Genomic DNA, 50,108 nt, shown 5'->3' with positions numbered 1-50,108 from the left:
GACTACAATCCCCGGACAAAAGTATTCATGTTTGAACGAGGAGGTTTTAATCCATACCTTTCCACCGGGGAAGCTCTTAAAATGGCTCTAGATCAAAAAGACTTTACGCCAGATCACACTAAGAACGTTCAACTTCATTTAGAGCGTTTTATGGTTGCTTTTGAAAAAAACAAGCTGGATTATCTTAAAATAAAAGATGTCGAGTTAATTCACGTCAAACAAACCTTAGAATCCCTTAATCTCAGTAATTACACGTTCAACAAATTCAGAGTTCATCTTTCATCTTTATTTACAGATCTTGTTGATGAGGGATGTATTAAAGTGAATCCATGCACAGGTATTAAAACCAAAAAGCATATTGTTGAGAAAAGGGAGGTTTTCACAATTAAGGAGTTAAAAAGAATTGATAAGCATATCAAAGAAAATCACAATCACTTTTACAATTATTTCCAGATATTCTTCATGTCCGGGTGCAGAACAACAGAAATGTTAGCACTTAAAAAATCTGATGTTTTTCTTGATAAATCAGAATTTGTTATCACTTTGAAAAAAGGGCAGTTGTATGTCCGGGAAAAAAGAGCTATAATCCCGGATGCTATACCATTTTGGGAAAGGCAATTGGAAAATGCAATATTTGATGATGATTATATTTTCTCATATTTTTACCAGCCAGGAGATCATGAAATGGATAGAAATCTTATTTACCGGTTCTGGAAGGAGAAGGTAATGGTACCCTTAAAAATCGATAAATCGATCTATTGTTTGAAGCATACATTCTTAGACATGGTAGAAGAGGCAAATTATAATGCTCAAATAGCAGGAGGGCACCGTGACGACAGAACTACATCTATTTATACTGTTGGACGTGAAAAGCGAAGGTTAGAAGCTCAGAAAAAAATTACTATTAAAATATTTCACAATACAAACTAAAATGCAGCCCCGAGATTAGGGGCTTTTATTTTATCATCACAATTTTCACTTTCAGGCCCAATTCCTTTGCTAATGAAATCATATTCATGGTTCCTTTACTTTTGCCATCCCAGAATGCTATAAGTGCATCTGCGTATTCTGCCATCTGCCGATTCCGGAGCGGTCCGGCCTTTGGGCCTAGATCCCAATTAGCCGGAAATTCTGATAGCTTATAACCGTTATCAACGGCATATCTTTCTCCTAAAAGATCAGCCCCCCGGGCACCTCCGGAAACAATTTCTATTTCCTGGTAATTCTGCAAGTAAAAATCACACCGTTCCTTAAATAAAGAATAGTCATCAAATGTTCGGGTTCCGGCTATGATTACTTTGAACATGGTTTATTTCTTTCTTATTCCTAACCATTCGCCGTCTAATTCCCAATGGCCGAATTTTTCACCAACCGGAAACAATTCCGCTATCTCACAATCTAATGCCTCAGCAATTTGCTTTAGTCTGCTTATTGGAGGTTCAACTGTACCGCTATTATATCGGCTCATTGTAGTTTTATCGATATTTAGCATTTCAGAAAGCTTTGCCATTGTAAAGCCCCTTCTTTTTGCTACATCTTTGATTCTAAGTTGCATATTTTAAATTATTGTACAAAAGTAACAGATAATGCCGATATAATAAAATTAATTTACATACCGCGCTAATTTAGATTAGTTATAAATTAGCGTTAAATGTAAATATTAATAGTTATAGTTTACATTAAATGCATATATTTGTAACATCAAAACGAAACAAACAATAAAATATACATTATGAAAACTTCAATATCTTTCAGAAAAACAGTAATGCTAAGAGCATATCACATAATGAACGAAACTGGTAAAGAGTGGGCAGATTGCCTGCGTAAAGCCTGGCAGTTATATCGAATAAATAAAGAGATGCACCGGGGTGAAGTAACGTTTTATTTCGAGAAAAAAGACAGGTCCATAAGAAAAGCGACTGGTACATTAAAAATCGATTACGAATTTAAAACACAGAGTCAGCCAAGTATTACGACCTTCACTTACTTCGATGTAGAAGCTGGGGCCTTCAGATGTTTTAAAATAGAAAATTTCATCATGGTTGAGCAAACCAGAACACCAGAAGTAAAAGCAGCTGCAGTTTTGATAAATACACCGGCAAAACTTATTAGAAAAAGAGTTAAATTTATAAAAGCTAAATAATATGAAACTAAACGAAATTAGCGCAGAATTAATTGATGAGATGCTTGCAAATAAACCAATAAAGGGCATTTTGAAGCATGAAATTTTAAAAAAAATGAAGCCTATATTTAGTAAAGATGGTATTTCATTTGGTTTTCATATAAATGCAGGTTGGTATTATTTTTCAAAAGAAACTCTAAAAGAAACTGAAAGATTATTTAGAAAAGATTGTGATGACTTAATTATAGAGGTAAGAAAGACACCTAAAGGTTATTTGTATTGTTTTTTAAGTGATACTTGTTTACTGTTTTTCAAGAAAAGTAAAATCGTAGGTGATACTATTGAAAAAGTTGCTATATCATTTGATTTTTCATATAAACCAAAAATTTCAGAACAACATAAATACTTACTTGCAAATGGTGTAGAATATTACAAAAGCAAGTATCAACTAAAATTTAACAAAATGGGCGATTTAATAGGTGGTGGTTGGCAAGAAGAATATAAATCAGAAATTAAAAACTAAAATATGAAAACAAGAAAATTAATACCAACTGCAAACAGAAGAAAGTTGAAAGTTTCTTCAACACCTCGAATCATCAAAGAATACCCGACAGATGAAAAAGAGCAGCAAAAACCCCTTTTTTTAATAATGCAGAAGGTTTGGTTTGATCAAATCGAAACGGGCGAAAAAACCGAAGAATATCGCGATGGTACCGATTTCTATAAATCAAGACTATGCAACATCGACACGAAAACAGGTGCAATTTTGAGCCTAAAGAATTACAAGACTGTCATTCTTCAAGTCGGGTACAATGCCGGTGCAAGGCGAATGATCGTTGAGGTTGAAAAAGTAACATTCAAAAGAGACTTCACAATTCACCTTGGCAAAATTATAGAAAGAATAAACTTTAACAAAATTTAACATTTTTATTATTGATTAATATATCATTAATGATATATATTTGTAATAAGAAAATGAGAGATAAACCAACTCATTAAATTTAGAATCTGGCGGCAACAGTTTAATACGGCAAAATTATTATGATTACTTTAAATCAAACAATCAAAGTAGTGGCAAATCACTCAAAAAGAACTTTCACTATCAGAACTTATGTAAATGGTAAGTTCTCTGCAAAGTACAGAACTATTCAATTTTCTATTGATGAATTTTCAGAAAATAAATACAACACTGAAAAAGACTGGCAAAAATTTTTAAAAACAGATGATTATTACCCAATAAAATAATAATTTAGAGCCTCTATGTAGAGGCTTTTATTTTAAACAATATTAATATGAAAAAAGAATTTGAAATGATAGGTTTTTCTATTAAACCAGAAAAAGAAGGTCAGTATATTGTTATAAATGAAGATGGTTCTTATGAGGTTTTATCATTTATAACATTGTATAATGAATTAGATTGGCGAGATCTTTTCGATAATAAAGTAATTTTTAAACCCAAATATTGGCTTAAAGAAATAAAATCAAATGAGTAATCAAGACTACCAATGGCAATTATTAGTTTTGCTTTTAAAAGAAATTGCTGACCAAAAGAATGTTACACAACAACAAATAGCTGATAAAAGTGGTTTGTTACAGTCAAATGTAAGTCGGTTTTTTTCATTGAAATACAAACCAACATTAGATACTTTTCTTCAAGTAGCCAAAGCAATAAAGGTTAATTTCTTTTTTGAAGACCAAGAAGATAAATCCGATTTTAATGTAGCATTTGAAAAAGCAATGACCGAATTAGGGCGAAGACCAGACAATTTGCCGAAAAATTAATTCACCGAATTTTTAAATGAGACCACTCAAGTATTAGAGTGGTTTTTTTGTGGTTTAAAAATCGAATATATGTAAAGTAATACTTTAATTGTGGATTGTATGTTTCATTAAATCACAGTAATAAATAATTTTGTTGTAAGATGATTACGGCCGAATTAAGAATCAAATACAAGGGCAAAAGCATAGAAGCTTTAATTGAGATCTTACAGAAGCTTGTTAACGCAAAAGTTCGAAAACGAGATAGTAAAGATGGGTATTTCATCTGCATATCATGTGATGAGTTAAAGCCGGTAAATCAGATGAATTCTGGGCATTATTTCGCCAAAGAATTTTATAAATCTGTTCGGTTTGATCTCGATAATATGCATGGGCAATGCGTAAGGTGTAACAAGTATTTAAGCGCGAATTTAATACCGTATAGGTCGAATTTACTTTTAAAGATAGGTGAGCATCGTTTACGTCAATTAGAGCAAAAAGCAGCTTTAAAAAACTTCAAATTCAGTCGTGACTTTTTGATTGAACAAATAGAAAAATATAAGCATGAAAAATACTAAAGAGCTGTATTTGGTTATACAAAAAAAATATTTTCTCGAAATTCTAAAGGGCATCAAAAAAGAAGAGTACCGTGACTTCACCGATTACAACATCGAGCGTCTTTGCGAATTAGATGAATCCGGGAATATTTCTGGAATTATTGAATACGAAACAGTCAAATTCCAGGCAGGATACGTCAAAAATGCTCCTCAGCTTATTGTCAAATTCAATGGAGTAACAATTGAAAGGGATGAGGAGATGGGGCCTGATGATGAATTAACAACTGAGAACTGCAATTTCGTAATTGAATTGGGGGAAATCCTCAAAAAAATTAATTGCGAAAAACTATAAATACAATGTTTAACCTTAAAAATGAAACAATGAGAGAGCCTAAAAGCCAATCGCCAAAGTCGAAAGCTAAAAGAGCAATCAACAACTCAGGCGGAGTTCCGATGAGGATTAGAAGAAAAGTGAAATAATGATGCTTTTAATTCCAACATTAAACAGTATTAAAACCTTGTCTACCAAAACGGACAGGGTTATACTGTTTCATTCCGGGGCCGGAAAAGATTCGATTGCCTTGCTCAACATGCTATCACCATATTTTAAGGAGATTGTATGTGTGTATATGTACATGGTAAAGGATCTGGAACACATAAACAGGTATATTAACTGGACAGAAAAGAAATATCCTAATTGCAGATTTATCCAAACACCCCATTATGCTTACTATAACAACAAAAAACATGGAGTATTTGGCACCGAAAAAGTCAAGTATGCTGAATGGAATGTTGCTAAAATCAATGAAAAAGTAAAAGAGCAGACAGGGATTGAATGGGCAGTAATGGGGTTCAAAAAAAATGATTCCCTTAACAGGAGATTAATGCTAAACACCTATCCGGATGAAATGACCAGCGAATCAGGCAAAAAGCTGTATCCCTTGTCAAACTGGAACAATAAGCAAGTGTTAGCTTATATTAAGAAAGAAAGACTTATCCAACCAATCAGTTACGGCCAAGCAAACGCAAGGTCATCAGGAACAGACATTGAAGACATTGCTTTTCTACTATGGTGCAGGGAAAACTCCCCAAACGATTTAAAAAAGGTGATTAAAGAATTTCCAGGCTGTGAGAGAATATTATTTGAGTATGATTATAAAAACCAAAACGCATGAAAAATAAAATTAAGCAATCGGAAACGAGAATAATTTGGCGTAGTCAGATTACCCCTGCATCATACAACCCACGTTCAATTACTAAAGATGCTCGAAAAGGTTTAAAATCTAACATTAAAGAACACGGTTTTATAGGGGGGTTCGTTTGGAATGAACAAACGGGAAATTTAGTCTCCGGGCATCAAAAATTAGATATTGCCGATGAAGCCAATAAGTATAACCCTGAAACTAAAGAAAATGACTATCAGTTAAAGGTAGAAGTGATTGATGTTGACTTAAAAACGGAAAAAGAGCTTAACATATTTTTCAATAGCAAGGCTGTTCAGGGAGAGATGGATTACAAGAAATTGGCCCAAATATATCCTGACATTGACGCATCTTTGGCTGGTCTCGATGATGTAGACATTTCCTTGATAGAAATCGAACTGCCAACAATGCAGGATATAGAGATACCTTCATTCGAACCCCAGGAAGAAAAGAAAATCAATACTGAGTATGAGAAGTCCATTACTCAAGAGCTGGACAATAGTAAGCATGTTCCTGAGGTAAGTGTTCATGAGATGGAGCGCAAAGAAGCCGCAGAAGAGTTGACTGCCGAAGAAAAGAAAGCCAAGATCAAAGAGATTAAGGAAAAGGTAAAAGAAGGGGCCTTGCTGGAAGGCGAGCCATACTTTACAGTGTCCTTCTCAGATTATGATGCGAAAGTAATGTTTCTCGAATATCTTGGATTCAATCCGGATGATAAATTCATCAAAGGTGAAGAACTGCAAGAAAAAATGGAAGAAGTCTATGCGAGTTGACACCACAAAGAGCTTATGTAGCAAGTTTATGTACACTACGAGGCGAGAAGCTCAGGAAATAATCACCAAATGTAAATCTGCAAGTAGTAGAAGTAAGATTCCGAAAAGACACTATTACTGCAAAGAATGCGGTGGATGGCATGTAACAAGTCAGAAAACAAAATCAAAATACAATTAACATGAAAAAAGTAATCTTTATACACAATTCAACAGGGAAAGAATTTGAAATCAAATGTGAAAATGTAAAAAATAAATCCATGAACAATGCATGGTATTATGTCTGTGAAGAAAACAAAAGTTCTGAAGTGAAAACAACTGGTATTTTTCCAGTCGCACAATATGCAATGTATGTAAGTAAAGTGTACGGAAAGTCAAAAGAATAAATCAAAATTTCAATAGTATGAATGTAACCATAGGACAACTTACAAGTGAAACAGGAGAAACAAAAATATTCAAAGTAGACACTGAAGACGGCATTGGTGGATGGAACTCTCTCGGATACGCTAAAGGCACAGAAGAAGACATACGAAAGTTTTTTGAACCAAAGAAATTACATGATCTCTATCTTACAGAACTCCAGGTAAGAGAAGTAACAGAAGAGCAGGCGAACATTGCCAGAGAGTTGATAACTGAGAAGACAATCCTGGAAAATCGGATAAAAGAGATTAACGAACTATTGAACGTATAGGCATGGCAACAAGAGGTAGAAAGACAAAGTAACAGGAATATTTAACATTAGTTAATATGGCAAACGTAGATTCATATACAGATGAGGAACTGAAAGAAGCGCTCATAAAATCAAATGGTCAACCAACTGTTGCAGCAAAAATGCTGGAGGTTACATATATTTCCGTATATGGTCGTATTCGTAAAAATCCTGAATTATTAGATATTCAGAAGTCAGCCAGACAGAAGACATTCCAAGACCTGCATAATTTCCAAATAAGCGCCGTATTAGGAGGAACAATGAAGACACCAGAATTTGACGAAGAAGGAAGCATCAAGAAAGATGAAGATGGTAAAATAGTGTATTATGATGCAGCTGTTGGCGTCAATGCCCGAATGGAGTATGCTTCCAGATTGATGACACTGTTTAAATCTGACGAAGGAATAAAAGATGAGACAGATATAAACATTAAAAGTGCTATTGATACTTCCAAATTATCTGATGAAACCTTAAATGATTTGATGGCAGCACTCAAAAACGATGAGAAGTGATAAGATTTTACTTTCCCAGTTAAAAATACAGCTCTTTGAAATCTATGCAGAGAAATTCAGAAGGGGGAGTTTTGATTTTATTACAACTCATGAAGGAGAAAAGCATTTAAAGCAAGAAGAAGCTTTGCAGATACTTTGTGATAAAGATACAAGAGAATTTCTGTACGGTGGAGCCGCGGGTGGCGCGAAGTCCTGGACCGGGGCGAGCTGGTTACTCTTCATGTGTCTGCTATATCCAGGATCAAAATGGTTTATTGGACGTGAGGAACTAAAGAGAATTAGATCTTCAACATTGATCACGTTTCAGAAAGTTTGTAAAGCTTACAGTATTCCGCCGAGTGAATGGAGGTACAATGGCCAGGATAACTACATTCAATTTAAGAATGGTTCCCGCATCGATATGCTAGACCTGCAGAATAAGCCGAGCGATCCGCTTTATGAGAGATTCGGATCACTGGAGTATACCGGTGGATGGATTGAGGAAGGAGGAGAAATCAACTTTGGTGCTTTTGATGTACTAAATACTAGGGTCGGCCGACACCTCAACAAGGAATTTGGCTTGGTTCCGAAAATGTTCGTTACCTGCAACCCGAAAAAGAATTGGATGTATTCCCATTTCTACAAGCCTTTCAAAGAAAATATTCTGACACCAATACAGAAGTTTTTACAGGCATTTGTTCAGGATAACCCGTTCATTGACAAGCTCTACATAGAACAGCTGGAAAACACCAAGGATAAAGCAAAGAAGGAAAGGCTGCTGAAGGGGAATTGGGAATATGATGATAACCCTTATAAGCTGTGCATCTACGATAAGATTTTGGACCTGTTCCGAAATGACCACCTTACAAATGAGAAGAAGAAATATATCACCGCTGACGTTGCAAGGTTCGGATCCGATTTAGCAGTTATCGGTGTATGGGAGGACTGGGAGTTGATTGAAGTACATGAGTTTGAAATTAGCAAGACCACGGAAATACAAGCGTGTATTAAAGCACTACAACAGAAACATTCAATTCCTAAAGATCAATGTATTGCTGATGCTGATGGTGTAGGAGGTGGGGTAGTAGACAACCTGGATATTATCGGCTTCCACAACAATGGTAGACCATTCGATGAAGACTTAGGAGATGAAAAGGACACACCGAAATACAAGAATGCTCAGACGCAGTTACTGGTTTACCTGGCTGAAAAGATAATCAATAAGAGCAAAATGTTTATTTCAGCAGAGTTATCTGAGGAACAAAAAGAAAGGATCAAGGAAGAACTAGATACCATAGAGCAGGATCCGGATTACGACATCATAACTCTAGTAAATAAAGCTACAATCAAAGAAAACATAGGACGGTCCCCGGATTATCGAGATATGATCTTAATGAGGGCATATTTCGATTTCAACAAACCAATTAGAAACAATTTGAACAGAATAGCATCTTTAATATAATGGACGAAAAATATTACCAATTACAGACCATCGGAGAGAAAATAGCGTATCTTAAAGATAACGGAATTCCTCTGCCAAATATTGAGCAGTTTAATTCTGAGTGGGATGAAACCCGCCACCGAATCATGACTGATTTATACAATTATCCGGATCGTATTGTTGAGTATGAGTATACCGATGAAAAAGGAGAGAAGAAGGAGGGAAAACGTATCGAAAAACTTAACCGTATACCGTTGGCCTATCAAAAAGACATCGTTGCAAATGCTGTCACCTTCCTTTATGGTAATCCTGTGAAGTATACTAACAATATTGAAGATACGTCTTTGTATGATGCCTATTTAAAACTGATCGATAAGGAAAAACTTATGTTTGTAGATAGGGAAATCGCAAAAACAAATGGACGGTTTACCCAATGTGCTGAATTATGGTGGGTAGCAGATGAGGTTAACCAGTATTATGGATTCCAATCTCAGTTCCGGTTAAAGGTTACAGTGCTTTCTCCGGACAAGAATAAGATGTATCCATACTTTAACGATCAGGGCGACATGGTTGCTTTTCTCCGGGAATACGAAAAGCGAATCAATGGCCAGAAAGTAAAATATTACGAAATCTACACCGCTGAACGTATTGCAATCCTACGGGATGTCAATGGCGGAATAGAGCTAGTTTCTGAGACAGCAAATTCAATTGGCAAAATTCCTATTGTCTGGTACCAGTTTGAAAATGTGGAATGGTCAAAGGTTCAGAAAGCCATTGAAAGGTTAGAAGAAATTGCCAGTGATACTGGTGAGGTTAACAAGAAATTCTCTGCACCTATTTTAGCCTTAACAGGAGAAGTGACCGGTAGCTTTTCCAAAGATAAAACAGGAAAAGTTCTGCAGCTTAACGGAGATAAAGCTAGTGCAAACTTTGTACAGCCTCCAAATGCCAGCGAATCCCTTTCTAATGAGAAGGAAAACCTTGAAAGCATCATCTACAAAATGACAAACTCTGTGAACATTTCCCCGGAAGCTTTAGAAGGCTTAGGTAACATGTTGGCCACAGAAAACGCTGCTTTCCTATTCATGCTGCCGCATCTTAAGGTAATGGATAAAATGAGCGTATATGTACCAGCCCTCAAACGTAGAATGTCTATCGTAAAATCTTTCTTCCAGCTCATGAATACGGGTTTCCGCAATAGCGATTTGGATGCAGAGCCGATCATTACACCTTACATAATCAACAACGAAGCTAAATTCTATGAAATGCTAATGTCAGTAAACGGAAATCAACCTCTCTTCAGCCAAAAAGCCACAATGGAGAAAGCCGGAATAAAGGATGTAGATAAAATGCAAGAGGAAATTAAGAAAGAAATGCCAGTTCCTCCAAAAGAAATTGTAAAAAATAATGTCTAACTTTTTTGTAGTTCAATTAAAAATCGATATATTAGAGATAGTACCATATAAAAGTGGGAATAATATTTATGCTAATTAGCAGAACCGTAAAGAATGGAAGAAAGACTGAGCATTATTTAGATGTTCGAGTGATGTGTGGGAAAATCTATGGTTTTTTAGAATTAGGACCAGAAGATGAATGGGATGATGATCATAAATTCCTTTACGAATGTTGCGATCATCTTAAATTAATGTATGGAAGTAGGTTCAAAAAATTTACTCTAAAGCATTCAAGAATTTAAATCTTAAGCCTTCTCTTTGAGAGGGCTTTTTGTTATATTTGCTACAATGAGGACAAAATAAAATTGTATGATTAAAAATCTAATATTTGACATTGCTTATGATAATATTGAATTATCAACTGCGTTGACCCGAGCAAAATTAATTGCTTCTAAAGTAAATAATGCTTCTTTCTATGATTGGTTAAAAAAAGAAATAGAAGGATATTCAGAAGATGAAGTAATACCAGATTACAGAATAATTCCTAGTAAAGTATTCGTTGTTGCTGAATTTCCACTTAAAAATATATTAGAACAGGAAGTTTTGATACCTGATTTTTATGGACAAGATGTTAAAGATAAAACCTATTATTACGATGTAATAGGACCAATAAACACCATAATAGATAACATAAAATCAATTGAGGGACCAACAGGAAGGGTTTATTTAACAGCAGAGCAGGTTAATGTGTACAGTAAAATATATAAAACAAATCAAAATTATGTTATTAGGTCTGCATATAGAATGATTGGAAAGGTTCATTTGAAAAATATTATTGAATTGACAAAACAGAAATTAATAGATATACTTATGGATTTAGATAAAGATTTCCCAAACTTGGAAAGTGATTTCGAAAATACTAAAGCAAATAATGATCGTGTCCAAAATATAGTAAACAACAATATTTTTGGTAGCAACAACTCGATGAATAGTGCAACAGGTACTAATATTACCATTTCTTCAACAAATAGTAATACATTGAATGAGAAACATCGTGATGAATTGAAAGAGATTGGAGTTCAGGAATCTGAGATAAATGATTTAAATGATATTGTTTCTGATGGCAACAAAAATCCTTCAGAATTTAGTAAAATACTAAATAACTGGTTGATTAGTGCAACAGCAGGATTAGCATCAAGAGGTATTTACGAACAAATTCCAAAACTTATTCAATTTGTACATCAATTTATGTAAAACAGCCCCTTAATTGGGGCTTTATTTTTTTAACTTTTATTCTTTTTAAAAACAGGGAAGCGTTCATCATTGAGATCTGGCCCTGTCTTGCCTTTAGGCTTGGGATTTAAATACTTTATTTCTACATATACTGTGTCCGTGTATGAAGGATTGAATTCGTCCAAATATTCCTGCAAGTCATTTTCGTTATCAAATACTGCTTCAATATCTTTGTCAGCGTATTCACCAACTACAAGCATAAAAATTTTCTTTTCCATATTTTATTTTGTTATTGCCAACTCCTTTCCTTTAAGTGCGAAGAAAAGGTTTTGGAATTCATGTACGTATCTTATTTCGAGTTCATCATCATAATCTCCAATTTTAATTATCCAACCCTTAGATGGACGGCAAATAAAATCCCTGTGGGAAATACCACTGTCCAATGTGTATTCAAATTGATTTGCATATTCATCATCTGGATCATACTTTTGATCCTCAAATCCTACGCTCGATTCAAACCCAAACTTAAGCAGCCATTCCTCAGTTAAGGGGATAGGAATACAATTGTCAGGATGAAGATCATTGATATATACAGAATCTCCAAGATGTTTAATAAGATAAACATATTCTATGTTTTCATCCTTTTTGTCCAGTATATAATTCCCTATTCTCAATTCGTTTGCTTCCATAAGGCGAATTTAATTATTAAAATGGTCTTTGTAGTATTTTTCAGCAGAATATTCACGCATTCCTTTATTTTCGCATTCTTCATATCCCGAATTAAATGCATCTATAATAGCCTTTTTGAATTGATCTTCAATACTTGTAAAAACATTTTTCTTATTTTTTTTTGCCAATGCTATTAAATGCTCACCGCCATCTTCAATAAATGTTAATTGATGTTCATGATACCAAGAAGCTTCCCTTCCATTATCAGGAAAAATAACACCGTAGTCTTTATCATTATGACCGGCATATTTATCTTTGTAACTGTATAATATTATAGCATCTTTTCCTTTGACGAAGTGTGACATGCTTTCGCCTAAGTCGTCAGCAATTCTTACTAGATTTCCTCTTTTATACTTTTGCATATTTCAAATTTAAGTTATTTTAAAGAATTTCTCTATTTGTTCGAATACCCAATCAAGAAAATAGGCTTCATGTTCATCGTTGTTCACGTCTAGCATAATTCCCCGGTCCCGGAATACCAGATTAACAACGTGCTTTGCTTCATGGGCTATAACGCTGTTTAATGGAACAGAATTAAAAGCCACAATGTATTCAGAGATTCCGGATTTTGTGTAGTTGGTTAATACAGTTCCGCATGTTCTGACAGTCATAGGATCGCCGGGTGAATACTTCTGGTTTATTGCATCCCAACTATCAACCTGGTACAAAATCAATCTACCATCATAAATGGGGATCTTAATTTTTTTACTCCTCATTAGGCAATTGCTCTATTTGTAATAAAATTTGTTCAGCATCCTCTTTAGTCTTCGGCTGAGTAATGTTCTTGAATACTAACCCATTCTTAGGAGAGGCCCCAGATATAGTCTTATCCTTATGGAAAGTAAGGCAATTCCTGGTCTTCTCTGTTAATTCTTTTTGGTAATTGTAGCAGAATGTTTCTCCGTTTGCTTGGCGGATAGTTTCTTTTTCGTATCCTTTTTCTTCTAGGAAGTGGTAGAAATTAAAGTTGCTCATATCTACCATTCAATAATTAAACAATCCTTAATGATTCCATTCCAGTCACCACGATATACCTTAAAGCCTGCAGTCTTTAGGAAATTTATATTCTCTTCATCTATGTAAATGAAATGTTCGATGTAAGTTTTGAATTGAGTAACTGGAAGATTACTAATGTCTTTAAGGACATCTTCCCATAAGATTGATTTCTTTTCAGGTTTTTTCATTGTTTTTATTTTGATAAATTAATAGATTCCGAAAGTGTAAATAAAACTTTTGGCAATTGCTTTAATGCTTCTATCTGTTTAGCTCGCCTACAAGTGTCACAATAGGTTAAGCTCCACCTAAAGAAAACATCTGGACGTTCGTCATTCCAAACTTTAAACTCAGCGGGTTTTTCATAAGCAACACCACATGTTTCACAATTAAGTTTTAAATTTTCCATATCCTTTATTGTTTAAGCCACTCAATTAAATTTTAAAAACCTTATCAACGAATTCTGTTTCTTTTTGATTCCTGAGCCATTCTAAAACCTTTTCTGTATCAAATAGAACCTTAGTTTTTTGTTTTCGGCTTTCATAGCCACCCATAATGATATCTTCTGGGAGAAGTTTATTCTTTAATAGCTTATGAATTGAGCTTCTATCTTTTCCGATTACCCTACAAAACTCTTCAAAAGTGAGAGTGATTTTCTTTACTCTCTCTATTCTATAAGCAGTCTCCATCATATCAATCACAAGCAAATCGGCTGTTCTTTTCCTTAGTAGTTCGTCCATAATTAGTTTTTATATGGTTATAAAGTAAAACTTTAATTAACTACTGCTAAATTACAAAAAACCTTATTGTTATGCAATATTAACAAAACTAATTTTGAACATAATAAATAACAATCTAAGTAATGTTTGAACAAGAGATCCTACAACAGCTAAAAACCAGATACAAGAATCTGGGGTTGAGCGACACCATTTTGAAAGCCAAAGCAAAACAATTGTCTAAGGCGGTCGAAAAACAGGAAGACATTGAAAACGCAGTAGCAGGGGTTGAAGATGACCTAGCAATATTCCAGTCATTCGCTGACCAAAACAGAACGTTGGCAAAAGAAATCGCAGATTTGAAAAAGGAAAAAGGGGCAGATCCAAAACCTGAACCTACACCAAATCCGGAGCCTCCAAAATCTAATCCAGCACCAACGGGCGACGAAATTCCAGCATGGGCACAGGCTATTATCGACAGTAATAAAACATTGTCGGAAAGCTTAACTGCTATCAAGGAAAAGGAGATGGCACAGACCAATGCTCAAAAGTTGCAATCAAAACTAGACGAACTCAAAGTCTCCAAAACTATCCAGGCATTAATTCCTGCCGGGCTCACATTTGAGAACGACGAAGCTATCGAGAAATACGCAAATGATATGAAAACAAAGTCAGATGCTATTGCTCAGGAATTCGGGAATAGTGCTTTAGCTGCAACAGCAAAACCGCTTTTCGGTGAAGCTAAAAAGGAAGGAGATGTTTCGCCTGATGTTCAAGCATACCTAGATGCTAAAAAACCAGTAAAAACCAATGAATAATATTAACGACGATTTCCAAGCAGGGAGACAGATTGTTGTTTTTGATCAAATTGACGCTACCTATCCGGGTGGAGTTCATATTTCAAAGACAGATGCAGCAGCTCGTTTCACTAATGGAGTTATTCCCGCCGGAACAGTAGTGGTTCCGGACACAGACGGAAAATGGAAGGTTTTAAACGTAGCCTTAACAGCAGGAAATTTAGCTGGAACAATCGGATTAGTAAGTCATGATATTAAAGTGGATGATTTCCCTTTAGCATCAATCGTAATGTCTGGAACCGCTAGAATTGACGCTTTGCCTGACTTAGAAAAAACAGGTGCAGCCTTATTGGTAAAAGCTTTACCAAGAATCTCCTTCATCTAAAAACACTAAGCAATGATTATAAATGCAAATAACATAGTACCGGAATTTTCCGCGTCAAATATGAACGCAATCATCAATGCGTACACTCTGGGAGATTTACAGTATAGAAACTACTTCCCGCTGCAATATCAAACCGACCTAACGTTTCAAAACCTTGAATCCACAGTATCCGCTAAAGTAATGGCAGATATTGTTTCAATTGGTTCTAAGGCACCAAGAAAAGGAAGAGATTTCATTGCAGCAATGAAGGGAGAAATTCCAAAGATTGAGATTGCAAGAGATCTTGACGAGCATGATCTTATTAAAATCCAGCAATTAAGAAATGCGGTTCAGCTAAATCCTACAAATGCAGCTATTAAGAACCAGATGATCGATAAGATCTACGGTGATTCTACTTTCGTATTGGATGGTGTAAATGCAAGAGCCGAACATATTGCCAAACAATTTGCATCTACCGGGAAATATAAAACTACTGTTGCAAATAATTCCGGCGGTGTTGCAGACATTTCCATTGACTTCAAAGTTAGAATTGTCAATGCATCTAAGGACTGGTTCACTGCAACAGATGCAGATCCGGTAAAAGATATTCAGGCATTACAAACAGAGGCTTTAAGCAAAGGGTATCGTTTCTCGACAATAACGGTAGATCAAGCAACAGCAAACCAGATCCCTATGATTAAGGCGATGCAGGAGTTTGTGTACGGTGTTGCAAATAATGGAGGTACTACTCAAATGTTCAGGCCGACTCTGGAAATGATCAATACAAGGCTTGCTCTTTACGGACTTCCTACAATTAGAATATGGGAAACTTTCGTGAATGCTGAAAACAAAGCAGGGGTATTGACAGCTACAAACGGCTGGGAACCTGGTAATGTATTATTGTCAGTGTCACCTGTTCTGGGCGCAACGCAATATACTACTACTCCGGAATTCAATATGACATTCGGTGATACAACTTCTCAGACCGTAAGCGATGGATTTATTTTAGTAAAAACATTTGGTGTGCAGGATCCAATTCTTGTATCCACAAAAGCAACAGCCTTTGCGCTTCCGGTACTGAATGACACGAAGAAAAACGTAATTCTGAAAACGAAACTAGCATAATGACTATCGGGGAATACATACAAGAAAAATTCAATCTCTGGTCGGTCGAATATTCCGAAGCTATGGTAAATATCGAGGTTGCTCGTATTGGCTTGTCTGCTTCCGAAATCATGTCCGAAACAACTAATCTCGATAATTTCTTTTACAACGTAATCCCCGACATCATTTCTATGCCTTCAAGTATTTCTGAGGGTGGTTATTCTATCTCCTATGATAAAACCGCTCTCTTGAAATACTACTCAATGGTAGCAAGGAAGCTTGGAAAACCTGATTTGTTCTCTGAAAATACAATCACTGATATCACATCGAAATGGGGATAAAGCAATTTCCTTACACACTGAAGGTATTTAAAAAGTCGGAAGGACAATATAATCCAGAAGACGGGTCATTCACACCAGGAACTGAAGAATGGGTTACTGTATCAAAGTGTAGAGACGAGGGAAACGGTGGGGGAAATAGAATAGTAACCACAGACGGTGAAATATACGTCTTCGGAGCTGTTGTTTACCTGCCAAAATCAAGCCCATCAGTTGAATTAGGGGCAAAGATTAGGGTGAGTGACAAAGAAGGAAATACGAGGCTAGAAGGAGACAATAAATTATTCAAGAAAGAACAACTACACGCCAGACTATGGGTTTAACGTTAGATAGCTCCGGATTCGAAAGGCAGATTGCTCAGGCAACTCAGGAAATTGAAGCCAAAATGGTCCAGATTCTTGCGGATGCCGGGCGAACTATTGCAGCAACGGCAAGAGCAAACGGAAACTATCGTGATGTTTCAGGAGATCTGAGAAATTCAAACGGGTATCTGTTGATGATTGATGGTGTGATCAAGGCAGAAGAGTTTCTTTCGGGTAATGGAGGGTCAAAAGCCCGAGCATTAGCATTGCAGGTTTCCGATGCTTCAAGGGGAGTTATTTCATTGGTTGTGGTAAACGGGATGGATTATGCTGCAAAAATAGAAAGTAGAGGCGCAGATGTTCTTACTTCTGCTGAGCAATTCGCCAAAAGAGCCATTCCTCAAATGATAAATCAACTGAAACAATGAAAACAGTATTAGAGGCAAAGCAGTGGATTTTTGAGCTGCTGACTCAGTCAAATATCAGATCTGTTATTTCCGGTAATATTTACAAAGACAAAAGACCGTCCGGAAGCAAGAAAGAGGACATTGTCATTAATGATATTTCAATGGATAATTCCTTTCTACAAGATGGAGTCTTTAATGTAAACTGTTACGTTCCGATGCTGTCGGTGAGCCTTAACGGAGTCACCCAGTATATGCCAGATAGCAATAGGCAGTTAGTAATTGCCCAGGCAGTAAGCCCAGTATTACAGAACATCTTCCGCCCAAAGTTTAATCTCACAGTAGAAAGTCACAAAACCTTTGAGGAAGAGGCAGAAAACGCCAATTATATCAATTTCAGAATCAATTTAAAAGCATACAACTAAACTAAAAATACAAAATACAATGGCAGGACAAATTAATATCGGAGTTGCTGAAATAGCAATAGGTGCGATCGCAGCCGATGGAGATATGGGAACAACATTAGCCCCACTAGGCTATACAGAAGAAGGATCTGCCCAGCTCAACTGGGACGATCCAACGGAAACAGAGTTCAAGGTTGAAGAGCTTTCAACTCCTATCCATATTCAAACAACAGACGGTAAAAGAACTATATCATTCAAAATTGCTAACCCGGACTTAGACACATTTGTGTCTGTTTTTGGTGGCACAAAATCAGGTACTGGAGCTGCGGAAGTTTTCAACTTCCCATCAAACACACCAGTAATCGAGAAATCTTTAAAGTTCACTCCGGAAAAAGGAATCGGGCTAAAGATTGCTCGAGCAAAACTTTCAGCAAAACTTTCCTCCAATATAGGTAGAGCTGCCTTAATGGGGGTTGAGGTAACGGCTACCGTACTTCAGCCGAAAAAAGCAGGTGTCGCACCAATAGTAGCCTTTAATGTCTAACAATAAAGCCTATCTCCGGGTAGGCTTTTTTTAACAAACTATTCACATGGAAAAGATTGAATTAGAGAAGGAGGAGTTAGAATTGTTGGTTGGGCAAGGATACAGCTTTACTACCAATTTTTTAGGAAAAGAAAAGACCTGGCATATCGGCAAGATCACAATGGGGAAAATGCTAAAACTTGCAGCAATTTCAATTAAAATAAAAGTGGATGAAGAGGTTCTTTCAAATTCTGATTTATCTGTCCAGTTGCCTGCGCAATATGAAGCGGTAAGGGATAATGCAGAATTATTAGCCGAAGCAGTAGCGGTTGCAGTTGAAGACGAATACCGGGAGGTACTACCGAAGAAGTATCCCCAATGGCTGCCAAAATTCGTAACAAAACATATTAAGAAAGAAGTAGAGCAAATCCCTATTGAAGAACTCAAAGAACATTTCTTAAACTCTCTAAACAGTAAAGAGATAATGGACTTCTCTTTAGAACTCCTGAAATTCTCCAATTACCAAAATTTTATGACCTCTATCATCTTGATGAACGGAAACAGGCCGACCAAAGCGATGACGGTAGAGAAACGGGGCTAAAGACAATATACGGAGCAATGGGGCAAATCTGCCACCACTTCGGATGGACTTTAGACTATTTGCTTTGGGAAGTAGATTGGCGAATAGTGCAACGAATGCTCATAGATGCGCCAAAATACGAAACCTCGAAAGAGGAAACAAAACCTAAGAAAACTATCAATCTTTCTGAACAAACATCAGAAGACTTCATAAATCAGCTATTTAATAAGTAATGAACACCAATAACGGAGCACTTTATTTCGGAGCGGGAATAAACCTGCAACAATGGCGCAGAGATGTAGACTCTATGCGTAGGGATATTTTGGGCCTTTCACAGACAACTGTGCAACAATCCCAGGTTATGAACTCCGCTTTCAAAGATGCTTTTGCCGGACTTGCAGGGTATTTCTCTATTACTGCAATAAAAGGATTTATTACGGAGCTTATCAATATTAGAGGGGAATTTCAGAAAACTGAGATAGCTTTTACTACCATGCTGGGAAGTGGTGTAAAGGCCGCTGAACTAATGAGCCAAATGGTAGATCTAGCAGCTAAAACGCCTTTTGGACTTCAGGAGGTTTCCGCTGGTGCGAAACAGTTGCTTGCTTTCCAGATTCCTGCCAATCAAGTTGTTGATATTCTTACCCGAATGGGAAATATAGCTGCAGGACTTGGAGTTCCTCTTTCCAGAATCAACCTTGTTTATGGCCAAGTTAAGGCCAAAGGAAAATTAATGGGGGATGATCTCCGTCAATTCACAGAAGCCGGCATCCCTATGATTGCTGAACTTGCTGCTAAGTTTGGCAAAACCGAAGCAGAAATCACCAAAATGGTTTCCGCTGGCAAAATTGGTTTCAAAGACGTGCAAGACGTTTTATTCTCCCTTACCAACGAAGGAGGAATGTTTTATAATTTGATGGAAAAGCAATCAGCATCTCTGTCAGGAAAAATTGCCAATCTTGGTGATACCTGGGATCAGATGTTGAATAAAATAGGTGAATCGAATGAGGGGATATTAAATGATGCTATCGAAGGCGTTACTAAACTGGTGGAGAATTATGAGGAGGTTATTAAAGTCCTTCAGGTCCTAATAGTCACATATGGAGCGTATAGGGCGGCACTTATCGTCACCAACTCATTACAAGCCGGAGCAGTCGCACCCGCGGTTATTCAAGGGTTCAGAAATTTGATATTACTTATCAGGGGAGCAACAGTAGCACAGTCAGCATTAAATGCGGCTACAATATCAAATCCTTATATTTTACTAGCAACAGCTATTGCGGGTCTTATTGCAGTGGTGATTACTTACAGAAAAGAAATAGACAACCTTCTGCATGATTACAGCGCTCTGGCTCAACAGATCAAATACAACGAAAATGTTCAAGAGAAATATGCTAGTACTTTTTCAAAAGGAATAGTTGACAACCGAGAGAAAATAGTTTCCCTGATTGCAGTAATAAACAATGAAAATTCAAAACTAGAAGACCGGAAACGAGCGTATGAAAACTTAATTAAAATAGATGATGCATTCCGGGGTGCTCTTGATGAACAGTATCGTGCCACATATAGATTAGGAGGGGCTTTTGATTATGTTATCGAGAAAATGCAACGATTTGCCCTTGTGCAGGCGGAAATGGCTGTAAAGACAGAATATCTGAAACAAAATGCAGAAGATGAGTTCAACCTTTCTATTGCAAAAGTTAAATATGCAGAGGCCGAAAGGGCGGCTAAAAAATATGGAGACTTGCTGAAACAAGGCAAAATTAGCATAAAGGAGTATTCTGAATATATGAAACCTTTTGAAGATGTTGCAGTAAATCTGATAAAAAGCCAGAAGGCTGTAAACGCGTCCCGAAAAGATGTTGATTATGTGAATAAGGCAGAAAAAGAAAAGCTGGAAACACTTTCAAAACAGGCTGTAATTCTTAGTGCTCAGTTAAGAGGAGGGAAAATGCAAGGGAAAGTAATCTCTGAAGAAATGAGATCGGTTCTTATCAGAAAACTCAAAGATGTGAAAGAGGAGATGAGGTTGAGAATGGGTGAGGTGATGGAAGAAATCGCTAAAACAGATCCAAAAAAATTAGGTTGGGCACAACAAATAAAAGAACAGATTGATGCATTGGAAGCAGAAGCCGATAGCGCGCAAACACAAGCCGCATATCAAAGGATTCGCGCTAAAATTGATGCATTAAATGAGAAACTCCATCCGAAAAAAAAGAGAAAAGAAAAACAACAACAATTAGCTGAATTTCTCCCACTTGGATCACCAGAACAAATTCAACAACAAATTTCTTTGCTTGACAAAGCTATGTCATTAGTAGAAAATGGCATGATTAAGCTTAGAAGGTTGGATAAATTTGGTAATGATAAGGACAAGGAAGGGAATCCATTTCTAACCGGTGAAATTATCAGCCTGGAAGAAGCTGGTAAAAGAAGAGAAGCCCTTGAAGATAGGCTTAATAAAATCCAATATAAAAATTTCCAGGAGAAGATAGACGAATCAGAAAGGCAATGGAACAACTATTACCGTATGGCAGAGTACTACGGTAAAGAAGTAGCAGATGCTCAGTATAGAGAATTGTTTAAGGGAGCTGAAAGTTACCTTCAATTTCTTCAAAAACAAGAGGCAGCCTTAAGTAATTTGGCGAAAAAAGGTCTTCTCTCTGATCAGCAGAAACAAGATTTAACCTTCCTTCGTGATAAAATAAAAAGCTTAACAGGAATCGACACGCCTTTTGAAAATGTCAAAAAAGGAATTGAAAGTGCACTGAAAAATATTCCTTCTCTTGTTGATCAGTTAGAATTTATTAATAAATCACAGGATATAAATAAGTTTCTGACAGGTGGGAAATCTAATGCCTATTTTGATCAAAATAAATACTTTGAAGGTCTTAAAGAAAGCGTACTACAACAGCAGCAGGATCTTTACACACAGTTCGAGAAAGATCATCAAACATTTGAACAAAGGAAAACTGACATCACAAAAAACTATGATTTAATCCGAACAAACATACAAAAACAGAATATTTCTGATGTAGAGAAAGCCAGACTGATAGCGGAATCAAACAAGGCAGAAACAAAAGAAATCTCTGCTGCCAGCCTTGAAGCATTTCAAAAGACAGATCTATGGGTTAAAGCCTTCGGAGATTTAGATAAAATTGGACCAAAGACCTTGTTGAAATTAAAAAAGGGACTCGAAGAATTTATTAAATCCGATAAAGGTAAAAGCCTAGCTCCAACTGAGCTGAAAGAAACTCAGGAACAAATAAAAAAGCTTAATGACCTTATATCGTCAAATAACCCATACAAGGCAATAGGAATTGCAGTAGACATATATAAAAAGAAAAGAGAAGAGCTCAATGAAGTTGAGAAAAAATCTGGAAAGGGCAGTGATCAATACATAGCAAAGCTTGAAGAAACTCAGCAAACTTTTGTTGATATAGTTGAAGTGACAGGATCCGCAGCAAAAGCTACTGTTGATGTAGTTTCGACAATAGGTGATGCTTTTGGCGGACTTTCGGATGATTTAAAACAAACATTGGCAGAAGTGCAACAGCTAATTGATGGTATTATTAATACAGTTGCAGGCTATTTCTCTGGAAACTATGGCCAAATGATTTCTGGTATTGTACAAATTGTTGGGGCTATGGTAAAGCTTTTATCCGGAGACAAGGGAAGAGAAAGGCAGATTAAAGAATGGCAAACAGCAGTTGATGAATTAAAAACATCATATAATGAACTTCAGCAAGCAATAGAAAAAACAGCTGGAGAAGCATCTTTGTCGATGAATAGAGGGCTAATTGAAAACCTCGAGGAACAGAAGAGGCTGTTAACCCAAATGCGTGATGAGGAGTCAAACAAGAAAAAGTCCGACTCTGGCAAAATAGCATCGCTTAATGATCAGATTAGCCAAGTAAATCAACAAATCCAAGATGTTTTAGATAATTTCAAAAAGTCTATTACAACGACTGAATTTAAAGAATTGGCAACAAAACTGGCAGATGCTCTTGTTGAAGGGTTCGGCAAAGGAGAGGATGCTGCATTGTCATTTGAAAAGGTAGTTGACGAAGTCATGCGAAATGCGGTTATCAATGCTCTTAAAGTGAGAATTCTTGAGCCTGCAATGAAAAGTTTTGTAGATGGATTATATTCTGCAATGGGTTATGGAAATGGCAATGCAAATGCAAATGTTGATAAAATAAAGGAATATGAGAGTAAAATTGCTGAAATCGATAAAAAGATTAAGGATAAAGAAAGTCAAACATACACTCCTTATCTAGCCCAAGAGGTGTTGGATTTAAAAAAACAAAGGCAAGATCTTTTAGATTTAATAGGGAAATTAAAAGCAGCTATGGCCGCTACTCCAGCAGGAGGGGCTTTTGATGGTTTGACACAGGAAGAGATAGACAAACTTAAAGAAGGCCCGCAGGCAGCTATCAAAGAATTTTCAGCTTTACTCGCAGCGGTACAAGAAGCATTTCCTTCGCTAAATGAAGCCACACAATCATTGAAAGGCGACATCAAGGGAATCACCGAAAAGACAGCCGGAGCATTAGAGGGACAGGTAAACTCAATGCGAATATTACAGGCTGAGGTACATAAGATTCAGAAGGAAAGCCGGGACGTACTACGTAATCAGCTTTTGATCCAGGTTCAGATAGAGAAGAATACACGCCCTCTAGAGGGTATTTACAAAGAAATCAGAGATTTAAATTCTAAAGTAAAAAAAGGCGCTGCCGGCATACCATAATGAACACACAAGACATTTACTTACAGGCAAAACAGATCGGGCTTTCCCGCCAATGTGATGAGAGAATGACATCTGATCTATCAATAAGGAATCTCTGCGAGATGTATTTTGATGGGGACGACTGGTCAATGATGCACGACTTCCCGAAGGTTGAAGTTCTGCGAGAGTTCAGGGGCAGGAGTGAAGTGTTTGGCATCTTTACCGATTACGTTGGAATGCCAAATAATCTGGCTAAAGCAGCGTTCTTCGGAAACTCCGATATAAAGATGATCTATAACGGCTTTTCGGTTTCTCAGATTGTACTGCGACATAATACCAAAGCAAAAATTACTGCTTCAGAAAATGCAATTGTCATCATTAACCTGCTGGATGATTCAGAATTAGACATTGACTGTATCGAAAATGCCAGGGTAGAAGTTTTCCAATATGGGGGCAAGGTAAAGTGTTCCGGAGATGTGCGAATTCATAAATCAAGTTTCAAATGAGTGAGGTAAGATATTCAATTAACGGAAAGTACTTTAGAGACTTCGATGTGTATGTTAACGAATCGAAAGGACTGCTTGACAAATTGAAGCCACGAGAAAGAAAGACATATACCTGGGTAGAATACCACGGCCGGCAGATCGATAAATCGGCCCCTAAATATGAAGCGCGGGAAATTACATTAGCATGTTGGCTGTTTGGCAATAACGTAGAACAGCTTGTGACCAAGTATAACGCTTTTATGGCAGAGTTTGACAAAGCCGGGAATCAGCGTCTTATAGTTGAGCCTTTCGGTTATAAACAATTCGTGTTTGACGTGGTGCTTAACGATAAATCGGATCTCGCAAAGACTTTTAGAGATGGCCGGATGTTCGGGGAATTTTCATTGATGCTGTTAGAATCGAATCCGATAAAGAGAGTGTTATATATTCCGACAGGTGTTTTGAGCCTTTCTTACAACTCCACGTCTGAAGCAGAGATCACATTTAGCGACAATACTTCAGTGACAGTAAAGGGTAATGCATCTGTCGCCGGAAAGGTTCTCCCAGGTAGAACAGTTACATCCTACGAATTTGACGGCAGAAATATGATGGCAAAAAGTAATTTGGAATTAGGGGCCTATTTGCTTTCCAATGGAGAAAAACTTCAGTCCGATTACTATATAAGATCGATCAATCCGATTGTTGTAAAGCCTAGCCAGATATATCACATGAAATTATACAAGAACGGCATAGGCAATTGGTCATTCACAGTGCTTTTCTACAACGAACTCGGCTGGTATATCGGATATGAAAAGTACGGGGAGGAAGCGTCATTCACAACACCTCCGAATGCTAAGTACATAAGGTATAACATATTCGATAATCCGGAAGGTACGAAGCTTTTAAATCTGGGGTGGTTCAACCAATACATAAACGTAAAAATTGAAAAAGGAAACATCGCAACTGCATTTTCGCAGGCTCCGGAAGATGAAAGATATATAGTAATCGCGGGAAACATTGACGACATCACCAACTTTCAAACCAATGCAGTAGTTCTATGGGACAAAATATAATCAGAAACAATCAGCCTCTGTTTGATTTAGTAGCACAGGGAAAAAGAACAATACTTAGCGCGTCTCTTAACCAGCAAATGCTGAGTGATGACACTGTAAGTATTAGGGTGTCATCAGATTCGGCACTTGATATAAAAATAAATGACACCATTGTTGTCTATGGTGAAGTATATCGTATAAATTCACTTCCTTCTGTCGATAAAAAAAGCAACAGTTATTATGAGTACGATATCCAGGCCCAGGGGCTAATGTATGATCTGCTGAGGTGTAAATTTTTCAATGCTGATTCAGAAGGGTATAAACCGGATATTGATTTTCCATTGACAGGGACAATAGAGGTTTTCCTAACCTGCCTGAAGAATAATATGTCCCGGCTGTCTGACCTTTGGCAGATCGGTAATTTTGCTAATGGTGAAACCAAAACCCTCACTTTCGGTAATGACAACTGTCTTTCAGCATTGCAGAAGATTTGTTCAGAGTTCAAGACGGATTTCTGGGTGAAATTTGAGAACGATAAGTTTGTTATTCATACCGGAGACTTTGGCAATACACTGCCGGTTACTTTTGAGTACGGAAAAGGAACCGGTCTTTACAGTTTATCCCGGAAAAACGTTAACGATAACGAAGTTGTCAACAGGCTTTATGCATTTGGTGGATCAAATAATATTCCGGCCGGATATCGAGATTTCAGTCCAAAACTAAAATTGCCCGGTGCAGAATACCTGGAAGATATTAATCTCATCAAAGATATGGGATTGAAAGAGGGCATTCTTGAATTTGAAGACATATACCCAAAAAGAATGGGTAAAATTACAGCCATATTGAATTCAAAGTATAAGTTCCAGGACGACACGATGGACTTTGACCTCAATGAAAAGGAAGCGGACGGGGTAACAACAAAATATCTGATTGCTGGAACATCTGCTAAGGTTCATTTTAATACAGGTAATCTGGCTGGCTATGAATTCGAGATTAAAAAAGGGGGGTATGACCATGCTACCAAGACATTTGAAATTATCCCTTTCAAAAACGACAAAGATCAGAGCTTTCCGGACCCGGAGTCAGAAGCATTTCAGTTTGCCGTTGACGATGAGTATGTTATTCTTGACATCATAATGCCACAAACGTACATTGATAATGCAGAACAGGAGCTGCTGGAAAAAGCAACAGAACAGTTTGATCTTTATAAACAGGCAAAAGTATCATATGATTTGGAGATTGATCCGGAATATATCAAAAAGCTCACTCTTCAGGATTCTCTTAAAATAGGAGATTATGTCCGTGTAGTAGATCAGCCTTTAGGCATAGATAAAGTCCTGCGGATTAATCAGATTACCCGGACCTTCATTGAGAATGGAGAAAGAAACGATTATGATTTCAAAATAGTGATTGCCGACGGGTATGAGATAGATTACAACTCGCAGATGATTCTGGACATAAAGGACATAAAAAACGTAATGTCAATTACAGATTTGGGAACCGTCAATTTTTCAAGAATAGGAGTGAGGACGACTGAAGAGCTGAAGAATCTTACATTTGATCCCGATGGTTATTTTGATGCCGACAATATCCGGCCGGGGTCCATCGAAACCGGTATGATCTCTGTCGGGTCCCGAAGCCAGCAGATAAGTCTCTCATCTGTATTTTACGTGAATGTTGATGGCGTGGCAAATAAAGTTACTATCAATCCCGGCGTACTGTACTCTCAAACAATGGAGAAAACGTGGAACGTCTCCGGAAATACAATTGTACTTCCCGATAATAACTGGCGGTATGTGTATGGTAAGTGTAGCAAGTTCAATGACACCGGAAGTGTTGTCCTTACGCAGACTAAAATAATGTTTGATGAAGATCCTGGCTATTACCATTTTTTAATTGGCATACTGCATTCGGTTACAGATGGCCTGCGCGTATTATCAATCACCATAGGCACAACTACAATCAACGGAGGGCTTGTCAGAACCGGCATAATCTCATCTCTTGATATGCAGACTTATTTTAATCTTGATAATGGGGAAATAAAAGGGAAGATCAAGTTTTTAAATGGCTCAGACGGATTTACATCAATTAATGGTGGCGTACTGATGTCCCAGGTCATAGAGGTTGGTAACGCTACAACAAAAAACGCATTTATCTCCAGCACAACGGACGCTGGCGACACCACTGGAACGAGTATACGATTCGGAGCGGGAAAAGACTATGCAAACAGAAATACGGCACCTTTCCGGGTACAGCATAATGGAAAAATGATTGCGGAAAACGCAGACATAAAAGGTAAAATAGATGCGCTGTCGGGATCTATTGGCGGTGTAGACGGGTGGAGTATCACTGCTTCAACACTAACCAGTACTGCAGGAAGAATTCTTTTTGGCACGCTGGATCAATTTGGAATGCTTACAACAGGTGTGACAATTTCAGGAAATAACTTTCCGAATTCAACGACATATAAAAACAGGTTTCAAATTAACAGTTTCAGAAATGAAGGAAATATTAATAACGTAGGATCTGTCATTTCGGCAAGTGGGAATAATATAGATAATACAGCCATAGATGTGGGTTCGTCTGGCGGAACAAATAACAATGCGATATATGTCAGATCGGGAAATGTTTACGTATCGAGTAGCGCAAATTTAATTTTTGAAGCAGAGTTTAATGCAATTGCAACAAATTACACATTCGCAGGAACGACTTTTAGACGTGTAGGCTATACAGGAGTTAAAACAGTCGGAGGTGTTAATATGCATTTTTCTAACGGCCTTTTGGTCATGACAACTTAAAACAATGAAAGAATTTATAATAAAGAATCTCCTATCGATACATTCGGGCGGGATTGGCGGGAAAATATGGGCTTCTTTTCAGTTAGCAGCGGTTCCGGCCGTAGGGTTAACCATATCGGAGCGTCTTACGGGATGGTATGTTGAATCATACGTATTTATTTTCATGCTCGGATTCGCACTGATAGCAGATCTTGTGGCCGGAATATGGAAGCATATGAAGCTCAATACATTTTCACCGAAAAAGATGGTTATGGGCTTCTGTCAGAAGATCGGGCTTGTAATTCTGGTTTACTTTTTAACAGAAGCCTTCATCCAGATCATTTCAGATGCTGACTTGGATAGCGTTTATTTCAAAGTAGCAAGTAAGATAATGATATTCATTTACCCGGCAGGTAATGCTTTGGTAAATATCGGGATCATAACTGACGGGAAGTTCCCGCCATTGGCTTTTCTGAAGAAGTTTGAAAAGTTTAATAAAACGCTGGACATAAGAGATTTTAACCTCAAAAATAAAGGAGATGAAAACGAAAATACTGATAATAATCCTGTTGAGTAGCTTCCTGCTCGGTTGCCGGACCAAACATAAAACGTCTTTCTACTCAAAGGAAGGAAGAACAGAAATTGAACGTATTCAGCTGGATTCTGTTAAAGAGAAAGCCGTTAAGGAAACAACAAAGAAAGTTTCAGATCAAATGATCAAAAAGAAGCTGGAAGATTTTTCTGGCGATATTGTGATCCGGGGGAAAGCAGACACGCTGAATCCGCTGATCTTTCATAATGTAGTTTCCGGAGATACTCTGCAAAGCATAGTGATACGGGGCTCTGCGGATTATTATATAAATAATCACTACCGGAAATCAGCAGAAGAAAAAAATGAAACATCCAACGAAGAAAAAACAAACATCATCCAAGAAGCCGCCAAAGAACTTGTTTCTAAGAGCACAATAAAGGCCGTTGCTGCAGAAGTGGTACAGAAGACAAAAGAAATTAAATCTACCGGATTTCAGGCGGGCTTATGGATCTTGCTTATAGTTACATCAATAGTAGGAATCGTAATATTTTTCACTTATAAATACTTAAAGAAATGAGAACATCACAAAGAGGGATTGACCTCATAAAAGAATTTGAAAGCCTGCACGATGGCGATTTGAAAAAGCCTGGGCTTCAACCAAAAATGGACCCTGTTGGAATATGGACTGAAGGATACGGGCGTGCTATGCGCGACGATAAGGGTAATTTCCTGAAAGGATCCGGGAATAAATCCATAGCAGAAAAAAGAGCTACAATAAATACAGAAAAGCAAGCAGAGTACGCATTACGTCAAGATCTGGCTGTTTACGAAAATATTGTTGCTAAGAAAATAAATATTCCAATTACTCAAAATCAGTTTGATGCTTTAGTTTCTCACACCTATAATACAGGCGGATCTGATGGGCTTTTTAAACTTGTCAATGACCGGGCACCAGGAGCGTCAATCCGGAATTGGTTTCTTACAAAGTATATTACTGCACAAGGAGTAAAACTTAACGGGCTGGTTCGCAGAAGAAAAGCTGAAGCAGATTTGTTTTTCTCTAAATAAATAATCCCCACGTCTGAGGTGGGGATTATTATTAGTTATTGTCGATTAAATCTCTCCAAAGTAGCTATAACATAATCCATGTTTACAGCGACAGAATACCCTGAATTTTTAGCATCATAAATACTTGTTATAGTTCCATAATAGTTATTACTAACTGGAAGTTTAGTATTATGAGGAATAAATTGAATAAGGATTCCGATTAGATATTGTTTTATGAGACCATGGCTATGTTGTGTATATTGGAAAACAGGGCCTCCACTATTTCCAGGATGAACTTGACAGTCTAAAACTATGTAGCCTTTTTCATTGTATATTTGAGATACCATTCCTTTTCTAACTAAAGGTAAATCAAAATCAAATTGTTTGTCATTTTGTATTTGTAAAGAAGTTGGATAACCAAATATGCCGACGTCATGTCCAATTTGGACTAAATTGCTTGTTAAAATTGAAGCTCCTGGTACAACAAAAAAAACTCCAGGCCTAGGGTTGCTTTCAACTATTCCTTCGGTAAAATTAGCATGTTTTGGACTCATTTCATTTTCAAAAATATCAATAGCGATTATGTCGTTTTTTTCATCAAAAATTACTTTGCTATTTTTGCTTAATATAACCATATCCATCGTAAAGCTGCTTAGAAAATAGTTATCGGAATTCAATTCTTTTTTTGAGTATTTGACTAGGACAGTTTGGCTTAGAAATTTGTTGTTTTCCATGTTTACAAAAACGTGTTTTGCAGAAATCAAATATATACGGTTTTTGTATTCCATTAAAAAGGCAGTGCCAGAATATTGATTAATTTCAACATACATTGGGTATGCTAAATTATCTTTAGATATAGGTAACATGTTTTTTTCTGCAATATACAAATAAGACTGTAAGGTTATTAACGGATTTCCGTAATTAATATTTATTTTGTTTTATTAAATTTGTCCCATTTTCAATTTTGATAGTTTTCAAATGCGCCCGACTGCACTTGTGATAGTTTATCATAGGGTTTCTTAGGTAGTATTTCTTTCGATTCTTTTTTTAATTTCTAATTTTTTGTGGATAACTTTTTATTGCGTCAAGTTCTGTCGCATAAAGGGTTTTGCTTTGCGGTATGAAAATTTAACATTGGTTTGTTCTGTTTTGGTTCAAAATGTACATAACTTTGTGATATGGAAACGAACGGAAATTTAGAGTTATTTGTATTGGAAAGCGCGGAACCTGTTGTATTAAAGCCACTGGAAGAGCGTTTGCATGCGGGAGGATACGGAGCGTTTCCGAGTGCTGCACTTGATTTTCCGGATGAATCGATTGATTTTTTAAAACTATTGGTTAAGGATCCGGTGACGACATTTCCAGGAAGAGTTTCTGGAGACTCTTTAAAGGATATAGGTATTTTGAATGAAGATTGGTGCTTGATACAAAAAGGTATCGAAGCTAGGCCCAATGATCTTGTTGCAGCAATCATCGAAAACCAATTCTTTATTAAGCGGTTCAGACCACGGTACGGAGCCGGGAATCAGATCAAAGAACTCAAGCTGCAGTCGGCCAATGTTGAATTTTCGGATTTTGATATAACCGATGAAACGGAATTCTTCCTTTGGGGAGTGGTTACGTGGACATTCAAAAACTGGCGAAAATTATGATAGCACTTATTGACGGCAACAACTTTTACGCATCATGCGAACGAATATTTAACTACGGATGGCGGGGCCGCCCGGTCGTTGTCCTGTCAAATAATGATGGTTGTGCGATTGCCCGAAGTAACGAAGCAAAAGCCCTGGGAATTCCGATGGGGGAGCCTTACTTTAAAATCAAACAGCTAGAAAAAACGCACGGCCTTGTGGTATGTTCAGCGAACTTCGTGCTATATGGGGACATCAGCAATAGAGTAGTGCAGATCACGCGCCGGTACTGCAATGATATTGAGGTATACAGTATTGATGAATCTTTTTTATTTCTTGACGGATATTCAGATCAGCATCAGAGAATGGTAAATCTTCGGAGAGATGTTCTCAATGGGTTGGACTTGCCTACCAGTATCGGGATGGCCCCAAGTAAAACGCTGGCCAAAGTCGCTAATAAGATAGCGAAGAAATTCCCGGACAAGACTGGTTCCGTGTACATGATCGACACGCATAAAAAGCTTGAAGCTGCATTAAAATGGTTTCCAATGGAGGACATATGGGGGATTGGCCGGAGATACCATGAGCGGTTTCGGAATTATGGTGCCCATACCGCATGGGATTTCACACAATTTCCAGATGATTTTTTACGTCAGGAAATGGGGATTCTCGGTGTGCGAATGAAAAAGGAGTTACTGGGAGCCCCTCAGTATACCATGAGTGTTCCGGAGCCAAAGAAAAACATATCTACAACACGGACATTCGATACAGGACATGCTGAGTATGATTATGTACATGAGCGAGTTTCTACCTTTGCATCTGAGTGCGCCCGGAAACTCAGAGAACAGAATTCTTGCTGTCGGCATGTGACTGTTTTTATTACTACTGATCGATTTAAACAGAATGATGTACAATACTCAGATTCGTTTACAGTTACTTTACCTAATCCAAGCAGTTCATCAATTGAGATTTCAAAGTATGCTAAAAAGGCACTGGATAAAATATTCATTGCCGGTCCTAAATATAGAAAGGCTGGAGTTATTGTAGGAACTTTCGTGCCTGAAACCGAAAGGATGACCAGTATGTTTGATCAGGATTTTCACGATAAACACACCCCAATAATGCAGGCAATGGACGCAATGAACAGCCGCCTGGGTAAGCAGAAGGTAAAACTAGCGTCTATGGACGTTCAAACGATTTGGAAAATGGATCAAAAACACCTGTCTCCGAAATACTCTACAAGCTTTTATGATTCAATAATTTTGAAAGCGTAAAAGCGCATGTTGGAATTAGTACATATTTGTTTTTAAGTGATTGTAAATCAGTAATTTACTGCGCTTTGTGATTTTCAGTATTTGGAAATTTATTTAATTAACGTAATTTTATACAAATTAGAAATATGAATATAAAGATAGAGACAGATAAGAATGAAATACTTGATAATGGATCAATCTTAGTTAATGTCAATGAGCCATTATATTTTAAATTGTATGATGGCACAATGAATTTTAAGATTATTTTTGAGATAATGGAGCCAGAGAGCGATCCATTAATAGAGAGACATATTATAAAAGAGGAAAATATTTATCAATTAAAAATAAAATTTCCTAGAAGGGATGGATACATAACAAGCACCATCATTCCTATGCATTTAGCTAATAAAGACGGGAAAAAAATATTTTTGAAATTTAAATTCAAGTTCAATGACTTGAAAGATGCAGGTGTTACAGAAAAGGAAAATGTCTTTGAAGATATGGTGTTTAATTATACTTGGCTGAAAAATAAATAAAATATGGCTAACGAAACTACTCAATATGTCACTGAAGATCAGACAGGCTATGCTAATCCTGCGCATGAGCTAAAAATGACTAAGCAAGAACAGAGCCATGAACAAACTATTTTAACACAAAAAAATAAACATGAACTCGAAATAATTGAAAAAAAACATCAACATGAACTAAAATGCAAAGACAAAGACTTAGGGTGGCTCGGGTTCATTTTTGGAGGCAAGGAATTAACAGCTTTAAATATATCAGGATTCTTAATATTTTTGTTACTACTCATTGGGAGTTGGCTAACATACATTGTATACAATAATAAAAATGATATTGATAATGTATTGAAAATTTGGAGCATAATTACACCTATTGTAACTTTAACATTAGGGTATATTTTTGGCAGCAAGACTTCAAAAACTAAGAAATCCAATTAGAAAATAACCAAATAGAAACCCCGCTAATGCAGGGGTTTATTTTGGCAAAGTCACCCGAATATTATTCAAGCTTTGAAAAATATGAATTTTCTTCTCCTTTGCCATTCTGTACAGAAATTCGTTTCTTTCCTGAATCGGCAGATTTAGTATGTTATCAAAAGATCCAATAGAAACCCCGTTGGTCCCACCGTCTTTTTTGAATTGCTCTCTGACTATTTCAAGTATTTGTTTTTCTATTTCTTCAATGTTTTCCATTGAGTAAAGATACTAAAAGATCCAGAACAGATAATATATAACTGCGATAATCCATAGCCAGGAAATTACACCTATAATACGCATCTGTGTGTCTTTATTCTGGAACAGAATACAATCTTTGATAAATTCCTTCATATTTTTTTTTACTTTAGTATTTTAATTGTAATTCCTCCCCGGTAATGGAGAAAAAGAGGTTCTGCAGCTGGTGGACGTCTTTAATATCTAGTCCAACAATAGGCATTCTTAACTGAGCTGTTATTCTATGCTTACATAATTGATGCTCATAAAATTCGATTATTCCAAGACCTGGAATGTTATCCCATTTTTTTACAAACCCAAACTTAAGCATCCACTCTTCTGTTAGCTCTATCGCTGAGATTTCTTCATACGAATAGTATCTGCCCCCGCCCAAGTGAATTCCAGTGGCGTAGAAACTCTTTATAATACCTTTATCAGTTATATTGCCGATTCTTAGTTCTTGTGGTGCTATCATGAGTTATAATTTTTATTTAAAATTTCAATATGTGCTTTCGCTTCCTCTGTTGTCAATCCGGATTCACAGGCCCAATCTATATATTCTTCGACATTGCAAAAAGGACAAGGGTCGTCACCACCGCTATACAGTCCGCCATCATCAGTACATTTATCTAAATCCCACAAGTAACCGTTAATACAGGTTGCATCTGGATATGAAGCACCGAAGTGTGGAAATTCCGGACATTGTTTTTTAATATCTTCCATAATTCTTGTTTTAAAGTGCCACCCTAAGATGGCACGGGGTTATAAATATCCAAATGCAATTGCAGCAATTTCGCCTATGTCTGCTAAATCTCCATAATCATCATTATCTTCAGCGCCTTCAGGATAGAATTCTGATATTTTTTTGTCCAATTCATCCCATTTATCTGCTTTCATCTTATACAAGTCTAAATGTGTAGCTAGTTTTTCCATCCAATCTTTGGTAGTTTTTGAGAAGTTGTATTCGGGATTATTAATAACTTCTCTAAGCTGATCTTGTGCTGTTTTTTCCATTGCTTTATTCTTTTTATGTGGGGTCGATCCGCACTATATATATCTAGTTATAATTAGTGCTGGTTGACCCCGCGGGTTATTTATTGGTTAAAGTTGCTTTGTTAATGTATTCTCCTTCCGGAAGCGAAAAAATATTGAAGTGCCATGATAATAATAACTGAGCTGTGGCATAGGTGAGAATTTCTAAATCAGAACATATTCCTATTTCATCAATTTCATTCGCTTCATCATCATTCCATTCCCATCCGTTTATTTCGTAAATTTTCCTAATCGGCACAAATCTTTCCCCCTCATGCTCTATCTCTTTTGTTAGATAGGAGAGATCCCAAAGTAACGGTTTAAAATCTCCGTTCAGAACCGATTCTATGTCTCTGTTTTCAATTCCTTGACCTCGCATATTGCTGAAGGTGTTTAGCTGGTAAATAGTGCCTGTTTGTGATTGTACCTGAAGGCGGTACGGCAGATAAGCACTGTATATTTTTAAAAGTTCTTCTTTATTCATTGCTTTAGTTTTTGATTTTGAAACGTGTTTTTAAGATGCTCTATTTTTAATTCAATTGACGATACTGTTGTTTTTAGTGATGAAATAATATCACCTAAATGCCCATCTTTTGAGTTAACTACGTACAATAAATGCTCAGCATCTTTTGTCAGTCTTTTTCTTATTTCAGAAAATTGTTCATCTTTTAATCCTTTTGTCATGGCTAGTAAATTGGCGGGTTAGGATACGACAATGATATATAGTGGGTAATCGTTCCAAGACGATAATCATTTCTAACACGATTACCACCATTAACAAGTATTACATTGCCTTCGGAACTGAATACAAAAAAATAACCTCCACAATTGTATTTAGGTAGATCCGCTTCACTTTCAATCTTAATCCAACCGTTATTAGTTTCGATTCTTTTTAATTGAATAGGTCGCCAAAATTCACAGCGAACTTCACATTCGGATTCTTCATCAAACCCCAAATCTTTAGGAGATAAATTCATTCTATTTCGGGACCTATCAACCCAATGATGAACTTTTAAGATATGTTGTTGCATAAATGGAGATAATAAACTCCAACTTTTACCAAAGGCTTCTTGTATTTTCTGTTCTTTTGTCATTGTTTTGTTTTTTTGGTTAATCAATTCTGATAAATGGAGAGTAACATCTTCCTTTTTCATCCAGTTTGTAACTTGCCGTCTGAAGGAATTCTATTAACTCTTTTGGCGATATACCTCCATCCAATCGCTCGTTATCCCATAATTCATAAACAGAGTATGAACCATCTTCATGCATGGTAAATGCTATTTCCATGTTATTTCGTGATTCGAAATCACTCATTAATCTTAATATTTCTTCCATAATCTTATTTTTTTATAAGTGAGTGTAAAAAAGCGATCAGTTCCGGGGATTGTTCTTTTAAATATGGATTGGAAAGGTCCCATTTCCCCAGTTGAATTATATCAGTCATGTAGCTTTGGCAATCAGATAAGGTGTCTATTTTTCCATCTTTCCAAAATACTCCGGTCATATTGTAATTCATGAAAACACTGTTATCCGGCATCCATTCCAATACATCGTTAAGCATTGGATCTTTGCCTATAACATTTTCAATTTCTCTATCTAAGTCGGTAAATGTTTCTATTCCATCTCGGTCTGAATAAACATCATAACAAGCATCGTGATAATCTCCTGTGTCGGCTATCTGACCGCCACCGCCGACCTGCAGAATTACATTCTCCCAAATAATTCCAAATTCATCTTTTCTGGTAAATTTGCAACCAACTTCTAATTCCATCAGCCGGGACAGCTTCTCCCGTATCTCCCGGGTTAGTTCTTCTAGTTCTTTCATATACCGATCTGTTTTAATGCGGAGTGGGTTAATTCAATTTTATAATGGCATAAGTCTTCAATGGTATAATTCCTATGATTCGGAAAAGAATAAACCAAATCTATATTTTCATTTTTTACATATCCAACTATTTCCCCTTTGTTTAATCCAAAAAAAGCAAACCCTTCAAACATTACTTTTTCTTTGGCTTTCCTATATTCATTTTGAACTAATGCTTCATAATCATGCTCAAATCCTCTTTTGTATTGATATAACCACTCTTTGTAGTGTACAGGCTCTTCCAATACTTTCCCCTCTTCATTTACTGGTACAAACATTCCCAATGCAAGAGGCTGGCGGAGGAAACGGCAATAAGAAATCGTTCTTTGGACATATATTCTATCCCAATCTCTTACAGGTCCGTGTTCTGTTGATGGAATTATTTTTTCTTGTTCCTCAATAAATGAGGTCATGCTGATTAGTTTCATTGTATTTTGTTTTCGGGATTCAAAATTTGTTCTTCATCCGTCATCATCTGATATAGCCAGCTTTCAACTTGCGGTCCGTGATGGTCATAGGCTTTTTTATATGCCTGTTCTGATGTATTAGCCTGAGTTATAAATACAGGTGTTGCCGTATTTCCATCTTCGTAAAACTTGAAAAAAATTTTGCGTTGGTTCTCCGCTATTCTCTTTTGCTGCTGTTCCTGGACCAAATCACAGGCATTCAAAAAATGAGAATTCATCTCATCAACTATAAACCAAGATTCAAGGCATGAGGTTAGCAAAGCATGCCAATCATTAAATCCTTGATACCTTGCATAGGCATTGAATATCTTTTTTTTCTCTTGGTGGTTCATTTTTCGATAATTTTAAATATTAGTGTTTTGGAAGGGTTGAAGTTGCGGGATTCGGCTCTTTCCCAATCAATCCGATTTTTATGACGTTTGTCAAAATTCGTTTCATCATCATCAAACAGCACCGAATTCTCTCCCCAATGCCATCCCTTCGATTCTACGGCTGAAATGAAGGATTCTAAGGCAGTATGTTTTTGATTTGATTTATGATTATCATTGGTTAAATAATTCTTAAATGTTTTGTTATAGCTACCCGTATCAACAAGATCCTTCGCAATCTGTTCAGTTAATTCTGAGCCTTTGCTGATTAATTCAAACTTCCCATCAATGTAATCACTAATATGGCTGCCTGATTCTCGGTAGAAAATGCCACATTTATCAATCTCGTAACTTTCGGAAATTCCCTCCACAATAAGAAGCCTCTCCTTAAGGGTTAATTCTAAACTTTTCATGATTCGCTTATTTTAGTTTGTTAAGTAGGTTTTCCAGCCGGGACAAAACAGCGTTTGTTGTCCCTCTTTGATTTTTATTCAGGTGTTCTAACTGCAATCGACATTCTTCTAACATATCCCGCATTTCCCCCTCGTGGTCCTCTACTTCTTCAAGCCACCAGTTAGGATATAATTCATAAGAATCTGTTTCATCCCAGAAGTTGCCATTTTTAGGCACGAAGTCAATTAAACCTAAACTTGTATAATATTGATCAGGTTGGTCCGGCAGTCTTTCTTCTGCATCAACTATTCTATATTTCTTTTCCATAATTATTTTTTTTGTATTAAAAGGCCCCGAAGGGCCTGGATTAGCAGTTACAAGAGTGAACAGAGGTTGAATGCCAAACTACCTGATCAAGGTATTGCCCTGTGCTTGGTTGGTAAACCCAGTCGATTCCCCATGTCACCTGAAACATATAACCTCCGCTATACACACACGCTGAACCGCTGTCTGCTAAATAGTCTGTATGGCACATAATCTCAGGCTTTGCATTTGCAAACTTGTTAGAAGCTAACAAAGGCTTCACTGAATTAAGAACAGTAGCATCGTCTATAACAGTCTTGGATACTGTTTTTTGAGCTTCTGTTTTCTCATTAGAGATAACCTCATTTGATTCGTTTTGGCACGCAGCCAGTGTGGCAAGCGCTAAAACGCTCGCGAAAAATAGTTTTTTCATTGAATAAAAATTTTGATTTTTCGCCTGCAAAAGAACGGTGCAGACTTCCGTGTTTTATTTTAAAAGCTCCGGATTGGAGTGAATGTTGCCGACAACAATAATTGATGAACAATAAACAGTCTGCCAACCGCCAAATGTTGTACAGTATTTACCAATTTCAACTTTTCCAATTAGACCAGTTACCCTTTCTTCCCCCTCAACTTCTGGCCTAGATTCAACATTAAATCGAACTACATCACTTTCAAATATCTCTACACCATTCTTGTCCTTTAGCCCGGTGTACTGGCCGACTGTTTCGGGTAAAACTGCATGCACAGCTTTAAAGATCCCATTTTCATAAACCTGTATACCATCCGTGAATTCTGGATCAGGCTTTTTATCTACTGATGTTTTTAGTAGATTACCTGTTACCCACTCTCTGTTATCGGCCCTCTGGCCGCGGAATTTTATTTCTCTTTTCATAACTTTTTTGATTTAAATTTTGTGAGATTTTTAAATCCGGGCTTTGGTATCCGCCACCCGGAAAAACTAACCATGAGAATTATAAGACCTTCTTATTGCCGCTTCATAATTCCATATACCACCAACTTGAGAAACCTCGGCGAAAAGTTCTTCTTTAGTTATTTCATTAATGCATTTTACGGCAATAAATCTATTAATCGCATTTGTGCAAATATGTTTACCTTCTTGAAGTCTTTTAAAGTCGTGATCACTAACTATTAAATTTTTCATGACGTTGTAATTTTAATTGTTCTGTTTTGCTTTTTACCACCAAAAGCGGGTATTACCCCGCTGATTTTACTTAACAAAACAATCTTCAATCTTGAACCAATCTCTTTGAATTACGTTATGTGTACCGCCAGAAAAATCGCCTTGTAGTTCTATCTCGTTTTCACGAATACCAACGATTTTAAATGGTTCTTTGCCCTTGTATATTTTCTTACAATAAACAGGGTAAAAACCCAATTTTAATTTGTTTTTCATTTTATTTGGTTTAAAAGTTAAAAATCCATTTCAATTCTATATTCAGATTTTAATCTGTCGTAAACTTTTTCTGTTACAGAAACTGTTTTTTCAGTGTGCGCCTTTACACCTCTACCTTTAATTTCAATTTCTTTGTTAAGCCAAAGAGTATAATAATTACCTTCAATTGAAGTAACAAGTATATCAGCTTGTTTTTTTTGAGTGTCTACAAGAGTTTCTTTGTATTCATTTCTTAATGGTGCTTCAGTTGTAAAGTATGCCGTTGCTTTCATAATGTTTGTTTTAATTGTTCTGTTTTACCTGTTTTTCAACCCCAGACCCTGTAAAAGATCTCTTTGCTTACCGCTCAAGTAGCAAGAAACATTTTTATGACCAAGCCCATTACGTTTGAATATCTCAGTTCTGAACTTGTTAGTTAGGTGGCCAGGGCCGTTTGTTCTTTCGTGAAGCCGGGCTGTTGCTATGAGCTGGTCATAAGGCATCATTTGTAATGTTTCTACTATTTCGGGCGATTTGATTGTTTTTAACTTATTGTAGATAGTTTCATTAGCCCCCGATAAATAGTCGTCTATTTGAACCTTTAGAGCCTTTATGTCAGCTTCAGATAGTTCGATTTCACCGATTGATAATTTTACTGTAAGCATTTTATTATAAATTTAAAGTTCGACTTAAGCCGCACAACAAATGTATTTGATTTTACTTTAATCGAACAAATATAAAATGTTAAAGTTTTGTTAAATGTTTTAGTAGGGTCCAACAGAATGTTATTAATAGGTATTTTTGTGCTATTAAAGTCGAATATTCATGTTAGATATATCATCACTATTAAATCAGAGGGGTTGGACCCAAGTCGAACTTGCTAAAAAAATGGGTATTGCAAAAAGCACGTTAACTGACAATTTGAAAAACCCGACGTTAGCAAAATTGAACTCAATTGCAGATGCTTTGGGCGTTCCGGTTCGTGATCTTTTCCCCATTGAAATCGAAGAGAAAGGGCAGGAGCTATTCATTAAAGATGATAAAGGTAATTTTAAGACCATCGGATTTTTGAATACAAAACCTTAACTGTTTCCTTTTGTTGTCTCGGCAGATAATTTGATTTATCGGTCCTGTTTCTCAGATATGTCCGGATGATTATTTTCAGTTCGGGCTTCATTTTTTTTGATCTCTTTTTTTATCCAGTTATACACTAAATCGTTTTTTACTAGGGTAGTGGCCATCGCTTGGAGACGCTCAAATGCATGATTTACATTTTTGTGCAGGAATTCTTTCGGGTCCCGGAAGTATTCAGACAGATGTTTTATTTCATATTGATTGAACATAGCAGACTTTGTTTTAAGGCGTTCACCATGCAGGATTGAAAACATCTTCTTTTTGATAACAATTTTCTGTGCAATAGGATCAGAGACAAACTTTCTTAAACCACCTTTTTTCAATACCAATTCGTAGAACAGGAATGCATGGTCACATTGTCGCCCTTCTTTTACTGCCTGCGTCAATACTTCCCAGTTCTTCCGCTTTTCTGCTTTTGCTTCTTCTAGGGTTCTTTCGACTTCCGGATTAATCAGTCTTTTCAGTTTCTGCATTCCAAGTGTGTGCTGCTGGCTGTGAACTTTGAATTCCTGGTAAGCCATTAATATCCGTCCAGCTTGAGCAGTTGACAGGGTAGGAAAGAACTGGATTTGATTTCCTAAAAAATCTCTCAATTCCGCCCGGGATGCCATTCGATAAGCTTCCAGTATTTCTTCGCCAGTCAAGTGATAAGGGAAAGTTCTTAAGTATGCTCCAAATTCAGAAATCGCCACCTCTGTGGGGTTTAATCCGTTTTCGTAAACAACTCCTTCGAGCTTTGGGAAGCTAATCTGAAATGCAGCAATAAGCTTTCTGCTGATCTTCTCGCGTTCTGTCATTCCGAAAACCTTGTCTTTGACAGATGGATACAAAACCTCTTTCTTTACAATCTCAGGTAGCTTCGAAATAACGGATTTCTCCATTAAGCAACTGAGTTGTCCCATCAACCTTACTTCCACCTGCTCTGATTGTACCAGATCCGCTGTTTGTGTTAAAATTATTTGATTGTCCATTTTGCCTAATTGGTTTTATATGGGGAATAGTATTCTGTATTTTTAGTTTCCACTTTTCAATCTTTTTGCCATATCCATCTTTCCAACCTGATGCAACCCAGGTGTCATATTTGGATTCGATTTGAGATTTATATTGATCTCTGATTCCAATTTTATTTTCTTCGATGTATTCAAGAGCATAATTTGTAAAATCTTCTTTAGTAGGAATATCTTTATTTATACTTTTATCTTTATTTACATCTTCATCTTCATTTATATATAGCTTAAGCATTTGCTCAAGCACTTGCTTGTGTTTTGCTTGTTCTATTTCTTCATCATTCATTTGGAATAAAGAATCTTTTAATCTTGCTAAATACTTCGTATTAAAGCCTTTTATGGTTTTAGCAAGCTTGATAATCACTCCAATATTGCCACTTTTGGCGCGTTTTGACTTAAAGTCTTGACGCTTGGAGATTATCTCATCTGCGAAGTTGTTTCTCCATTTTCCTTCGCAAAGCTTAAACTTTAGCTTAAGCACTTGCTCAAGCATTTGCTCAAGCATTTGGTACTCACTTGGTAGTATTCTACATATTCCTGCAATGACATCGGTATCATCCGGTATGCCTTCAGGGTTGTCATATTGGTAGAATAGCAGGTCCATGTACCACGCCCGCAAATGTGCTTTCATGCCATTTGTTGACGATATCCACTTATCAAAATAGATAAGCACAGCTGGATCTTTTGCCATATCATACGTATATCTTATAAATTCAAAGCAATTTGTACCAGGCAATAACCTGTATTTTCTTTTGAGATTCCGTACTTTTTAATCAATCTTCACATCTGTTGCCGGACTCAATAACGTTCAAAAAACAACTATTCTACTTGTGATTCACATCGCACAATTGTAATTAAGGAAGCAGGATCTGTTTTGTGTTCTCTGGTTTCGATAATTTCGATAATGTTCAGCTTGTTGTCTGTCCTGTTTGGTTTATGGAGCAGTGTTTTATGGTAAACAGTAGCGGTATCGTTAATTACTGGAATTAAATTACGCGAATGAATCACTGAAAAAGTGTCCTTGCTGTATTGGAACATTGCAATGTAATTTGACATAGTTTAAAGTTTTAATTGGTTAATCTCTCTAATGAATGACTGTTCTCTTTTGAGTAAGCCCAAACATAGCCGCCGGCACTTTTCTTATTTCCAGATGCATTGTGACTGATTGCTGATCTGTCAATACCTGTATTCAAAGAAGCATCTAAAATAGATTTGTAAGATTTTATAAGAATGCCAGCCTTTGAAAACTGATGTATTTCTGTAAAACGTTTATTCTTGTAAGGAGAAATTGGTTTAATTTCCTGGCCAGTGTTTTTCTTTCTCCATTGGAATCCTGCAGAAGTTATTTGCTTTCTTACTGCTTGGGATATAGCTTTAAACGATACTTTATAATATTCAGCCACAGCATAATAATTTTTCCACTCTTTTATAAAATTGCCGTTTAAGTCATATTGCAGAATCGGTTTGATGTTTGATAATTGACTTCTAAGCATTCCAGTTCCATGTCTAATGTTTTCTAACTCTGTACACCAATGTAAATTGGAAACGGCATTATTTGTCTTATCTTCATCAATATGATTTACTTGAGGTAAATTATAAGGATTAGGGAGAAATGCATTTGCAACAGTTCTATGAATGCTAGTTGTATTACATTTGTTATCTTTCCATAAGCTAATTTTTAGATAACCATCCTTGTCAGGGCTTCCTTGTTTAATTTTTTCAGGTATAGGTTGGTTTGTGTAAGTTTTATACCTGTTAAGTTTACGAACAGTTCTTTTTACAGATTTAACAATTCCTAAATTACTCACAACGTACAAACCCTCGTAACCAACCACGTCTTTCCAAATTTCTTCCATTGCTTTTTTATTTTAAGTATCCTAATTCTTTTGCTTCTCTGGGGTTATCATGAATCCAAGTATGACCATCTCGGCTTACCGCTAACCAGTATCTTTCATCAAGTAGGAGAGGAATGTTATTTATTCTCGCCCATTCATCAGCAAAACCGATTCTTTTCATTACGTGATGAACATCTGTTGTAGGCTGACCTGTTACCGGACATATCTTATTTTCCGGTTTAGACATGAATACAATTTTCTGAACTGTATACTTTGCATTCTCTACTGCCCTTTTTTTTGACACCTTTGGAAGAGGTTTTCTGATTTTAATCTCTTTTGGTCTCTTTTCAGAATTAATCTGATTTCTATATGCTTTATAGTGAGTCTGGCATCTCTTTGCTATCAGAGGCCGATACGGAGCATCGGGAGGGCAGTCCAGGCATTTGCCCGTTTTGATTTTTATTGTACTATTCATTGGTTCGTATATTTTGCTTGGAAATGATCCAGATCAGAGATTTTGAAATATTTTTTGTTGCCGTTTTTCTTCACGCAGGGGATTTTACTCTTTGATTGCCTGCGGGTGAAAGCATTGTAGGAAAGGCATAAGTAAACTGCTGCATCTTTGCTACTGAGCATGCCTGCTGTGTCTTCTTGTTTTACCCGTTCTCGGGAAAACTGACTTTCACCCTTTTTTAAGAAAACTACTTTTCTCGGAATAAGTTTATCTTTTGCCAAAACTTCCAGAGCTTTTTCATGCTCTACTTTCTTTTGAGAGCGGGAGCAAACGTGATTAACGTCGCTTGTTATTGTTATGTCTTTTTTAGCCATATCTAAATTATTTCTATGTGTTTACTAGGGTTAGGAAGCGACATGTAATAATCCATGTCGTAGATGAAATTTTTGCGCGTAGCTTCGACTTCTGACTTCGTGAGGACTTTGTGAAGTTTGTCTAAATACCAGATGTAAAAGTTCATGTGGTCTTCTTTATCGTAGACCTTACGCACTTGGTTGCTTTGTGGGTGGTGTATGATTGACATTAGTTTTCATTTTTGATCTGATTTAATAATTTGTTCAGTCCTCTGCCATCTTTTATAGTTTTTCCAGTGTGCCATCCGGAGTAAGGGAAAAGCAGAATAGTGCTGCCTTTGTATTCAAATGATATTGCTGTATCATTCTGAATAATCACATCAAATCCCAGGGCTTTGATTTTATCAACTGCGAACTGAACTCTTCCGGGTTCTAGTTGTTTTTGTCTTTCTATGTTTAATCGTGCCATTTTTAAGGGATTTTAAAATTTCTTCTTTGTATTGCTTTGCAGCTTTTGCTTTTTTCAAAAGGTTTTCCAGGTAAGGCTTGTCTTTTGTAATTTCTATGGAGTGGTAGTGGTGATCCGAGTTGTAAAACCGATCATCAAAGCTTACAAATAGACATTTGTCAGTGCCGGTTAAATACATATTGAGCTGCATTTGTCCGTAGTACTTTTGAAGTTCAGATTTAACTTCGTCTTGTGTTTTTAGGAGCAGATAATCTAAATGTGTTTTAGATAATGGACACTTTACTTCACAGGACATGATATGTCTGATTATAACGTCCGGCGTACCTCCAATACCCAGTTCATCATCATAGAAGAAAACAAAGCCATTTTGCGAGGTGTATATGAAATCATCATCATCAACTGTCTTGCCTAATTCTTTTGCTATTCGAAGAACAGCAATCGGTTCAGCTTCGTTGCCACGCTCCATTGCTGAATTATAATAATTCGGTTCGCGAGGTGCAAGCTTTTGAACAGCTCTCTCTTTTACATATGCTTTAGCTCCAACGCTTAAAACTTCATCTTTTTTCTTCGGCTCCGGAAGAATACGGTAAATTTCACTTGACGTTAAGTAATCAGCCCGGAACTCTTCCCAATCCTCTTTGTTTTCAAATACAGCATACTTTATCATAACTTCATTTTTTCAGCGTTAGACTTGACTGGGGTGGAAAGATTTATATCAAGTATAAATGGTACCAGATCAGCCCTGTTTAGGTTAGCCCCGAAGATGTTACCGAACATATCACAAGCGTCTTTAACAGCTAGTGTTTTTGCTAATGGAAAAGCCATTGATATTGCACCATTATTTATGTTAGCTAAGTCAGCAGGTGAAGTACCTTTAGCGGTTTGTAATTGGCTTGCACCAATGCCATCATGAAAATACCATTCACCATTGATAGGGCTTTTAAAATGAACCCTTACCGTTACCCATACACCATTGAATGAAGAACCTTGTCCCGTTATTTCGATTTTGTATTCTTTGAAAATCTTTCTCAAAAGATGCTCTACTTTGTCGATAGGCAAATACTCAAAAGGTACTTTTTGCTTTTGTCCATTAACAATGATCTCTTTTCTAATGATGGGATGTTTGGTTATCCATTTTTTAGGTGGATTCTGACTTAGTAGAAAATTCAACTGGTCATTTTTCCAGGCAAGATCTAAGTCTGTTGTTAAATCTGCTATTGTGGGTAATTTTTGAAGATCTGACATGCTATTTAGTTTAAGCGTTAAAAATGTCTATCTGCTTTCTGATCACCGGCAAGCTGTCACCGATCATTGTTTCTCTTCTCTTCTTTTGCGGGTAATATTTGAATTGTGTGCCATAGGATTCGATTACCCAACCGCGGTAAGTTTCTTTGTAATTTTTCATGTGTTAATTTATTTTGAGTTAATTTATTTTGCTAAATCTCTGACCATCGCTGTCAGTGCGTCATTTTTAGCCTTTCGGCTGGCGGTAGATAGTCCCACCTTGCTACCGCCATCTTGCTTTTTGGAAGCGTTTTTTTGTTCGAGAAATCGATAAATATGTTCTATCGGTATTTGCTCTAATATCTTTGTGCTTAAACTTTTCATGCTGATTTTTTTAATCGGTGTTTTTCAAATTTTGCAAGAGTGCAGATAACTGAGGCTCTGAAGTCACGAGCAGAAAACCATTGTACCCACTTTTCATGCGAAATGAACCGGCTCTTAAATCTGTTTTTAAGTCTCATTGTTGTTTTGTTAGAAATTCAATGAATTCACGATAATAAACCCTCAAAAAACCTGAGACAACAAGCCCGGCAAGGGCAAATATTGTATTTTGGTAGTTCACCGCAGTTTTACCTGCGTTAGCTTCACAATCTGACATCATTATTAATATCGATGTCGCTATTATGAGATTCAGAGCTGTTTTCATTAGAATTCTTTTTGCATTTTAATTCTCAAATCGGCATAATCATACTCACTTTCATCTTCAGAAGTAGAGTAGTTGTACATTAAGTAGCATTCAACTGCTCTTTCGAGTTCAGGGCTTATTTCGGCTATCTTTTCGCCTTCTTCAGCCAGGCAGAACTTTGAGTCTGTGAAATCAATACAGATCGTTGGTGTTATCTGCAAATAGCCAGTGTACACCCCGTAAGTCGGGTTGAAGTCAACTTCACCTGTAATGAAATTTTCATTTTCAAGTCTTTGAAATGCAATATTTTCGAGAGATGGTATTGAGATGGTAGTTAGCATGATTTTGAGAGTTTTTGAGTTAAATACAGTCGATGACTTTCTTTACTTCTTTTTTGCAGCTTCGGGCCTTTTGTATTTTAGCCTCTGCGTTTTCACTTGCTTTTAAAAGCAATAATTTCACTGCTGGCAGGTTGTACTCAGAAACAGAATTTCGACGGTACATTACGTCTCTTAATGTTGAAGAGCTAACCCCGTTTACCTTACTTATGATATCGGCCCGGTCATCTTTAGTAGTAAATTCTTTCAAGTACTCAGATAATATGGGCGAAATCGCTTCTCTAATTTTTATCATTACTTATATATTTTGTATTTTCGTAAACTAATTACTAACACTTGCGTTGTAATTATAGTACAATATTACATAACAATTGTTAAGTATACAAAACATTTGTAAAGTATTTTTACTTAACATTTGTAAAGTATTGATAACCAGTGAGAAAAATTTTATATGAGAAACGAGAAGAAGAGATTTGGCAAACTTTATAAGTCTACAATTTTAAGGGCTTTGTTTATGGAATATCTCGTTAAATTGCATGGTAATCAGAAAATGACACTTATGCATTTCGTAAATGAATATAAAGACGAAAGTGAATTATGGAATAATGTTGACATGGACTACATGAAAGAAGAAATGTCCTACTTGGAGAATTTAGGATTAATTGAATTCACCAATGAGGAAGGTGTTAGATTAACTGATAAAGGTTTTGCAAATGTAGAAAAAGGCGTGTATTGGGATCGGATGAAGGCAATGACTAGCGAAGTGAGATCATTCAGAAACCAAGTTATTGTAATTGTTATTGCTTCATTATCAGCGTTATTATCAGCCATAACATTAGGAGTAAAATTATTGGAAAAATAACAATAATGGATCGATAGATTAAGCTTTCAATAAAGCCACGAAAATCTGATTTTAAATAGCAGACAATGAGATGCAGTCTAACAAACCATAATGGAAACCAACGGTTGTATTTAGAATATAGGACTAGTTCATATAACCAACGTTCACGTTTTGGAGTTATCCAGCCGGGGTATTTTTTGTCTAAGTCTGTATCTGATTCCATAACCATTTAATATTTTATACAAATATATGAAAGAAAAAGAAAATAATAAACAAATGTTAAGTATTCCAGAAGTAAATGTAAGGTTTATGCAGGTTCTTTCATATTACAACTACAATGGATATAAGTCGTCAAAGGAAGTTGTAGAAATTTCCCAGGCTAAAATTTCACATGTTAAAAGTGGAAGAAACAAACCTGGATTAGACTTAATAGCAGCATTGTTAAAAAAGTTTCCGGAAGTAAACGCTCGCTGGCTGATAGTTGGGGAAGGTGAAATGTTGACATCAGAAAATGGATACTCTCAATCTTTACCTTCGGATATGTCGGATGAACTTATTGTCGAAAATATGCGAAATAAAGGGGTTAAGGATCTACAAGATCGAAAAATTCTAGTTCTTACTGAAAAAATTGAAAAATTTATGAAAGAATTGGATAAGTTTAAATCTTCAATTAAAAATTAATTTTTGAAACTTGTAGTTCTTGTTATTTCCAAAAAAATTTCTGCTCTTAATTAGAATGTAGCCGAAATTTTTAGACAATTCTTGCATATCTAAAAAAGTAACATCAGCAACTTTGTTAAATTCATCTCTGATTTCATCGGCTTTCGTAAGATAATCATCAGCTGCAAGAGATCCGGACTTATAATCATCCCACAATTGATCACTGATAGACAATAAAATTTTAATCCTCTCTTTTTTTTCTAAAAACTTCATGTTACTTTTTCTCTCTAATTATTGATGAATATCTATCTAAAGTTTTATTGAGGAATTCGTTTTTAGATTCCATGCTGGCGTAGTATCTTGCCTTTTTTAGCAATAAAACAGCAATAGTAAAAAACAAAATAAATAAAGTAATTTGAGTAATGAAATATGCAAAGTTAGTACTGACAAATAAATAATTGATAACTATTACAACTTGTAAATATGCCGATAAATATACAGCATAGTAACTTTTTTTATGGGCACCAAATCGACCTCCATATGCTATAAAAAGATAGCTGACTGGCATAGCGAAGAAAAAAATTGCACTATCTAAGTCAATAGCTTTTGCACCCGGAACGTGTAATACAATTGAACTTGTATCAAAAAAATTTCTTATTATATTATTTAAAAAAGGAAGAATGGAAGACATCAATACAAGTATTGTTGCCCTCCTCTGTGTTACAGCTTTACTACCAGGGCTTATCGGGTTTTGTTGGGTCGACAACTGGATCTGGTCCGATTCCTGTTGATGGTGGTAATGTTGATGTTCCATTTGAGTTTGATATGCCAGAATTGGGAGGAAGAGGCACGCTCAATGTGTCGCCAATTTTACTGACTTCTAATTTATTAGTGGTTATTTTATTATTTTTATATTCAACATGATCTGATGTTGAACTGTTAACTGGCTCATCTCTGTCAGTTGAACAAGAAAAAAGTAAAATGCTACCACCAAGAGCTAATAAAATAGTTTTTGTTTTCATTAATTGTAAAAGTTTTATAATTAGCGATAAAAATAACTAAAATATAGGCAGGTTGGAAATAATATTTCACCAGTTCTCGAATTGCTAATATAAATAAATAATTCATTCGACAATGAAAAATTTTATATTCTAAACATATTTTATAATCAGTCAAAACAAAGATTATTACGGGAACCCGTAAAATCGAGTAGTTTATATTTCTATATTTGTGGAAAAATGATTCAATGAAAAAGACAATTACATTATTTGGAATCCTGATGTCAGTTTTTATATTTTCGCAGGAGCTAAAATACGAGGAAGTGGTAAAAGTTGATTCTACAATAACAAAAGAAGAATTATACAATCGTGCCCAAAGCTGGTATGCTGCAACTTATAAAAGCGAAAAGGATGTAATGAGTATTGAGGATAAGGAACTGGGTGAGATTTCAGGAAATGGATCGATTAGATATGATCCAAGAGGACTATATTTTGGAGCTGATTGTGCTAGAGGATGGATAATGTATAAAATTAATATCTATATAAAGGAAGGTAGGTATAAATATAACTTTCATTCGTTTGTTCACGAAGGCACCAGATGTTCCGGTGGAGGAGGCT

General features: G+C 36.4%; 87 protein-coding genes (2 of these 87 cut by a window edge). 42 read left to right on the top strand and 45 right to left on the bottom strand.

What is annotated here, in order from left to right; all coding sequences use genetic code 11:
• On the top strand, positions 1–930 hold the 3' portion of the coding sequence (locus tag AC106S_RS03145) for a tyrosine-type recombinase/integrase (protein WP_482437679.1). It extends 210 nt beyond the left edge of the window; only the last 930 of its 1,140 coding nucleotides appear in the window; its start codon lies beyond the left edge, outside the window; its stop codon occupies positions 928–930.
• 25 nt (positions 931–955) lie between these two features.
• Here AC106S_RS03145 and AC106S_RS03140 read toward each other — a convergent pair whose 3' ends face one another.
• Both AC106S_RS03140 and AC106S_RS03135 read right to left on the bottom strand, forming a co-directional pair.
• A complete protein-coding gene (locus tag AC106S_RS03140) occupies positions 956–1,306 on the bottom strand; it encodes a DUF2493 domain-containing protein (RefSeq protein ID WP_482437678.1) in 351 nt (116 codons plus the stop codon).
• Between the two features lie 3 nt (positions 1,307–1,309).
• Complete coding sequence (locus tag AC106S_RS03135; RefSeq protein WP_482437677.1) at positions 1,310–1,555, bottom strand: helix-turn-helix domain-containing protein; 246 nt, start codon at positions 1,553–1,555, stop codon at positions 1,310–1,312.
• 177 nt (positions 1,556–1,732) lie between these two features.
• Between AC106S_RS03135 and AC106S_RS03130 the strand changes: the two genes are divergently transcribed.
• The 16 genes from AC106S_RS03130 (at position 1,733) to AC106S_RS03055 (ending at position 11,698) form a co-directional block, all read left to right on the top strand.
• Positions 1,733–2,143, top strand: coding sequence for an SH3 beta-barrel fold-containing protein (locus AC106S_RS03130; protein ID WP_482437676.1), 411 nt, complete (start codon positions 1,733–1,735; stop codon positions 2,141–2,143).
• 1 nt (position 2,144) lies between these two features.
• A complete protein-coding gene (locus AC106S_RS03125; RefSeq protein WP_482437675.1) occupies positions 2,145–2,645 on the top strand; it encodes a hypothetical protein in 501 nt (166 codons plus the stop codon).
• 3 nt (positions 2,646–2,648) lie between these two features.
• On the top strand, positions 2,649–3,044 hold the full coding sequence (locus AC106S_RS03120; protein WP_482437674.1) for a hypothetical protein: 396 nt from the start codon (positions 2,649–2,651) through the stop codon (positions 3,042–3,044).
• A 119-nt stretch (positions 3,045–3,163) separates the two neighbouring features.
• Complete coding sequence (locus tag AC106S_RS03115; protein ID WP_482437673.1) at positions 3,164–3,367, top strand: hypothetical protein; 204 nt, start codon at positions 3,164–3,166, stop codon at positions 3,365–3,367.
• A 47-nt stretch (positions 3,368–3,414) separates the two neighbouring features.
• Entirely contained in the window at positions 3,415–3,615 is a 201-nt protein-coding gene (locus AC106S_RS03110; protein ID WP_482437672.1) for a hypothetical protein, read from the top strand.
• On the top strand, positions 3,608–3,904 hold the full coding sequence (locus tag AC106S_RS03105; protein ID WP_482437671.1) for a helix-turn-helix domain-containing protein: 297 nt from the start codon (positions 3,608–3,610) through the stop codon (positions 3,902–3,904). Before AC106S_RS03110 ends, AC106S_RS03105 begins: the two co-directional genes overlap by 8 nt.
• A gap of 140 nt (positions 3,905–4,044) precedes the next feature.
• The gene (locus AC106S_RS03100; protein ID WP_482437670.1) at positions 4,045–4,458 is read left to right on the top strand and encodes a recombination protein NinG; all 414 of its coding nucleotides are present in this window, start codon (positions 4,045–4,047) and stop codon (positions 4,456–4,458) included.
• Positions 4,445–4,789, top strand: coding sequence for a hypothetical protein (locus AC106S_RS03095; protein WP_482437669.1), 345 nt, complete (start codon positions 4,445–4,447; stop codon positions 4,787–4,789). The genes AC106S_RS03100 and AC106S_RS03095 overlap by 14 nt, the downstream gene beginning before the upstream one ends.
• A 127-nt stretch (positions 4,790–4,916) precedes the next feature.
• Positions 4,917–5,612: a phosphoadenosine phosphosulfate reductase domain-containing protein gene (locus AC106S_RS03090; RefSeq protein WP_482437668.1), complete on the top strand. Its 696-nt coding sequence runs from the start codon at positions 4,917–4,919 to the stop codon at positions 5,610–5,612.
• Positions 5,609–6,412, top strand: coding sequence for a ParB N-terminal domain-containing protein (locus AC106S_RS03085; protein ID WP_482437667.1), 804 nt, complete (start codon positions 5,609–5,611; stop codon positions 6,410–6,412). Before AC106S_RS03090 ends, AC106S_RS03085 begins: the two co-directional genes overlap by 4 nt.
• A gap of 179 nt (positions 6,413–6,591) precedes the next feature.
• Complete coding sequence (locus tag AC106S_RS03080) at positions 6,592–6,795, top strand: hypothetical protein (protein ID WP_482437666.1); 204 nt, start codon at positions 6,592–6,594, stop codon at positions 6,793–6,795.
• A 17-nt stretch (positions 6,796–6,812) separates the two neighbouring features.
• Positions 6,813–7,100, top strand: a complete 288-nt coding sequence (locus tag AC106S_RS03075; RefSeq protein ID WP_482437665.1) for a hypothetical protein — start codon at positions 6,813–6,815, stop codon at positions 7,098–7,100.
• A 56-nt stretch (positions 7,101–7,156) separates the two neighbouring features.
• A complete protein-coding gene (locus AC106S_RS03070) occupies positions 7,157–7,630 on the top strand; it encodes a hypothetical protein (protein ID WP_482437664.1) in 474 nt (157 codons plus the stop codon).
• Positions 7,620–9,071 carry a phage terminase large subunit gene (locus tag AC106S_RS03065; protein WP_482437663.1) on the top strand — a complete coding sequence of 484 codons (1,452 nt, stop codon included), beginning with the start codon at positions 7,620–7,622 and terminating at the stop codon, positions 9,069–9,071. Before AC106S_RS03070 ends, AC106S_RS03065 begins: the two co-directional genes overlap by 11 nt.
• Entirely contained in the window at positions 9,071–10,465 is a 1,395-nt protein-coding gene (locus AC106S_RS03060; RefSeq protein ID WP_482437662.1) for a phage portal protein, read from the top strand. The genes AC106S_RS03065 and AC106S_RS03060 overlap by 1 nt, the downstream gene beginning before the upstream one ends.
• Before the next feature lie 348 nt (positions 10,466–10,813).
• A complete protein-coding gene (locus tag AC106S_RS03055; protein ID WP_482437661.1) occupies positions 10,814–11,698 on the top strand; it encodes an AbiTii domain-containing protein in 885 nt (294 codons plus the stop codon).
• A 29-nt stretch (positions 11,699–11,727) separates the two neighbouring features.
• Here the strand turns inward: AC106S_RS03055 and AC106S_RS03050 are convergent, their stop codons facing one another.
• The 8 genes from AC106S_RS03050 to AC106S_RS03015 are packed head-to-tail and all read right to left on the bottom strand — an operon-like array spanning position 11,728 to position 14,139.
• The gene (locus AC106S_RS03050) at positions 11,728–11,955 is read right to left on the bottom strand and encodes a hypothetical protein (protein ID WP_482437660.1); all 228 of its coding nucleotides are present in this window, start codon (positions 11,953–11,955) and stop codon (positions 11,728–11,730) included.
• 3 nt (positions 11,956–11,958) lie between these two features.
• The gene (locus tag AC106S_RS03045) at positions 11,959–12,366 is read right to left on the bottom strand and encodes a hypothetical protein (RefSeq protein ID WP_482437659.1); all 408 of its coding nucleotides are present in this window, start codon (positions 12,364–12,366) and stop codon (positions 11,959–11,961) included.
• A 9-nt stretch (positions 12,367–12,375) separates the two neighbouring features.
• Positions 12,376–12,768, bottom strand: a complete 393-nt coding sequence (locus tag AC106S_RS03040; protein ID WP_482437658.1) for a hypothetical protein — start codon at positions 12,766–12,768, stop codon at positions 12,376–12,378.
• A gap of 9 nt (positions 12,769–12,777) precedes the next feature.
• On the bottom strand, positions 12,778–13,122 hold the full coding sequence (locus tag AC106S_RS03035) for a hypothetical protein (RefSeq protein ID WP_482437657.1): 345 nt from the start codon (positions 13,120–13,122) through the stop codon (positions 12,778–12,780).
• Positions 13,112–13,381 (bottom strand): hypothetical protein, encoded by a 270-nt coding sequence (locus AC106S_RS03030; RefSeq protein ID WP_482437656.1) that lies wholly within the window; start codon positions 13,379–13,381, stop codon positions 13,112–13,114. Before AC106S_RS03030 ends, AC106S_RS03035 begins: the two co-directional genes overlap by 11 nt.
• Before the next feature lie 2 nt (positions 13,382–13,383).
• Positions 13,384–13,590, bottom strand: coding sequence for a hypothetical protein (locus tag AC106S_RS03025; protein ID WP_482437655.1), 207 nt, complete (start codon positions 13,588–13,590; stop codon positions 13,384–13,386).
• 5 nt (positions 13,591–13,595) lie between these two features.
• Positions 13,596–13,808: a hypothetical protein gene (locus AC106S_RS03020; protein WP_482437654.1), complete on the bottom strand. Its 213-nt coding sequence runs from the start codon at positions 13,806–13,808 to the stop codon at positions 13,596–13,598.
• A 25-nt stretch (positions 13,809–13,833) separates the two neighbouring features.
• Positions 13,834–14,139, bottom strand: coding sequence for a hypothetical protein (locus AC106S_RS03015; protein WP_482437653.1), 306 nt, complete (start codon positions 14,137–14,139; stop codon positions 13,834–13,836).
• Positions 14,140–14,261: 122 nt separating this feature from the next.
• Here AC106S_RS03015 and AC106S_RS03010 point away from each other — a divergent pair, with 122 nt between their 5' ends.
• From AC106S_RS03010 to AC106S_RS02930, 17 genes are read left to right on the top strand one after another with little or no spacing between them, the layout of a single operon-like run.
• Positions 14,262–14,933, top strand: coding sequence for a hypothetical protein (locus AC106S_RS03010; RefSeq protein WP_482437652.1), 672 nt, complete (start codon positions 14,262–14,264; stop codon positions 14,931–14,933).
• The gene (locus AC106S_RS03005; RefSeq protein ID WP_482437651.1) at positions 14,926–15,297 is read left to right on the top strand and encodes a hypothetical protein; all 372 of its coding nucleotides are present in this window, start codon (positions 14,926–14,928) and stop codon (positions 15,295–15,297) included. Before AC106S_RS03010 ends, AC106S_RS03005 begins: the two co-directional genes overlap by 8 nt.
• A 60-nt stretch (positions 15,298–15,357) precedes the next feature.
• On the top strand, positions 15,358–16,401 hold the full coding sequence (locus tag AC106S_RS03000; RefSeq protein ID WP_482437650.1) for a major capsid protein: 1,044 nt from the start codon (positions 15,358–15,360) through the stop codon (positions 16,399–16,401).
• On the top strand, positions 16,401–16,721 hold the full coding sequence (locus AC106S_RS02995; protein ID WP_482437648.1) for a DUF6706 family protein: 321 nt from the start codon (positions 16,401–16,403) through the stop codon (positions 16,719–16,721). The genes AC106S_RS03000 and AC106S_RS02995 overlap by 1 nt, the downstream gene beginning before the upstream one ends.
• Positions 16,712–17,041, top strand: coding sequence for a hypothetical protein (locus AC106S_RS02990; protein ID WP_482437647.1), 330 nt, complete (start codon positions 16,712–16,714; stop codon positions 17,039–17,041). The genes AC106S_RS02995 and AC106S_RS02990 overlap by 10 nt, the downstream gene beginning before the upstream one ends.
• Positions 17,032–17,448 carry a hypothetical protein gene (locus AC106S_RS02985; protein ID WP_482437646.1) on the top strand — a complete coding sequence of 139 codons (417 nt, stop codon included), beginning with the start codon at positions 17,032–17,034 and terminating at the stop codon, positions 17,446–17,448. Before AC106S_RS02990 ends, AC106S_RS02985 begins: the two co-directional genes overlap by 10 nt.
• On the top strand, positions 17,445–17,849 hold the full coding sequence (locus tag AC106S_RS02980; RefSeq protein ID WP_482437645.1) for a hypothetical protein: 405 nt from the start codon (positions 17,445–17,447) through the stop codon (positions 17,847–17,849). Before AC106S_RS02985 ends, AC106S_RS02980 begins: the two co-directional genes overlap by 4 nt.
• A gap of 19 nt (positions 17,850–17,868) precedes the next feature.
• Positions 17,869–18,372, top strand: a complete 504-nt coding sequence (locus AC106S_RS02975; RefSeq protein ID WP_482437644.1) for a phage tail tube protein — start codon at positions 17,869–17,871, stop codon at positions 18,370–18,372.
• Between the two features lie 46 nt (positions 18,373–18,418).
• Entirely contained in the window at positions 18,419–18,952 is a 534-nt protein-coding gene (locus tag AC106S_RS02970) for a hypothetical protein (RefSeq protein ID WP_482437643.1), read from the top strand.
• A 17-nt stretch (positions 18,953–18,969) separates the two neighbouring features.
• On the top strand, positions 18,970–19,164 hold the full coding sequence (locus AC106S_RS02965) for a hypothetical protein (RefSeq protein WP_482437642.1): 195 nt from the start codon (positions 18,970–18,972) through the stop codon (positions 19,162–19,164).
• Positions 19,164–23,681, top strand: coding sequence for a tape measure protein (locus tag AC106S_RS02960; RefSeq protein ID WP_482437641.1), 4,518 nt, complete (start codon positions 19,164–19,166; stop codon positions 23,679–23,681). The genes AC106S_RS02965 and AC106S_RS02960 overlap by 1 nt, the downstream gene beginning before the upstream one ends.
• Positions 23,681–24,166 (top strand): hypothetical protein, encoded by a 486-nt coding sequence (locus tag AC106S_RS02955; RefSeq protein ID WP_482437640.1) that lies wholly within the window; start codon positions 23,681–23,683, stop codon positions 24,164–24,166. The genes AC106S_RS02960 and AC106S_RS02955 overlap by 1 nt, the downstream gene beginning before the upstream one ends.
• A complete protein-coding gene (locus tag AC106S_RS02950) occupies positions 24,163–25,218 on the top strand; it encodes a hypothetical protein (protein WP_482437639.1) in 1,056 nt (351 codons plus the stop codon). Before AC106S_RS02955 ends, AC106S_RS02950 begins: the two co-directional genes overlap by 4 nt.
• Entirely contained in the window at positions 25,203–27,995 is a 2,793-nt protein-coding gene (locus tag AC106S_RS02945) for a phage tail protein (RefSeq protein ID WP_482437638.1), read from the top strand. The genes AC106S_RS02950 and AC106S_RS02945 overlap by 16 nt, the downstream gene beginning before the upstream one ends.
• Before the next feature lie 4 nt (positions 27,996–27,999).
• Entirely contained in the window at positions 28,000–28,551 is a 552-nt protein-coding gene (locus AC106S_RS02940) for a hypothetical protein (RefSeq protein WP_482437637.1), read from the top strand.
• Positions 28,514–29,083: a hypothetical protein gene (locus AC106S_RS02935; RefSeq protein WP_482437636.1), complete on the top strand. Its 570-nt coding sequence runs from the start codon at positions 28,514–28,516 to the stop codon at positions 29,081–29,083. The genes AC106S_RS02940 and AC106S_RS02935 overlap by 38 nt, the downstream gene beginning before the upstream one ends.
• A complete protein-coding gene (locus tag AC106S_RS02930) occupies positions 29,080–29,574 on the top strand; it encodes a lysozyme (protein WP_482437635.1) in 495 nt (164 codons plus the stop codon). Before AC106S_RS02935 ends, AC106S_RS02930 begins: the two co-directional genes overlap by 4 nt.
• Before the next feature lie 35 nt (positions 29,575–29,609).
• Here the strand turns inward: AC106S_RS02930 and AC106S_RS02925 are convergent, their stop codons facing one another.
• Positions 29,610–30,419, bottom strand: a complete 810-nt coding sequence (locus AC106S_RS02925) for a S1 family peptidase (protein WP_062699805.1) — start codon at positions 30,417–30,419, stop codon at positions 29,610–29,612.
• A 312-nt stretch (positions 30,420–30,731) separates the two neighbouring features.
• Between AC106S_RS02925 and AC106S_RS02920 the strand changes: the two genes are divergently transcribed.
• The 4 genes from AC106S_RS02920 (at position 30,732) to AC106S_RS02905 (ending at position 33,396) form a co-directional block, all read left to right on the top strand.
• On the top strand, positions 30,732–31,205 hold the full coding sequence (locus AC106S_RS02920; protein ID WP_482437634.1) for a LexA family protein: 474 nt from the start codon (positions 30,732–30,734) through the stop codon (positions 31,203–31,205).
• A complete protein-coding gene (locus tag AC106S_RS02915) occupies positions 31,202–32,458 on the top strand; it encodes a Y-family DNA polymerase (RefSeq protein ID WP_482437633.1) in 1,257 nt (418 codons plus the stop codon). Before AC106S_RS02920 ends, AC106S_RS02915 begins: the two co-directional genes overlap by 4 nt.
• Before the next feature lie 125 nt (positions 32,459–32,583).
• Positions 32,584–32,973 carry a DUF6864 domain-containing function gene (locus tag AC106S_RS02910; RefSeq protein ID WP_482437632.1) on the top strand — a complete coding sequence of 130 codons (390 nt, stop codon included), beginning with the start codon at positions 32,584–32,586 and terminating at the stop codon, positions 32,971–32,973.
• 3 nt (positions 32,974–32,976) lie between these two features.
• Positions 32,977–33,396 carry a hypothetical protein gene (locus AC106S_RS02905; RefSeq protein WP_482437631.1) on the top strand — a complete coding sequence of 140 codons (420 nt, stop codon included), beginning with the start codon at positions 32,977–32,979 and terminating at the stop codon, positions 33,394–33,396.
• 36 nt (positions 33,397–33,432) lie between these two features.
• Here AC106S_RS02905 and AC106S_RS02900 read toward each other — a convergent pair whose 3' ends face one another.
• From AC106S_RS02900 to AC106S_RS02810, 19 genes are all read right to left on the bottom strand, one after another.
• Positions 33,433–33,651, bottom strand: coding sequence for a hypothetical protein (locus AC106S_RS02900; RefSeq protein ID WP_482437630.1), 219 nt, complete (start codon positions 33,649–33,651; stop codon positions 33,433–33,435).
• A gap of 148 nt (positions 33,652–33,799) precedes the next feature.
• Positions 33,800–34,144 (bottom strand): hypothetical protein, encoded by a 345-nt coding sequence (locus tag AC106S_RS02895; protein WP_482437629.1) that lies wholly within the window; start codon positions 34,142–34,144, stop codon positions 33,800–33,802.
• The gene (locus AC106S_RS02890) at positions 34,141–34,392 is read right to left on the bottom strand and encodes a hypothetical protein (protein WP_482437628.1); all 252 of its coding nucleotides are present in this window, start codon (positions 34,390–34,392) and stop codon (positions 34,141–34,143) included. The genes AC106S_RS02895 and AC106S_RS02890 overlap by 4 nt, the downstream gene beginning before the upstream one ends.
• Before the next feature lie 39 nt (positions 34,393–34,431).
• Positions 34,432–34,683 carry a hypothetical protein gene (locus tag AC106S_RS02885; protein ID WP_482437627.1) on the bottom strand — a complete coding sequence of 84 codons (252 nt, stop codon included), beginning with the start codon at positions 34,681–34,683 and terminating at the stop codon, positions 34,432–34,434.
• Between the two features lie 76 nt (positions 34,684–34,759).
• Positions 34,760–35,185 carry a hypothetical protein gene (locus AC106S_RS02880; RefSeq protein WP_482437626.1) on the bottom strand — a complete coding sequence of 142 codons (426 nt, stop codon included), beginning with the start codon at positions 35,183–35,185 and terminating at the stop codon, positions 34,760–34,762.
• Complete coding sequence (locus AC106S_RS02875) at positions 35,182–35,385, bottom strand: hypothetical protein (RefSeq protein WP_482437625.1); 204 nt, start codon at positions 35,383–35,385, stop codon at positions 35,182–35,184. The genes AC106S_RS02880 and AC106S_RS02875 overlap by 4 nt, the downstream gene beginning before the upstream one ends.
• A gap of 2 nt (positions 35,386–35,387) precedes the next feature.
• A complete protein-coding gene (locus AC106S_RS02870; RefSeq protein ID WP_482437624.1) occupies positions 35,388–35,795 on the bottom strand; it encodes a hypothetical protein in 408 nt (135 codons plus the stop codon).
• A 16-nt stretch (positions 35,796–35,811) separates the two neighbouring features.
• Positions 35,812–36,036, bottom strand: a complete 225-nt coding sequence (locus AC106S_RS02865; RefSeq protein WP_482437623.1) for a hypothetical protein — start codon at positions 36,034–36,036, stop codon at positions 35,812–35,814.
• A gap of 4 nt (positions 36,037–36,040) precedes the next feature.
• Positions 36,041–36,526 (bottom strand): hypothetical protein, encoded by a 486-nt coding sequence (locus tag AC106S_RS02860; protein WP_482437622.1) that lies wholly within the window; start codon positions 36,524–36,526, stop codon positions 36,041–36,043.
• Positions 36,523–36,993: a hypothetical protein gene (locus AC106S_RS02855; protein ID WP_482437621.1), complete on the bottom strand. Its 471-nt coding sequence runs from the start codon at positions 36,991–36,993 to the stop codon at positions 36,523–36,525. Before AC106S_RS02855 ends, AC106S_RS02860 begins: the two co-directional genes overlap by 4 nt.
• Positions 36,990–37,364 carry a hypothetical protein gene (locus AC106S_RS02850; RefSeq protein ID WP_482437620.1) on the bottom strand — a complete coding sequence of 125 codons (375 nt, stop codon included), beginning with the start codon at positions 37,362–37,364 and terminating at the stop codon, positions 36,990–36,992. The genes AC106S_RS02855 and AC106S_RS02850 overlap by 4 nt, the downstream gene beginning before the upstream one ends.
• Complete coding sequence (locus tag AC106S_RS02845) at positions 37,361–37,813, bottom strand: hypothetical protein (protein WP_482437619.1); 453 nt, start codon at positions 37,811–37,813, stop codon at positions 37,361–37,363. The genes AC106S_RS02850 and AC106S_RS02845 overlap by 4 nt, the downstream gene beginning before the upstream one ends.
• A gap of 7 nt (positions 37,814–37,820) precedes the next feature.
• Complete coding sequence (locus tag AC106S_RS02840; protein WP_482437618.1) at positions 37,821–38,120, bottom strand: hypothetical protein; 300 nt, start codon at positions 38,118–38,120, stop codon at positions 37,821–37,823.
• Between the two features lie 40 nt (positions 38,121–38,160).
• Positions 38,161–38,529 carry a hypothetical protein gene (locus tag AC106S_RS02835; RefSeq protein WP_482437617.1) on the bottom strand — a complete coding sequence of 123 codons (369 nt, stop codon included), beginning with the start codon at positions 38,527–38,529 and terminating at the stop codon, positions 38,161–38,163.
• Positions 38,530–38,583: 54 nt separating this feature from the next.
• Positions 38,584–38,991, bottom strand: a complete 408-nt coding sequence (locus AC106S_RS02830) for a YopX family protein (protein ID WP_482437616.1) — start codon at positions 38,989–38,991, stop codon at positions 38,584–38,586.
• Positions 38,992–39,057: 66 nt separating this feature from the next.
• On the bottom strand, positions 39,058–39,261 hold the full coding sequence (locus tag AC106S_RS02825) for a hypothetical protein (protein ID WP_482437615.1): 204 nt from the start codon (positions 39,259–39,261) through the stop codon (positions 39,058–39,060).
• A gap of 66 nt (positions 39,262–39,327) precedes the next feature.
• Positions 39,328–39,513: a hypothetical protein gene (locus AC106S_RS02820; protein ID WP_482437614.1), complete on the bottom strand. Its 186-nt coding sequence runs from the start codon at positions 39,511–39,513 to the stop codon at positions 39,328–39,330.
• A gap of 17 nt (positions 39,514–39,530) precedes the next feature.
• Positions 39,531–39,785, bottom strand: a complete 255-nt coding sequence (locus tag AC106S_RS02815; RefSeq protein WP_482437613.1) for a hypothetical protein — start codon at positions 39,783–39,785, stop codon at positions 39,531–39,533.
• 24 nt (positions 39,786–39,809) lie between these two features.
• On the bottom strand, positions 39,810–40,157 hold the full coding sequence (locus tag AC106S_RS02810; RefSeq protein WP_482437612.1) for a hypothetical protein: 348 nt from the start codon (positions 40,155–40,157) through the stop codon (positions 39,810–39,812).
• A gap of 160 nt (positions 40,158–40,317) precedes the next feature.
• Between AC106S_RS02810 and AC106S_RS02805 the strand changes: the two genes are divergently transcribed.
• Positions 40,318–40,578, top strand: a complete 261-nt coding sequence (locus AC106S_RS02805) for a helix-turn-helix domain-containing protein (RefSeq protein ID WP_482437611.1) — start codon at positions 40,318–40,320, stop codon at positions 40,576–40,578.
• A gap of 35 nt (positions 40,579–40,613) precedes the next feature.
• On the opposite strand, the gene AC106S_RS02800 is transcribed toward AC106S_RS02805, so the two are convergent.
• From AC106S_RS02800 to AC106S_RS02745, 12 genes are all read right to left on the bottom strand, one after another.
• Complete coding sequence (locus tag AC106S_RS02800; protein WP_482437610.1) at positions 40,614–41,507, bottom strand: hypothetical protein; 894 nt, start codon at positions 41,505–41,507, stop codon at positions 40,614–40,616.
• A complete protein-coding gene (locus tag AC106S_RS02795; protein ID WP_482437609.1) occupies positions 41,476–42,324 on the bottom strand; it encodes a DUF1376 domain-containing protein in 849 nt (282 codons plus the stop codon). The genes AC106S_RS02800 and AC106S_RS02795 overlap by 32 nt, the downstream gene beginning before the upstream one ends.
• A gap of 376 nt (positions 42,325–42,700) precedes the next feature.
• Positions 42,701–43,489 carry an NUMOD4 domain-containing protein gene (locus tag AC106S_RS02790; RefSeq protein ID WP_482437608.1) on the bottom strand — a complete coding sequence of 263 codons (789 nt, stop codon included), beginning with the start codon at positions 43,487–43,489 and terminating at the stop codon, positions 42,701–42,703.
• A 7-nt stretch (positions 43,490–43,496) separates the two neighbouring features.
• Positions 43,497–43,943 carry a hypothetical protein gene (locus AC106S_RS02785; RefSeq protein WP_482437607.1) on the bottom strand — a complete coding sequence of 149 codons (447 nt, stop codon included), beginning with the start codon at positions 43,941–43,943 and terminating at the stop codon, positions 43,497–43,499.
• Positions 43,940–44,296, bottom strand: a complete 357-nt coding sequence (locus AC106S_RS02780) for a hypothetical protein (protein WP_482437606.1) — start codon at positions 44,294–44,296, stop codon at positions 43,940–43,942. The genes AC106S_RS02785 and AC106S_RS02780 overlap by 4 nt, the downstream gene beginning before the upstream one ends.
• A 383-nt stretch (positions 44,297–44,679) precedes the next feature.
• A complete protein-coding gene (locus AC106S_RS02775; RefSeq protein ID WP_482437605.1) occupies positions 44,680–45,411 on the bottom strand; it encodes a YqaJ viral recombinase family protein in 732 nt (243 codons plus the stop codon).
• Positions 45,408–45,989 carry a hypothetical protein gene (locus tag AC106S_RS02770; protein ID WP_482437604.1) on the bottom strand — a complete coding sequence of 194 codons (582 nt, stop codon included), beginning with the start codon at positions 45,987–45,989 and terminating at the stop codon, positions 45,408–45,410. The genes AC106S_RS02775 and AC106S_RS02770 overlap by 4 nt, the downstream gene beginning before the upstream one ends.
• Before the next feature lie 10 nt (positions 45,990–45,999).
• Entirely contained in the window at positions 46,000–46,149 is a 150-nt protein-coding gene (locus tag AC106S_RS02765) for a hypothetical protein (RefSeq protein WP_482437603.1), read from the bottom strand.
• A 23-nt stretch (positions 46,150–46,172) separates the two neighbouring features.
• Positions 46,173–46,352, bottom strand: a complete 180-nt coding sequence (locus tag AC106S_RS02760; RefSeq protein ID WP_062699757.1) for a hypothetical protein — start codon at positions 46,350–46,352, stop codon at positions 46,173–46,175.
• Between the two features lie 133 nt (positions 46,353–46,485).
• Positions 46,486–46,674: a hypothetical protein gene (locus AC106S_RS02755; protein ID WP_482437602.1), complete on the bottom strand. Its 189-nt coding sequence runs from the start codon at positions 46,672–46,674 to the stop codon at positions 46,486–46,488.
• Positions 46,674–46,994 carry a hypothetical protein gene (locus AC106S_RS02750; RefSeq protein WP_482437601.1) on the bottom strand — a complete coding sequence of 107 codons (321 nt, stop codon included), beginning with the start codon at positions 46,992–46,994 and terminating at the stop codon, positions 46,674–46,676. The genes AC106S_RS02755 and AC106S_RS02750 overlap by 1 nt, the downstream gene beginning before the upstream one ends.
• Before the next feature lie 19 nt (positions 46,995–47,013).
• Positions 47,014–47,286, bottom strand: coding sequence for a hypothetical protein (locus AC106S_RS02745; protein ID WP_482410303.1), 273 nt, complete (start codon positions 47,284–47,286; stop codon positions 47,014–47,016).
• A gap of 156 nt (positions 47,287–47,442) precedes the next feature.
• Between AC106S_RS02745 and AC106S_RS02740 the strand changes: the two genes are divergently transcribed.
• Positions 47,443–47,853: a hypothetical protein gene (locus AC106S_RS02740; protein WP_482437600.1), complete on the top strand. Its 411-nt coding sequence runs from the start codon at positions 47,443–47,445 to the stop codon at positions 47,851–47,853.
• A 228-nt stretch (positions 47,854–48,081) separates the two neighbouring features.
• A complete protein-coding gene (locus AC106S_RS02735) occupies positions 48,082–48,513 on the top strand; it encodes a hypothetical protein (RefSeq protein ID WP_482437599.1) in 432 nt (143 codons plus the stop codon).
• Here the strand turns inward: AC106S_RS02735 and AC106S_RS02730 are convergent.
• Genes AC106S_RS02730 through AC106S_RS02720 form a run of 3 tightly spaced genes read right to left on the bottom strand, consistent with a single transcriptional unit; the run spans position 48,499 to position 49,514 of the window.
• Positions 48,499–48,765: a hypothetical protein gene (locus AC106S_RS02730; protein WP_482437598.1), complete on the bottom strand. Its 267-nt coding sequence runs from the start codon at positions 48,763–48,765 to the stop codon at positions 48,499–48,501. The genes AC106S_RS02735 and AC106S_RS02730 overlap by 15 nt on opposite strands.
• 1 nt (position 48,766) lies before the next feature.
• Positions 48,767–49,183, bottom strand: a complete 417-nt coding sequence (locus AC106S_RS02725; RefSeq protein WP_482437597.1) for a hypothetical protein — start codon at positions 49,181–49,183, stop codon at positions 48,767–48,769.
• A gap of 40 nt (positions 49,184–49,223) precedes the next feature.
• The gene (locus AC106S_RS02720) at positions 49,224–49,514 is read right to left on the bottom strand and encodes a hypothetical protein (protein ID WP_482437596.1); all 291 of its coding nucleotides are present in this window, start codon (positions 49,512–49,514) and stop codon (positions 49,224–49,226) included.
• Between the two features lie 224 nt (positions 49,515–49,738).
• On the opposite strand from AC106S_RS02720, the gene AC106S_RS02715 reads away from it, so the two are divergent.
• A protein-coding gene (locus AC106S_RS02715; RefSeq protein WP_482437595.1) for a DUF4468 domain-containing protein crosses the window boundary here: on the top strand, positions 49,739–50,108 show its 5' portion. It continues 161 nt past the right edge of the window; only the first 370 of its 531 coding nucleotides appear in the window; the start codon lies at positions 49,739–49,741; the stop codon falls past the right edge of the window.

This window comes from Chryseobacterium sp. FR054, assembly GCF_056844565.1.
This window is presented reverse-complemented; position numbering and strand designations above follow the sequence as displayed.

What these genes read in the sequence shown, in the direction of transcription:
- AC106S_RS03015 (WP_482437653.1), bottom strand. Translation starts at nt 14,139, where the DNA reads ATGGACGAACTACTAAGGAAAAGAACAGCCGATTTGCTTGTGATTGAT.
- AC106S_RS03085 (WP_482437667.1), top strand. Translation starts at nt 5,609, where the DNA reads ATGAAAAATAAAATTAAGCAATCGGAAACGAGAATAATTTGGCGTAGT.
- AC106S_RS03040 (WP_482437658.1), bottom strand. Translation starts at nt 12,768, where the DNA reads ATGCAAAAGTATAAAAGAGGAAATCTAGTAAGAATTGCTGACGACTTA.
- AC106S_RS02905 (WP_482437631.1), top strand. Translation starts at nt 32,977, where the DNA reads ATGGCTAACGAAACTACTCAATATGTCACTGAAGATCAGACAGGCTAT.
- AC106S_RS02985 (WP_482437646.1), top strand. Translation starts at nt 17,032, where the DNA reads ATGGGTTTAACGTTAGATAGCTCCGGATTCGAAAGGCAGATTGCTCAG.
- AC106S_RS03130 (WP_482437676.1), top strand. Translation starts at nt 1,733, where the DNA reads ATGAAAACTTCAATATCTTTCAGAAAAACAGTAATGCTAAGAGCATAT.
- AC106S_RS02755 (WP_482437602.1), bottom strand. Translation starts at nt 46,674, where the DNA reads ATGAAAACAGCTCTGAATCTCATAATAGCGACATCGATATTAATAATG.
- AC106S_RS02915 (WP_482437633.1), top strand. Translation starts at nt 31,202, where the DNA reads ATGATAGCACTTATTGACGGCAACAACTTTTACGCATCATGCGAACGA.
- AC106S_RS02740 (WP_482437600.1), top strand. Translation starts at nt 47,443, where the DNA reads ATGAGAAACGAGAAGAAGAGATTTGGCAAACTTTATAAGTCTACAATT.
- AC106S_RS02970 (WP_482437643.1), top strand. Translation starts at nt 18,419, where the DNA reads ATGGAAAAGATTGAATTAGAGAAGGAGGAGTTAGAATTGTTGGTTGGG.
- AC106S_RS02765 (WP_482437603.1), bottom strand. Translation starts at nt 46,149, where the DNA reads ATGAAAAATTACAAAGAAACTTACCGCGGTTGGGTAATCGAATCCTAT.
- AC106S_RS03000 (WP_482437650.1), top strand. Translation starts at nt 15,358, where the DNA reads ATGAACGCAATCATCAATGCGTACACTCTGGGAGATTTACAGTATAGA.
- AC106S_RS02940 (WP_482437637.1), top strand. Translation starts at nt 28,000, where the DNA reads ATGAAAGAATTTATAATAAAGAATCTCCTATCGATACATTCGGGCGGG.
- AC106S_RS03020 (WP_482437654.1), bottom strand. Translation starts at nt 13,808, where the DNA reads ATGGAAAATTTAAAACTTAATTGTGAAACATGTGGTGTTGCTTATGAA.
- AC106S_RS02810 (WP_482437612.1), bottom strand. Translation starts at nt 40,157, where the DNA reads ATGCTTACAGTAAAATTATCAATCGGTGAAATCGAACTATCTGAAGCT.
- AC106S_RS02825 (WP_482437615.1), bottom strand. Translation starts at nt 39,261, where the DNA reads ATGAAAAATTTAATAGTTAGTGATCACGACTTTAAAAGACTTCAAGAA.
- AC106S_RS02965 (WP_482437642.1), top strand. Translation starts at nt 18,970, where the DNA reads ATGGGGCAAATCTGCCACCACTTCGGATGGACTTTAGACTATTTGCTT.
- AC106S_RS02920 (WP_482437634.1), top strand. Translation starts at nt 30,732, where the DNA reads ATGGAAACGAACGGAAATTTAGAGTTATTTGTATTGGAAAGCGCGGAA.
- AC106S_RS02930 (WP_482437635.1), top strand. Translation starts at nt 29,080, where the DNA reads ATGAGAACATCACAAAGAGGGATTGACCTCATAAAAGAATTTGAAAGC.
- AC106S_RS03030 (WP_482437656.1), bottom strand. Translation starts at nt 13,381, where the DNA reads ATGAGCAACTTTAATTTCTACCACTTCCTAGAAGAAAAAGGATACGAA.
- AC106S_RS02925 (WP_062699805.1), bottom strand. Translation starts at nt 30,419, where the DNA reads ATGTTACCTATATCTAAAGATAATTTAGCATACCCAATGTATGTTGAA.
- AC106S_RS02780 (WP_482437606.1), bottom strand. Translation starts at nt 44,296, where the DNA reads ATGGCTAAAAAAGACATAACAATAACAAGCGACGTTAATCACGTTTGC.
- AC106S_RS03050 (WP_482437660.1), bottom strand. Translation starts at nt 11,955, where the DNA reads ATGGAAAAGAAAATTTTTATGCTTGTAGTTGGTGAATACGCTGACAAA.
- AC106S_RS02830 (WP_482437616.1), bottom strand. Translation starts at nt 38,991, where the DNA reads ATGAAAAGAGAAATAAAATTCCGCGGCCAGAGGGCCGATAACAGAGAG.
- AC106S_RS02910 (WP_482437632.1), top strand. Translation starts at nt 32,584, where the DNA reads ATGAATATAAAGATAGAGACAGATAAGAATGAAATACTTGATAATGGA.
- AC106S_RS02840 (WP_482437618.1), bottom strand. Translation starts at nt 38,120, where the DNA reads ATGGAAAAGAAATATAGAATAGTTGATGCAGAAGAAAGACTGCCGGAC.
- AC106S_RS02900 (WP_482437630.1), bottom strand. Translation starts at nt 33,651, where the DNA reads ATGGAAAACATTGAAGAAATAGAAAAACAAATACTTGAAATAGTCAGA.
- AC106S_RS02880 (WP_482437626.1), bottom strand. Translation starts at nt 35,185, where the DNA reads ATGAATAAAGAAGAACTTTTAAAAATATACAGTGCTTATCTGCCGTAC.
- AC106S_RS02815 (WP_482437613.1), bottom strand. Translation starts at nt 39,785, where the DNA reads ATGAAAGCAACGGCATACTTTACAACTGAAGCACCATTAAGAAATGAA.
- AC106S_RS02820 (WP_482437614.1), bottom strand. Translation starts at nt 39,513, where the DNA reads ATGAAAAACAAATTAAAATTGGGTTTTTACCCTGTTTATTGTAAGAAA.
- AC106S_RS02845 (WP_482437619.1), bottom strand. Translation starts at nt 37,813, where the DNA reads ATGAAAAGTTTAGAATTAACCCTTAAGGAGAGGCTTCTTATTGTGGAG.
- AC106S_RS02735 (WP_482437599.1), top strand. Translation starts at nt 48,082, where the DNA reads ATGAAAGAAAAAGAAAATAATAAACAAATGTTAAGTATTCCAGAAGTA.
- AC106S_RS02975 (WP_482437644.1), top strand. Translation starts at nt 17,869, where the DNA reads ATGGCAGGACAAATTAATATCGGAGTTGCTGAAATAGCAATAGGTGCG.
- AC106S_RS03115 (WP_482437673.1), top strand. Translation starts at nt 3,164, where the DNA reads ATGATTACTTTAAATCAAACAATCAAAGTAGTGGCAAATCACTCAAAA.
- AC106S_RS03100 (WP_482437670.1), top strand. Translation starts at nt 4,045, where the DNA reads ATGATTACGGCCGAATTAAGAATCAAATACAAGGGCAAAAGCATAGAA.
- AC106S_RS03005 (WP_482437651.1), top strand. Translation starts at nt 14,926, where the DNA reads ATGAATAATATTAACGACGATTTCCAAGCAGGGAGACAGATTGTTGTT.
- AC106S_RS02980 (WP_482437645.1), top strand. Translation starts at nt 17,445, where the DNA reads ATGAAAACAGTATTAGAGGCAAAGCAGTGGATTTTTGAGCTGCTGACT.
- AC106S_RS03120 (WP_482437674.1), top strand. Translation starts at nt 2,649, where the DNA reads ATGAAAACAAGAAAATTAATACCAACTGCAAACAGAAGAAAGTTGAAA.
- AC106S_RS02800 (WP_482437610.1), bottom strand. Translation starts at nt 41,507, where the DNA reads ATGGAGAAATCCGTTATTTCGAAGCTACCTGAGATTGTAAAGAAAGAG.
- AC106S_RS02855 (WP_482437621.1), bottom strand. Translation starts at nt 36,993, where the DNA reads ATGAAACTAATCAGCATGACCTCATTTATTGAGGAACAAGAAAAAATA.
- AC106S_RS02775 (WP_482437605.1), bottom strand. Translation starts at nt 45,411, where the DNA reads ATGATAAAGTATGCTGTATTTGAAAACAAAGAGGATTGGGAAGAGTTC.
- AC106S_RS02885 (WP_482437627.1), bottom strand. Translation starts at nt 34,683, where the DNA reads ATGGAAAAAACAGCACAAGATCAGCTTAGAGAAGTTATTAATAATCCC.
- AC106S_RS02745 (WP_482410303.1), bottom strand. Translation starts at nt 47,286, where the DNA reads ATGATAAAAATTAGAGAAGCGATTTCGCCCATATTATCTGAGTACTTG.
- AC106S_RS02890 (WP_482437628.1), bottom strand. Translation starts at nt 34,392, where the DNA reads ATGGAAGATATTAAAAAACAATGTCCGGAATTTCCACACTTCGGTGCT.
- AC106S_RS02950 (WP_482437639.1), top strand. Translation starts at nt 24,163, where the DNA reads ATGAGTGAGGTAAGATATTCAATTAACGGAAAGTACTTTAGAGACTTC.
- AC106S_RS02995 (WP_482437648.1), top strand. Translation starts at nt 16,401, where the DNA reads ATGACTATCGGGGAATACATACAAGAAAAATTCAATCTCTGGTCGGTC.
- AC106S_RS02790 (WP_482437608.1), bottom strand. Translation starts at nt 43,489, where the DNA reads ATGGAAGAAATTTGGAAAGACGTGGTTGGTTACGAGGGTTTGTACGTT.
- AC106S_RS03060 (WP_482437662.1), top strand. Translation starts at nt 9,071, where the DNA reads ATGGACGAAAAATATTACCAATTACAGACCATCGGAGAGAAAATAGCG.
- AC106S_RS02895 (WP_482437629.1), bottom strand. Translation starts at nt 34,144, where the DNA reads ATGATAGCACCACAAGAACTAAGAATCGGCAATATAACTGATAAAGGT.
- AC106S_RS02945 (WP_482437638.1), top strand. Translation starts at nt 25,203, where the DNA reads ATGGGACAAAATATAATCAGAAACAATCAGCCTCTGTTTGATTTAGTA.
- AC106S_RS02960 (WP_482437641.1), top strand. Translation starts at nt 19,164, where the DNA reads ATGAACACCAATAACGGAGCACTTTATTTCGGAGCGGGAATAAACCTG.
- AC106S_RS02860 (WP_482437622.1), bottom strand. Translation starts at nt 36,526, where the DNA reads ATGAAAGAACTAGAAGAACTAACCCGGGAGATACGGGAGAAGCTGTCC.
- AC106S_RS03125 (WP_482437675.1), top strand. Translation starts at nt 2,145, where the DNA reads ATGAAACTAAACGAAATTAGCGCAGAATTAATTGATGAGATGCTTGCA.
- AC106S_RS02750 (WP_482437601.1), bottom strand. Translation starts at nt 46,994, where the DNA reads ATGCTAACTACCATCTCAATACCATCTCTCGAAAATATTGCATTTCAA.
- AC106S_RS03010 (WP_482437652.1), top strand. Translation starts at nt 14,262, where the DNA reads ATGTTTGAACAAGAGATCCTACAACAGCTAAAAACCAGATACAAGAAT.
- AC106S_RS03035 (WP_482437657.1), bottom strand. Translation starts at nt 13,122, where the DNA reads ATGAGGAGTAAAAAAATTAAGATCCCCATTTATGATGGTAGATTGATT.
- AC106S_RS03025 (WP_482437655.1), bottom strand. Translation starts at nt 13,590, where the DNA reads ATGAAAAAACCTGAAAAGAAATCAATCTTATGGGAAGATGTCCTTAAA.
- AC106S_RS02875 (WP_482437625.1), bottom strand. Translation starts at nt 35,385, where the DNA reads ATGACAAAAGGATTAAAAGATGAACAATTTTCTGAAATAAGAAAAAGA.
- AC106S_RS02725 (WP_482437597.1), bottom strand. Translation starts at nt 49,183, where the DNA reads ATGTCTTCCATTCTTCCTTTTTTAAATAATATAATAAGAAATTTTTTT.
- AC106S_RS03065 (WP_482437663.1), top strand. Translation starts at nt 7,620, where the DNA reads ATGAGAAGTGATAAGATTTTACTTTCCCAGTTAAAAATACAGCTCTTT.
- AC106S_RS03080 (WP_482437666.1), top strand. Translation starts at nt 6,592, where the DNA reads ATGAAAAAAGTAATCTTTATACACAATTCAACAGGGAAAGAATTTGAA.
- AC106S_RS02795 (WP_482437609.1), bottom strand. Translation starts at nt 42,324, where the DNA reads ATGGCAAAAGATCCAGCTGTGCTTATCTATTTTGATAAGTGGATATCG.
- AC106S_RS02720 (WP_482437596.1), bottom strand. Translation starts at nt 49,514, where the DNA reads ATGAAAACAAAAACTATTTTATTAGCTCTTGGTGGTAGCATTTTACTT.
- AC106S_RS02730 (WP_482437598.1), bottom strand. Translation starts at nt 48,765, where the DNA reads ATGAAGTTTTTAGAAAAAAAAGAGAGGATTAAAATTTTATTGTCTATC.
- AC106S_RS03135 (WP_482437677.1), bottom strand. Translation starts at nt 1,555, where the DNA reads ATGCAACTTAGAATCAAAGATGTAGCAAAAAGAAGGGGCTTTACAATG.
- AC106S_RS03110 (WP_482437672.1), top strand. Translation starts at nt 3,415, where the DNA reads ATGAAAAAAGAATTTGAAATGATAGGTTTTTCTATTAAACCAGAAAAA.
- AC106S_RS03090 (WP_482437668.1), top strand. Translation starts at nt 4,917, where the DNA reads ATGATGCTTTTAATTCCAACATTAAACAGTATTAAAACCTTGTCTACC.
- AC106S_RS02935 (WP_482437636.1), top strand. Translation starts at nt 28,514, where the DNA reads ATGAAAACGAAAATACTGATAATAATCCTGTTGAGTAGCTTCCTGCTC.
- AC106S_RS03070 (WP_482437664.1), top strand. Translation starts at nt 7,157, where the DNA reads ATGGCAAACGTAGATTCATATACAGATGAGGAACTGAAAGAAGCGCTC.
- AC106S_RS03055 (WP_482437661.1), top strand. Translation starts at nt 10,814, where the DNA reads ATGATTAAAAATCTAATATTTGACATTGCTTATGATAATATTGAATTA.
- AC106S_RS02785 (WP_482437607.1), bottom strand. Translation starts at nt 43,943, where the DNA reads ATGAATAGTACAATAAAAATCAAAACGGGCAAATGCCTGGACTGCCCT.
- AC106S_RS02955 (WP_482437640.1), top strand. Translation starts at nt 23,681, where the DNA reads ATGAACACACAAGACATTTACTTACAGGCAAAACAGATCGGGCTTTCC.
- AC106S_RS03075 (WP_482437665.1), top strand. Translation starts at nt 6,813, where the DNA reads ATGAATGTAACCATAGGACAACTTACAAGTGAAACAGGAGAAACAAAA.
- AC106S_RS02805 (WP_482437611.1), top strand. Translation starts at nt 40,318, where the DNA reads ATGTTAGATATATCATCACTATTAAATCAGAGGGGTTGGACCCAAGTC.
- AC106S_RS02835 (WP_482437617.1), bottom strand. Translation starts at nt 38,529, where the DNA reads ATGAAAAAACTATTTTTCGCGAGCGTTTTAGCGCTTGCCACACTGGCT.
- AC106S_RS03105 (WP_482437671.1), top strand. Translation starts at nt 3,608, where the DNA reads ATGAGTAATCAAGACTACCAATGGCAATTATTAGTTTTGCTTTTAAAA.
- AC106S_RS02870 (WP_482437624.1), bottom strand. Translation starts at nt 35,795, where the DNA reads ATGACAAAAGAACAGAAAATACAAGAAGCCTTTGGTAAAAGTTGGAGT.
- AC106S_RS03140 (WP_482437678.1), bottom strand. Translation starts at nt 1,306, where the DNA reads ATGTTCAAAGTAATCATAGCCGGAACCCGAACATTTGATGACTATTCT.
- AC106S_RS03095 (WP_482437669.1), top strand. Translation starts at nt 4,445, where the DNA reads ATGAAAAATACTAAAGAGCTGTATTTGGTTATACAAAAAAAATATTTT.
- AC106S_RS02760 (WP_062699757.1), bottom strand. Translation starts at nt 46,352, where the DNA reads ATGAAAAGTTTAAGCACAAAGATATTAGAGCAAATACCGATAGAACAT.
- AC106S_RS02770 (WP_482437604.1), bottom strand. Translation starts at nt 45,989, where the DNA reads ATGTCAGATCTTCAAAAATTACCCACAATAGCAGATTTAACAACAGAC.
- AC106S_RS02850 (WP_482437620.1), bottom strand. Translation starts at nt 37,364, where the DNA reads ATGAACCACCAAGAGAAAAAAAAGATATTCAATGCCTATGCAAGGTAT.
- AC106S_RS03045 (WP_482437659.1), bottom strand. Translation starts at nt 12,366, where the DNA reads ATGGAAGCAAACGAATTGAGAATAGGGAATTATATACTGGACAAAAAG.
- AC106S_RS02865 (WP_482437623.1), bottom strand. Translation starts at nt 36,036, where the DNA reads ATGGAAGAAATATTAAGATTAATGAGTGATTTCGAATCACGAAATAAC.
- AC106S_RS02990 (WP_482437647.1), top strand. Translation starts at nt 16,712, where the DNA reads ATGGGGATAAAGCAATTTCCTTACACACTGAAGGTATTTAAAAAGTCG.